Consider the following 56241-nt stretch of genomic DNA (forward strand, 5'->3'; position numbering starts at 1 on the left):
GCGCGGCCTGCCACCGGCGCGCGGTCGCCCGCAGCAGGAGGTTACGCCGTTCGACCAGGTCGATCCTGCCCAGTTCGGCGAGCCGCCTCGGCCAGCGGGCGAGCAGCACCGACAGGGTCGCGATCGCCCGCTGCTGGTGGATCGCAAGCTCGCCCTGCGCGCCGAGCCTTTCGAGCAGGCTGGCCGGGGCCACCCCTTCGATCAGCAACTGGTCGAGGGTCTGCGCAAGATCGCCGGCAAGCCGCCACGCTTCGGCGGTGCCGATCTTGCGCGCCTGTTGGAGCAGGATGGCGAGCTCCGCCTGGCGGGTCAGCGGGTCAATGGCCGGCGGGCTTGGGGGACCGTCCAGCGCTTCGAAGGCGCCGCCTATCCGCTCGTCGAGCAGGGGATCGCCGATCGGGATGAGCCGCGGCAGCAGCAGGCCCTTCCCGCTTGCCCGCACGAAAGCCTCGGTCACGGTGCGCACCGCGCGGGCATTGGGAAGCAGGATCCGTCCGCGGGCAAGGGCCAGCGGATCGCCAGCGTGGCGGCGGATCAGTTCAAGCGCGAGGGCGTCGGCGAAACTGGCCTCGGCCGGGATCGACCACAGGCCTGGCCTGTCAGCCGCGGGCAAGCGCTTCCTCGGTCGCCGAAATGGCGGCGGGGGTACCGACGTCGAACCACAGGCCCTGGTGCACCGTGCCGAAGCAGCGTCCCTGCTCGATCGCCCGGTCCCACAGGATGTTGGTCGAGAACGGCCCTTCCGGCGCATCGTCGAGCAGGCGCTGCGCCATCAACTGGATCCCGGTGTAGACGAACGGCGCGACCCTGCCCGGCGCGCGGCGGCGAAGGCGGCCATTCACGTCCATGTGGAAGTCGCCGCTGCCGCCATGATTGCCGGCGCGGGCCTGCGGCACCAGCAGGAGCAGCGCGTCCATCCGCTCCGCATCCCACTGGCTGGCGAGCAGCTTCAGCGTGTCGCTTGGCCCGTCGACCCAGAAATTGTCGCTGTTGACCGCGAGGAACGGGTCGCAATCGATCATCGACCGCGCCCGGACCAGCCCGCCGCCGGTCTCGAGCAACTGTTCCCGCTCGTCGCTGATCGCGACTTCCAGATCCTTGCAGCGCGCCTTGAGGTGGGCTTCAAGGCTGTCGGCAAGGTAGTGGACGTTGACCACCACCTTTTCGACCCCGGCGGCGCGAAGCCGGTCAAGGACATGGTCGAGCAGCGGCTTGCCGGCAACCTCCACAAGGGGCTTGGGACGTGTAGCGGTCAGCGGCCGCATCCGCTTGCCGAGGCCGGCCGCCATGACCATCGCCGTTCGCGGAACCGCGGCGCTGATGTCGGGGCGAATGCGAAGCGTGCGGCGGGCGGTGCTCATGCCGCGTCGCTCCACGCGGCGGCACGGGCCGGGGCCGGGACATTGGCATCGAACCACGCCTTGACCGGTGCCAGATGCGGCGCGGCAAGGTCGCGCTCCAGAAGGCCCCACATGCGCGGCTGGAACCGGCGGTAACCGGGCTTCCCGTCCCGCTTCCACAAGCGGCAGAAGACGCCGAGGATGCGCGTGTTGCGCTGGGCGGCGAGCGCCCAATAGGCACGGCGGAACGCTTCCCCGTCGCCGCACGCCGCGACGTAGCGGTCCAGCATCATCTGCTCGATCGCCGGGGTCACGTCGCGCCGCGCATCTTCGAGGATGGAGGCAAGGTCGTAGGCCGGGTGCCCGGCGAGCGCGTCCTGGAAATCGAGCAGGCCAAGGTGCGCAAGCCCGTCGCGCCCGCCGACCAGCATGATGTTTTCGGCATGGAAATCGCGGAGCACCGTGACCGGGCCAAGCCCGTCGGCCGCGACGGGCGCGAGAACGTTCTGCCACGCCTGCCGGTAGGATTCCCGGTCGACCTCGATCCCCACCGCCGGTGCATACCAGTCGGGGAAGAGGTCGAGCTCGCCCAGCCATTCGGCGAGGCCGTGCGGCGGCAGCCCGTCCATCGGCGCATGGCGATGAAGCTGCGAAAGAAGGTCGGTGGCGAGGGCATAGAGCGCTTGCTCGCGCGTCGGCGCCTCGTCCAGCGTTTCGCGCAGGCGGACGTCGCCGAAGTCGGCCAGCAGGAGCAATCCCTGCTCGAGATCGCGGGCAAGGATGTCGGGGGCGCTGAAGCCATGCCCGACCAGCCACTCCGCAACGGCGATGAAAGGCCGCGGATCCTCGTGCGGCGGCGGCGCGTCCATCAGCACGGCAACGCCATGGGCCGGGTGGTGGACCCGGAAATAACGGCGGAAGCTGGCGTCGCCGGCCAGCGGCTCCACCCGTGCGCCGCCCCACCCGGCTGTCTCGAGGAAACGGTCGCAGGACGCGGGCGGAATCATGGGTGAACGAGCGGCGGTGGCCATCGGCCTTCCCATGCCCCCGGCACCGCCCAAGTCAAGGAGCGTCGGCCATCCGGCAGCGCTTCCAGGCTGAGCCGAAGCGCCTGTGGCCAGGCCGCCTCACCTGCCCGGTCGGGCCATTCGACCAGGATTGCCCCGTCGAGCAGCTGATCCTCCAGCCCGATTTCTTCCAGCTCCGAGGGATCCTCCAGCCGGTAAAGATCGGCATGCGCGACCGGCAGGCTGGTCGTGTCATAGGGCTGGACGATGGCGAAGGTGGGCGACGGCACCTCGCCGCGATGTCCCAGCGCCGCCAGGATACCGCGCACGAGGGTGGTCTTTCCAGCGCCAAGCGCACCCGTCAGCGTCACCACGTCGCCAGCCTTCAGCAATGGTGCCAGCGCTGCCCCGGCGCGCGCCATCGCCGGCTCGTCGAGCGTCCACACTTTAGCGGGGCGACGCGCGCGGAAGGGTGATGAGGACGCTGGTGCCCTTCCCCTCGACGCTTTCGAGCTGGACGGTTCCGCCATGCGCCTCGATGAACTGGCGGGTCAGCGGCAGGCCAAGGCCGAGCGCGGTTTCGCCCCGCGCCTCGCCGAAGCGGGTGAACCGGTCGAACACCCGTGCCTGGTGTTCGGGCGCCAGCCCGCGGCCGGTATCGCTGATCAATATCTCGACCTTGCCGGCATCGCCGCGGGTGACCAGCCGGACCTCGCCCTTGTCGGTATAGGCGATGGCGTTGCGCAGCACATGTTCGAGGCTTTCGCGCAGGCGGCGGTGATCGCCGGTGATGCTTCCGGTCCCGTCGCCAAGCTGGACCTTGAAGCGCAATTGCTTGGCCTGAGCGGAAGGTTCGAGCTGCACCGTCACGGTGCGGATCAGGCCGGCTAGGTCGACCCGCTCGCGCTCCAGCGTGACTACGCCCTTGGCGCCCTGCGTCAGGTCGAGCACATCGTCGATCAGGCGGGACAGGCGCGCCACGCTTTCGAGGATCGCCGCGACATAATCCTTGGCGGGGCCCGACAGCGCCCCGGCATAGCCTTCGCGCAGCATCTCCGCGAAGCCGCCGATCGACGTCAGCGGGGTGCGCAATTCGTAGCTCATGTTGGCGACGAAGTCGGTCCGCACCTGATCGGCCTGCTCGAGCGCTTCGGCGCGCTCGCGCAGCGCGGCCTCGATGCGGCTGGAGTCGGTCACGTCGATCATGGTGAAGAGGGCATTGCCGTCGGGAAGCGGAACCGCGGCGAAGGCGAAGTGGCGCCCGTCCGCGAGGCTCAGCCGCCCCTGCTCCGCGCGGCGTTCAGCGGTCGCGCCGCGGACCAGTTCGCGCAGCCGTGCGGCGGCGGTCGGATTGACCAGCCGGCTGGCGAAGGCGGGCACCAGTTCATCGACCCGCGGATGTTGCGACAGCCAGCTCTCGTCGAGGTTCCAGAAGTCGCCGAAGCGGCGGTTCCACAGGGTCAGCCTTCCGTCCGAAGCGAACACCGCGACGCCTTCGAACAGATTGTCGAAGGTCGCGGTGCGGACCCGCAGCAGCGTGTCGCGGGCGCTGGCCAGCCGGACCTGTTCGGTGCGGTCCTCGAAGATGATGCGTAGGCCGCCGTCGGGAAGCGGCTGGCCGACGACGCGAAGGTGGTCGCCGTTGGCGAGCATCCACTCTTCCTCGTGCACTTCCTCGGCCGACATGAACCACCCGCGCCGCTCCGCCTTCCATTCGGGAAAGTCGCGGACTTCGGGCAGCCGGTGATTTTCGCGCATCCGTTCGAGCAGGCGGTCGAATTCGGGCCGCTCATCGAGCCATTCATGCTCGATATCGGACAGCACGGCGAAGGGTCGGTTATAGAAGGACAAGGTGCGGTCCGGATCGAACTGGATCGCGCCGGCGGTCATGCGGTCCGACAATTCGCGCTGGCTGGAGGCGTAGCGTTCGAGTTCGGAGCGCGCATCTTCCAGCTCCTGAATATCGAACGCATAGCCCGCCACCGTTCCACCCGGGAGCGGCACGTCGACCAGCCGCAGCGTCCGCCGCTCGCCGCCGATGGTCGCCGGGCGCACCCGCTCGATCGGCCGGTCGTCACGCAGCGCAAGTTCCGCGCCGGCCCTGGCGCTCGCTTCGCCGCCGCCTTCGACCAGCTCGATCCCGCGATCGACCACCGACTGAACATTGTCCGCTTCGACGGCGGTGACGAAGGCACGATTGACCAGCGCGAGGCGAAGGTCCCCGTCGCGAACCCACATCGGAAAGGGTGCGGCCTCGATCAGCTGGGTCAGCGCGCCGAGCGCCTGTTCGGTCCCTGCAAGACGTGCGGCAAGCTCGCCCCGCTCGGCCGCCGCGCTGCTGCTGTCCGAAACCCACAGCAGGGTCGCGCCGGTGCCGAGCGACGGCGGTGCCGCGCGCCCCCTGACGTCGATCAGCCGCGACGAGCCCTTGAGGCGGAGCGCCAGCTCGATTCCATTTCCGGCAAGGAGCGCAGGCCCGAGCGCGGCCTGAAGGCGCTCGACATCCTCGGCTTCGATTCCCCCCGCTCCATCGGTGAGCGCGGACAGCGACGGCAGCGCAGGCTCGACAGCAAGTTCCCGGGCAAGGTCGTGGTCGAGCTCCAGCGAACCGTCGGCATGAAGCACCATCGCCCGTGCCGGTCCGGCATCGAGGAGGTCGCGGACGAAGCGCGCATTGGCCATCGCCGCCCGGGCCGCCGCCAGCTGGCGCAGCGCGACCATCGCAAGGCAGACGGCGGCGACCAGGCAGACTGCCGCAACCGTGACGAGCAGGACCGCTGAATCACCGTTGCCAGAAAGGAAGCCCTGCCCACCCATGCCGGCGTTCATATCAGCGCCGCCGCGAAACAGAAGCGAAAGCGCCGCCCCCATTTTGCCGCGCCGCGGACGATAGTGTGGCATTCGCGCAAGACACTATCATGGCATGTGACAACTTTGCGACACGCTGCAAAAACTTTAATCGCGGATGAACAGAACATTGCCTTATGCGTGCGGCGCGGCATGAAGGCTCCCTGAATTTCCCCCACTCTGAGGATTTGTGTTCATGAACAACAAGATGTTGTTGAGCGCAACCGCGCTCCGCACGCTGGCAGCCGGTTTTGCCTTTACGATGAGCGGTGTCGCCATGGCCCAGACGGCCCCGGCGACCACCGCTGCCGACGGCACCGTCTGCGATTCCAAGAACCCGTCCTACAACCCGAACTCGGGCGTGTGCGACAAGCCGGCCGACGTCGCCGACGCCAACGATCCGGGCCAGGTCACGCGCCGCGGCGCCGACGGCAACACGGCCGGCGCCGGCCAGGAAGTGGTCGTCACCGGTTCGCGCATCCGTCTTCCGAACCTGGAATCGATCGAGCCGACCACCACGGTCGATTTCCGCCAGATCCGTGAGCGCAACTTCACCAACGTCGCCGACGCGCTGAACGAGCTGCCGAACATTCGCGGCTCGGTCACTCCGGCCGGTGCCCAGGGCTCGTTCGGCCAGGGCGTCAACTTCGTGAACACCTATGGCCTCGGTTCGAACCGCACCCTGTCGCTGATCAACGGCAAGCGCTTCGTCACCTCCAACCCGGCGACCAACTTCGGCAACGCCTCGGCTGGTACCCAGACCGACCTCAACGTCGTTCCGGACATCCTGCTCGACCGCATCGACCTCGTCAGCATCGGCGGCGCGCCGGTCTACGGTTCGGACGCGATCGCGGGCGTGGTCAACGTCATCCTCCGCTCCAAGTATCGCGGCATCGAGGTGCAGGGCACGACCGGCATCACCGAGGAAGGCGACAACTTCCGCTACAACGTGTCGGGCCTGTTCGGCGGCGACCTGTTCGACGGCCGCCTGAACCTGACTGCGGCGATCAGCCACGACAGCGTCGACGGCCTGGTCTACAACAACCGCGGGTTCCTGCGCGACAACATCAGCGGCGTTACCAACGTGTCGTCGGCCGTTGCCAATGGCACCTCGCGCCTCCCCGGCGTCGGCATCGCCCAGGACGGCCGCCTCAACCCGCTGATCGGCTTCAACGACACCCAGACCGACGGCTTCCCCGGCACGGTCCAGGCCCGCAACGTCGGTATCCCCTACCTGACCAGCGGCGGCCTCATCACCACCAGCAACATCGCCTGCACGGTCGCCAATCGCGCCATCAACCCAGCGTCCTGCTTCGGCTTCGCGTCGCCGGGCGCGCTGTTCTTCGATCCGTCGGGCAACCTCAAGCCGTTCAACCAGGGCGTGCTGTTCGGTTCGGGCACCTCGGCCTCGCTGGTCGGCGGTGACGGCAGCGGCGTGTTCCAGTTCAACAACTTCAGCCAGATCACCAGCGACCTCAAGCGCACGATCGGCTACGGCTTCCTGACCTTCAACCTCACCGACAACATCGAGTTGTTCGCCGAAGGCACGCACTTCCGTTCCAAGGCGAACGAACTGGTGCAGCAGCCGACCTTCAACTCGAACCTGTTCGCGGGTCTCAGCGGTGAGCTGTTCTTCAACACCAGCTCGCCGTTCCTGACCCAGCAGGCGCGCGACACGCTGACCGCGCGCGGTGTCACCAGCTTTGGCATCTCGCGTGCGTCGACGGACATCGCCGATCTCACCGGCTACAACACCACCCGCATTAACCGCGGCGTGTTCGGTACCCGCGGTGACTTCAGCCTGTTCGGCCGCGACATGAACTTCGAGGCCTACTTCAACTACGGCAAGACGAAGACCAACGAGTACAACCAGGACATCAACGCGCAGAACTTCATCAACGCGGTGAACGTCACGACCAACGCCCAGGGGCAGATCGTCTGCACCACGGCGACCACCCGCACCGGTGGCAATGGCTTCGCAGCGCCTGGCGGCACTCCAATCGCAGACGCGGCCTGCGTCCCCTTCAACCCGCTCGGTTTCGGCCGCGCGTCGGCTGCCTCGCGCGACTACATCGTCGAGGATTTCGTCACCAAGACGATGCAGCGTCAGTGGGTCGGCAACATCAACGTCGGCGGTTCGATCTTCGACCTTCCGGGCGGCCCGCTCGGTTTCAACGTCGGTTACGAGCATCGTGACGAAAAGGCCGTCTTCAACCCCAGCGATTTCCAGCGCGCCGGCCGTGGCCGCTCGGTGGCGATCGTCGGCATTGCCGGCCAGTACAACCTCGATGAGTATTTCGGCGAAGTCTACGCGCCGATCATCAGCCCGCAGAACAACATTCCGGCGGTCTATGGTCTGCAGGCGTTCGGCCGCATCCGTAAGGTCGACAACACCGTCAACGGCAGCTTCACCTCGTGGGCGGCCGGCGGCAGCTATGCGCCGATCAAGGACATCGAGCTTCGCGGCAACTACACCAAGTCGTTCCGCGCCCCGGCCATCACCGAACTGTTCCTTCCGATCGTCAACGCCTTCTCGACCGTCCCTGATCTCTGCCAGCCGGCGAGCATCAATGGCGGCGCGGCGCCGGCGATCCGTGCAGCGAACTGCGCGGCCTTCCTGACCAAGTACAGCGGCCCGACCCCGGATCCGGCGTCGACCGCCACCGTCTCGGTCCAGACCGGCGGCAACCCCGGCCTCGGCAACGAAACGGCCAATGCCTGGACGGTTGGTGTCATCCTTCGCCCGAGCTTCATTCCGCGGCTCAGCGCGACGGTCGACTACATCAACATCGACCTGTTGAACCCGATCTCCAGCCTCACCGTCGCCCAGGTGGCGTCGGGCTGCTTCGACAATCCGGACTTCAACGCGGCCGATCCGTTCAACGGCAACGCCTTCTGCTCGTTGATCAAGCGCAACGCCAACGGCACCGTCCTCAACAACGGCACCCCGGCAGTCCGCACCGGCTTCGTCAACGGCAAGCAGGTCCTGTACCGCGGCTGGCAGGGCACGCTGAACTACAGCGTTCCGCTGCGCGGCCTCGGCGTTCCGGGCGACTTCTCGATCGGTTCGGACTTCCTGCTGACCAAGTATCGCCTCAGCGACATCACCGGCGTTGCTCCGGCGCGCAGCGATGGCGTCAGCGGCGACCCGGCGTTCGCCGGCCAGGTCCGCCTGCGTTACGCGAACAAGTTCTGGGGCATGAACACCACCGTCAACTACACGGGTGAGCAGCTCTTCAGCCGCCTCAACCGTCAGGTCGGCGTGGCCGGTTCGGGTGCGGATGCGCGCGAAATCGACAAGCTGAACGATTACTTCATCGTCAGCGGCGGCCTGTTCTTCGACCCGACCGACAAGATGCGCTTCACCCTCGCGGTGACCAACGTGTTCAACTACGTCGGCCAGAAGTATCAGGGCGTCATCCTGCCGGCGAGCTACGTCGACCTCCTCGGTCGCCGTTTCTCGGCCAGCGCTCGCGTCCGCTTCTAATCTGCCTCCTCAAAGGGCCGGGCCTTCGGGTCCGGCCCTCCTGATCAACAAGGGTCTTGAACCATGAAGACTGCTCATCTGATTGCCGCCGTCGCGCTTGTCGCCGGCGTGGCCGTTCCGGCCCAGGCGCAGGACGCGCCGAGCCACACCGGCCCGCGCGCCGAAGTCCGCTTCGCCTACGACTTCGTGGGCGCAACGCTGCGTACCACCATCAACCCGCAGAACCGCGGCACCTTTGCCGGCGACGATGCGTCCGATGAAGGCACCAACATCGGTGGCGAAGTCGGCTATGACGTCCAGGCCGGCCCGGCCGTCGTCGGCATCTACGCCGGCGCCGAAAAGGGCTCGACCCAGGTCAACGCCATTTCGCGTCCCTACGCCCTCAAGACCGGTATGAACTGGACGGTCGGCGCGCGTGCCGGCGTGGTCAGCCGCGACGTCCTCATCTACGTCAAGGCCGGCTATTCGAACGGCGAGCTGCGTGGCCTCCTCCTGCCGACCGCTTCGCCCACCTTCTTCAGCGCGTACGACAGCAAGCGTAACGGCTGGCATGCCGGCGCCGGTGCCGAATTCCCCATCGCGGGCGGCGTCTACGGCAAGCTGGAATACGTCCATCACAAGTATGACACCGCCACGGTGTCGACGACCGAGGAACTGCGCTTCAGCCGCAACCAGCTGGTCGCCGGCGTCGGTTACCGCTTCTAAGCGGTTCCGCCTCGAGCAACATGAGGGCCGCTCCGGTGACGGGGTGGCCCTTTTGCGTGGGCGCGGGGCGGCTGCAATTGGCCCGGAGCTTCCCTCTTAGGCCCGCTTGGGCTAGGGGCTCGCCAGAACGGCCGCCCGACCCCGACGGACAGCGGCCGCCTCCAAGGAGACCAGACACGTGAACGCGCCGACCGACACCCTTAGCCGCGACTATTTCGTCAAGGACCTCTCGCTCGCCGACTTCGGCCGCAAGGAGATCGAGATCGCCGAGACCGAAATGCCCGGCCTGATGGCGCTGCGGTCTGAATTCGGTACGGCCAAGCCGCTCGCCGGCGCGCGGATCACCGGTTCGCTTCACATGACCATTCAGACGGCGGTCCTGATCGAGACCCTGACCGCGCTCGGTGCCAAGGTCCGCTGGGCGAGCTGCAACATCTATTCGACGCAGGACCATGCCGCCGCCGCGATCGCCGCGACCGGCGTTCCAGTGTTCGCCGTCAAGGGCGAGACGCTCGAGGAATATTGGGACTATGTGGTCCGCATCTTCGACTGGGGCCAGGACGAGACCTGCAACCTGATCCTCGACGACGGCGGCGACGCCACCATGTTCGCACTGTGGGGCGCCCGCGTCGAAGCCGGTGAAACGCTCTTCACCCCGGCCAACGAGGAAGAAGAAGTCTTCGTGGCGACCCTGAATCGCTTCCTCAAGGAGCGTCCGGGCTACCTCACCAAGACCGTCCAGACGATCAAGGGCGTCAGCGAAGAGACCACTACCGGCGTCCATCGCCTGTATGAGCTTGCTAAGCAGGGCAAGCTCCCCTTCCCCGCCATCAACGTCAACGACAGCGTCACCAAGTCGAAGTTCGACAACCTCTACGGCTGCAAGGAAAGCCTGGTCGACGCCATCCGCCGCGGCACCGACGTGATGCTTGCCGGCAAGGTCGCGGTCGTTGCTGGCTTCGGCGACGTCGGCAAGGGCTCGGCCGCATCGCTCCGCAACGGCGGCGCGCGCGTCCTCGTCACCGAAGTCGATCCGATCTGCGCGCTTCAGGCGGCGATGGAAGGCTATGAAGTCGTGACGATGGAAGAGGCGGCGACCCGCGCCGACATCTTCGTCACCGCGACGGGCAACATGGACATCATCACGCTCGACCACATGCGTGCGATGAAGAACATGGCGATCGTCTGCAACATCGGTCACTTCGACAGCGAGATCCAGATCGGCGCGCTGAACAACATGAAGTGGACCGAGATCAAGCCGCAGGTCGACGAGGTCGAGTTCCCGGACGGCAAGAAGATCATCGTCCTGTCGAAGGGCCGCCTCGTGAACCTCGGCAATGCCACCGGCCACCCGAGCTTCGTCATGTCGGCGAGCTTCACCAACCAGACGCTGGCGCAGATCGAGCTGTGGACCAAGTCCGAGAAGTACGGGAACGACGTCTACGTCCTGCCCAAGCACCTCGACGAGAAGGTCGCCGCGCTGCACCTCGAGAAGCTGGGCGTGAAGCTGACCCAGCTCAGCGACAAGCAGGCGAGCTATATCGGCGTGAAGCAGCAGGGCCCGTTCAAGCCCGATCACTACCGCTACTGATCCGAAGTCGGCGGCGTCCTTGCGGGGACGCCGCCCTTCAACGCATCGGCATGAATTCGCGCTGGTGGATCCAGCGGCTGGCGAGATATTTGGTCCCGCGGGTCACCGGCGCACCGGCATGCAGTGAAGCGGGATCGGGACGGCCGTCGCCAAGCGCGTTGCGGAACAACAGCGCATCGCCGGTCTTGCCGCGATAGCTGAGGCCGCTCTTCGGGAAGCTCGTCGCCCCGCCCTCGTAGTCCTCATTCAGATAGACCAGCATCGTCAGCACACGCTGGTTGGTCACATTCGGCAACGCATCGAAATGCGGCCGATATTCCTGCCCCGGCGTATAGCGCAGCAGCTGCAACGGCTCGCCGGCGGTGACTGCTGTCCCGCTCGCCGCCGCGATCCGCCGGTTGAGAGCATGGACGAGCGGATTTTCGTCCGCCCAGGCAAGCATCGCCGCATGCGACGTGCGGACCGGGTCAGGCCGCATCGCCCCGGACCGGGGGTCGACCACGACCGAGGGCTGCATGATCGGCAGCGCCAGGTTCACGAGATAGTCGCATTCCGCCGCAGTCAGGAAGCCTTCGAAAGAGGCGACATGAGGTGCTGCGCTGAGCTCCCGCGGCGCGAAGGTTGTCGACGGATCGCCTTCGGGATCGAGTGCCATCGCTTCCAGCAGGGCAAGTTGCGCCGCCGCGTCGCGGTCGGTGCCTGCCGCGCGCCGAAGCAGCGCAACGGCCCCTGGCCAATCCCGATCGCCGCCGACGCCGATGCCGAGGAAATTGCGATAAAGGGTCGCGCCCTGCGCATCGCCGCCGTCGCCAGCCAGCCTGAAGCATTCGCGGGCGCGCGAAAGATCGCGTCTGATGATCTGTCCCGACAGGAACCAGGCGCCCAGCTCGAGCCAGGCCGCAGCCTCGCCGTCCTGTCCGGAGCGCTCGAGCAACCGCACCGCCTCGTCAGCCGATCCGCGTTCAGCCAGCGCGTAAGCCTCATCGATCATGACGAGGGCGTATAGATGAAGTCCACCAACAAGAAAGGCCGGGGGTGAGCCCGGCCTTTCCCATTGTTCAATCAGGCAAACGTCAGAACTTGGCGACGGCGCCCGCGTAGAAGAAGCGACCACGGTTGTCCCAGATCGCGCTGCCACCGCCAATACCAGTCGCGCCGAGCGGCGGCTTGGTGTTGGCGAGGTTGTCTACGCCGAGGTAGAAGTTGAACTTGCTCGTCGCATCGATGCCCAGGCGGACATCGTGGTAGAAGCGCTGCGGGTAGAACTTGCGGTCAGCAAAGTCCGCGTTCTCCGGCGGACGACCCTGAACCGCGAAGTAATCCTCGTAGGTATTCAGGACCTGCTTGCCGATGTAGCGCATCTGGTAGCCGGCAGTGATGTTGCCGAACTTGAGCGAGTTGTTCCAGTTGAACGCGTCGCGCGGATCGCCCAGCTCGAAGCGGACCACGTCTTCCCGGTTCGGTTCGGCCGGGTTGAGGAAGTCCGAACGCTTCAGGACGCGCGTGTAGGTAAGACGCGTGTCGAGACGACCGAAGCCGAGATCACGACGATAGCCGATTTCGAAGTCGAGGCCGCGGGCCTTGAGCTTCGCGTAGTTCAGCGGCTGCTGAACGAGGCTGCCTTCGATGATCTGGAACGGTTCTTCGCCAGAAGCCGCACCGTTCGCTCCAGCACGCTGGAACAGGGCGCAGAACTGGTTCTGCAGGTTCGCCGCGTCATAGCACGCGTTGGCGATCTGCTGAGCGCTCGGCGTGGTGATGACGTTGTTCACGGTGATGTCGTAGAAATCGACCGAGAACGAGAAGCCCGGAATGAACCGCGGGGTGGCGACGAAACCGACGGTGTAGCTGTCCGCCTTTTCAGCAGCCAGGTCGCCGTTACCGCCGCTCAGCGTTTCGAGCGAACCGTTCGGATACGCGTAGTCGAACGTCGTCGGGATGCCGGCCGCCTTACAATTGGCAGCGCGGTTGGTCGAACCGGTACCGATGTTACGCGCCGAGCACGGATCGCCGAAGCCCGGAGCGAAGTTCTGGCCAAGCGGCGAGAAGAGTTCGCTCTGGTTCGGAGCACGCACCGAACGGGCGTAGTTGCCGCGGATCCGGAGATCACGGACAGGCGCCCAGACGGCACTGGCGTTGTAGGCGTAGACCGTCCCTGTGTTGCCGAGATTATAGTCCGACACGCGGCCTGCACCGCTGATTTCCAGCGTGTTGAAGAACGGAACGTCCTTCAGCAGCGGGATGCGGATTTCCGCAAACGCTTCCTTCACCTTCGACTTCTTCGCCTGGAAGGTCGGAATGGCGTTGTAGAAGGTGTAACCGGCCTGAACCTCTTCGTCCTGGTTGTAGAAGAGGTTGTCCTCACGATACTCGCCGCCGACAACGAAGCCGACCGGACCGCCCGGGAGGTTCAGGAACTGGCTGGTGTCACCCGACACGAAGGCCAGACCAGCGATCTGCTCGGTCTTGCCGACCGCAACCGAGTCCAGCAGGACGTAGTCGCGCTGGGCCTGGGTGAAGTTGCCGCCAAGGACGTTGATCGGAACGCACTGTGCGATGTCGTTCGCCAGGCGAGCGCCCTCGTCGATGTAGCCGATCCGCGCCGCAGTGCTGAACTGCGAACGGCACTGGATGGTGCCGGTGGCCGGATTGATCGCCGCATCGTTCGCCAGCAGGAAGCGCTGGATGTCGAGGTTGCCGTTGATCGACGTGGTTTCCTTCAGGCGACCATAGTTGCCCGAGATTTCGTAGGTCCAGTCGTCGTTGAAGGTACCACGAAGACCACCGACGATCCGGTACGTGTCGCGCTTGGCGATTTCGTAACGGCCGCCGAGCCCTTCGAGGTTCTCGCGAACGCTGAGGCGGGTGGTGGCAGTCGGCGCCGACAGGCCTGCAAGGGCACGCTGCGCGGTGATGACCGAACGCGCCTGAGCGGTCAGGTACGGGTTGTCGAAGCGGATCTGCTCGCGGCTGTCACCCAGCGTACCGCCGGTGATGAAGGCCGGACCGCTGCTGCCCACGCCCGCTGTGTTGGTGCGCGAGAACTTCGCTTCCACGAACGGCACAAGGGCCGGCGTGATTTCGAAGTGGGCGATCAGGTTGACGTTGTAGCGATCGAGCTTCGGCGACAGCTGGAACTGGTTGCCCCCGCGGAAATTCTCGCCGTTGCCGCCAATGAAGCTGCCGTTGGGACCGATGCCGACGCGCTGGCCGGTGATCGGAACCAGGGTGCCGTCGCGATTGAAGATGAAGGGAACGTTGAAGAACGCACCCGACGTGTCGGTGCCGCCGTTAAGGGTCGCGTTGCCGCCGAAGCGGATCACGCCGGTGTTCGACAGGCCCGAGTTGCGGATGTCACGGAAGTAGACGCGATCGAACACGCCATCGCTGCCGTTGGTGAGGCCGGCCGGGTCGGTGTCGACCACGACATAGCCGTCCTGGCTGCGCAGCCACGGGCGCTGCGAACCGAAATACTGGTCCTGACGGGCGTATTCGGCGTTGATCGCGATGTTGCCGCGACCGTCGGCGAAGTTCTTGCCGGCGAGAACGCTGACGAAGCTGGCGCCGGCGTCTTCGTACTTCGAGATACCGCTCTGGCCGCGGAGCTGCAGGCCTTCGTAGTTATCCTTGAGGATGAAGTTCACGACACCCGCGATGGCGTCCGAACCGTAAACGGCCGAGTTGCCGCCGGTGACGACGTCGACGCGGTCGATGAGGTCGGTCGGGATCGTGTTGACGTCCGGGGTGACGCCGTAGTTCAGGACGTCGCCGCCGACGTGACGACGGCCGTTGACCAGCACCAGGGTGCGGACGGTTCCGAGACCACGAAGATCGAGCAGGTTGAGGCCCGAGGTGCCGAGGAAGCGGGTCGAGTTCGCCTGGCTGAAGGTGCTGCGAAGCGCCGGAAGGTCGTTCAGCGTGTCGCCGACCGAAACGTTACCCGTCTCGAAGAATTCCTGGCCGCCAACCGACGTCACCGGAACCGGCGAGTCGAGGTTGGGACGGCGGATGCGCGAACCGGTGACGACGACTTCGGTGCCCTGAGCCTGGGTGCCGGATTCAGCTTCCTGCTCGCTGGTCGGAGTGGCCGGGGTCGCAGGAGCGGTCTCCTGCTGCTGATCCTGCGCCGTCTGTTGCGCCTGGGCGGCCGAAGCGCCGCCGATCAGGAGCGTCGCAGCCGACAGGCCACGCAGGGCTGTCGTGCCGAGAAACGAAAACTTACCCATTCAATAAACCTCTTTGCTCAATTCGCGAATTGATCGCGCCCGAGCCTCTAACGCCTCCTTCCCAAAAACGGCGTGTCACAAATGCAACACAAACAGAGGATTACGCCGCGCCGGTCTCGCTGGCGAGCAATCGCGGGTCGATCCCTTCGGCTTTGAAGGCGGCAAACCAGCGTTCGTCGGTGGGCGTGTCGAACAGGATCGCCGGGCTTCCGGCGGCCGCGAACCAGCCGTGGCGGGTCATCTCGTCCTCGAGTTGCCCGGGGCCCCAGCCCGCATAGCCAAGCGCGACCAGCCAGCGCGACGGGCCCCGCCCTTCCGCAATCGCGCGAAGAACGTCGATCGTCCCGGTCATCGCCCACAGCTTGCCCGACGGCCCGATCACCTGAAGGGTGTCCTCGCCGCCCCAATCGTCCGAATGAAGAACGAACCCCCGCCCAGGCTCGACCGGTCCGCCGTGGTGGATGGCGGCATCGGGCACTTCCCCCGGATCGAGGTCAAGCTGCTTGAGGAGGCCGCGCAGCCGAATTCCGGCGCGCTTGTGGCTGATTCCGATCCCCACCGCCCCGTTTTCGTCATGGACGCACAGCGCCGTCACGCTTCGTTCGAAGCGCGGGTCGGCCATCCCGGGCATTGCAAGCAGCAGTTTTCCGGAAAGAAAGAGAGCGTCCGGCATGGCCTCACCATGCCATTACGGCTCCGGCTTACAAGCCTTGTTGGCGTAACGAACGGCGGATAGAGCGCCCTTTCAGATCACCTGCACCGATAGGCAAGGAGCCCCCATGACCATCAAGAACGGCGACCGCATCCCCGACATGCCCCTCGTCATCGCCACCAGCGAAGGCCCGAAGCCGACCACCACCGGCGAGTTCTTCGGTGGCCGCAAGGTCGCCCTTTTCGCGGTTCCGGGTGCCTACACCCCGACCTGCTCGGCCAAGCACCTCCCCTCCTATGTCGAGAAGGCCGCCGATCTGAAGGGCAAGGGCGTCGACGAGATTGCCTGCACCAGCGTCAATGACGCGTTCGTGATGGCCGCGTGGAACAAAGAACAGGGCAGCGAGGACATCACCATGATCGCCGACGGCAACGGCCAGCTCGCCGAGGCGCTCGGCCTGACCATGGACGGTTCCAAGTTCGGCATGGGCGCGGTGCGTTCGCAGCGCTACTCAATGATCGTCAACGACGGCGTGGTCGAGCAGCTGAACGTCGAGGCTCCCGGCGAATATCGCGCGTCGAGCGCCGAAACGCTGCTCGAACAACTGTAAGACGGTAATTGACTGGCCGGGACCCGGCGCCCCTCACGGGAGCGGCGGGCTCCGGCCCTTTCCAAAGCACATGATGGCGCAAGGCGCACCGAGCCCTCGCAACAAGCCCCCGCTACGCTCGTTCCCCACCCTGACACCTTCGCGTACTGAAAGGACAGGGCATGGCCAGGAACGACGATACCAAAACCTACGATAGCCGCAGTCACCAGACCCAGCGTCGCCGCACCGGCGCCGCAGGCCGGGACCGCCGCCGCGACAAAGTGATCGATACTGTGAAGGAACGCCCCTATACGGCAGCCGCGCTGGCGACCGTTGCCGCAGGCGCCGCCGCTTTCTTCCTCACCCGCGGCAAGGGAGACAAGCCGCTGATGAACTGGGGCCAGGATCGGCAGGACGGCCATTCGCCCAGCAGCAGTGCCGGGAAAGACGCGGTCACAGGTGGCACCAGCCCCTCGGCAGTCCAGGCCGCGGCGCTTGCCAACGCAGGCACGAGCACCAGCGCGTCGAGCACCGGCGGCACTGCAGCAGTCAATCGTGCCGACCAGCCAACCGGCACCAGCAAGCCGACCACGACGGGCAAAACCAGCGACGGCGGCAAGACCGGCGACAACGGCCTCGACGCCGCCGCCAAGGAGCAGACGAAAGCCGGTAGCATCGCTTACGGAGCCTAAGGGCCCGCAATGAATTGATCAGGGGTGCCGGGCGGTCTTCCGGCGCCCCTTTTCATGTCTGGAGCATCGAACCCATGTCCTTGTCGCTGAAACCCCTGTCGGATCAGGTGATGGTGATCGTCGGTGCCTCAAGCGGGATTGGCCTCGCCACCGCGCGCCGTGCCGCCGCGGCGGGCGCCCGGGTGGTTCTTGCCGCGCGCAACGCCGAGGCGCTCGACGAGGCCGTGGTCGCGATCCGCAACAAGGGCGGGCAGGCGACCGCGCTCGATCTCGACATTGCCGACGAAGGCGCCGCGCAGAGGCTTCTCGACCACGCGCTCGAGACGTTCGGCCGCGTCGACACCTGGGTCAACGATGCCGCCGCGGCCATCTATTCCCCGGTCGAGCAGGTCAGCCTCGAAGAGCATCGCCGCGTGTTCGACGTCGGCTATTTCGGGCTGGTGCAGGGCAGCCTCGCCGCCGCCAAGTATCTGCGGGCCCATGGCGGCGCGCTGATCAACATCGGGTCGGTCCTGTCGAACCGCGCCATCCCGCTGCAGGGCCCGTATTGCGCAATGAAGGCGGCGGTGATGCAGTTCACCGACACCCTCCGGATGGAGCTCGAACAGGACCGCGCACCGGTCAGCGTGACGCTGATAAAGCCGGCCGCGATCGACACCATGTATCCCGAACATGCCCGCAACAAGCTCGGCCAACCTGCCCGCCTGCCCCCGCCGCTCTACGACGCGGAACTGGTCGCCAAGGCGATCTGCTTTGCAGCCGCGAAGCAGCGCCGGACGCTGATCGTCGGTGGCGGCGGACTTGCGCTGACGACCTTCGCGCCTGCCCTTCCGCGGCTTGCCGACAAGGGGATGGAGCTGCTGGGCGGCGAGGTCAGCCAGACCTCGGACATCCCGCCCGCGCCAGGCACCAGCGACAATCTGTTCGAAGCGCGCCGCGATGGCCGGGTCGAGGGCAATCAGCAGCCATTCAAACGCAAGACCTCGCTATTCCTCGAAGCCCAGATGCACCCGGTTGCCGCCGCGGCCGTGCTCGGTTCGATGGCGGCGGGCGCGCTGTTCCTGTGGGCACGAGAGGAAAACCGCGACATCGGCACGGCCGAGGCCGAGCGCCGGATCAAGGCCGCCGGAATGAGCTAGGCGGAAACCCGCGGGTGGTTACCAGCCGCAGGTCTTGCCCTTGTTCTGTTCTTCCAGCCAGCGCTGCAGCGGAGCGAAATATTCCAGCATCGGCTTGCCGCTCATCTCGCGGCTGCCGGTGAAGGCCTCCAGCGCGTCGGGCCAGGGCTTGCTCGCGCCCATTTCCAGCATCGCGTTCAGCCGCTGGCCGACCTGCTTGTTGCCGTAGAAGGAGCAGCGATGGAGCGGGCCCTTCCAGCCCGACATGTCGCAGGCCGCCTTGTAGAACTGGAACTGCAGGATGCGCGCCAGGAAGTAACGGGCGTAGGGCGTGCTCGCCGGGATGTGATATTTGGCGCCCGGATCGAAGTCGGCCTCGGTCCGCTGGGTCGGCGGCGTGATCCCCTGATACTGGAGGCGAAGCTGGTTCCAGCCGGCCTCATAGTTCTGCGGGCTGATCGAGCCGTCGAACACGCCCCACCGCCACTTGTCGACCATCAGGCCGAAGGGCAGGAACGCGACCTTGTCCATCGCCTGGCGCAGCAGCAGCCCGGTATCCTTGCTGGCGTCGGGCACCTTGGCCCGATCGAGTAGGCCGATCTGGACCAGATATTCCGGGGTCACCGACAACGCGATGAAGTCGCCGATCGCTTCATGGAAGCCGTCGTTGGCGCCGTTGAGGTAGAGATAGGGCTGCTGATTGTAGGCGCGCTGGTAGAAATTGTGGCCGAGCTCGTGGTGGATTGTGACCAAATCCTCGCCATTGACCTTGGTGCACATCTTGATGCGCAGGTCGTCCTTGTTGTCGAGGTCCCAGGCCGAGGCGTGGCAGATCACCTCACGGCCTTCGGGCCGGACGATCTGGCTTCGCTTCCAGAAGGTGTCCGGCAGCGGCGCGAAACCGAGCGAGGTGTAGAAGCCCTCCCCGATCCTCACCATGTCGGTCGGGGTCTTCTTCTTGGCCTTGAGCAGTTCGGTGACGTCATAGCCGACGTCCCCTGCCCCCTTGGGCGCGACCACGTCGTAGATGTTGCCCCATTCCTGCGCCCACATGTTGCCCAGCAGGTCGGCGCGGATCGGCCCGGTCCGGGGCTGGATGGCATTGCCATATTTCGCGTTCAGGCGGTCGCGCGTGTAGCAGTGCAGCTGGTCGTAGAGCGGCTTCACCTCGCTCCACAGCCGGTCATACATGGCCGAGAATTCCTGCGGGGTCATGTCGTACTGCGACCGCCACATCGCGCCGCTGTCGGCATAGCCCAATTCCTTGGCGCCCTGGTTCGCGATCTCGACCATGCGGGTATAGTCGGTGCGCATCGGCCGTCCGACATTGTTGTTCCAGCTGGTCCAGATCTCGGCCGTCTTCTTCGGATCGCGCAGCTCACCCATCTGCTCTTCCGCGACGTCGCCGGTGATCTCCTTGCCATTCAGCGTCGCGCGGCCCTTGCCGTAGGTCGACGACAGGCGGGTCGAAATGGTGTTGAGCTCCGCCGCCGCGCCGGGGGTGGAAGGCGCCGCGAGGATTAGTGCGCCGCGCAGGATGTTCAGCTTGCGCGCGGTGTCGGGATCGAGCCCTGCGACCTTGGACCATTCCGCCGCTTCCTTGGCGTAGTTGACGCCCTTTTCGGTCTGGATGGTGCCGAAATAGGCGGCGACGGCGTCGGTATCATCGGTGATGTAGGTGGCGTTGACCCACTGCGACCGGGCCGAGATGACACCGAGGTCGAACAGATCCTTTTCGACTCCGGCGATGAACTGGCGAGCACCTTCGGGCGTGCGCGCCTGGTTCGAAACGATCATGTCCGGTGTCGCCTGCGAAGAAGCGGTCTGGACGGGGCCAGGCGCAGCGACAGAGCAGGCACCAAGTGCGAGGGCAACGAGGGAAACAGAAGCGGCCAATTTCATCGACTTGACGCCTTCACCAATGACTATCGGCGCGTCACTGCTCCCGCTTCACGCCTCCGTCAAGAAGCCCACCAGCGCGTCGCCGAGTGCCTTCTGGGTCACCGATGTCGTGTGCGTTCCGGGTATCTCGACATAGCGTGCGTTCGGCAGTGCCTCGGCGAGTGCCGGCGCGGAGCCGTTGTCGTGATCATCGGCCCCGCACAGCACCATGGTGGGCATGGCGAACGCGGCCAGCATCGCGTCGTCGACCCCTGAATTGCTTTCCAGGAGCAACCGGGTGGCGATGCGGTCGACCTTCTGGCTTTTCATGAACTGGATCGCGAACCAATGCCGGTCGCCGCGCAGGGCCTCGTCGAACTTCTCGAACGCCTCGATGAAGAAGCGATGGCGCTGCTCCCAGCCCATCAGCCCTTCCAGCCCCATGCCGGCAAGCACGGCGCGGCGCGGGTCAAGCCCCTGCCCGACCCCTTGAACGACCGTCCGGCTGCCGAGCGAGAAACCGCCGAGGTCATAGTCGCCAAGGCCTAGCTGCGCGACCAGTTCGGCAAGGTCGCGGCCAAGGATGCCCTTGGGATAGGAGGCCGGGTCATGCGGCTTGCCGCTTGCGCCATGGGCGCGAAGGTCGGGCATGATCACCCGGAACCCGGCGCCCGCCAGTTTCGCGGCATGGCCGAACTTTACCCAGTTGAGGTGGGCGTCGGAAAACAGGCCATGGACCAGGATCACCGGACGGCCGGACCCGGTTTCGTGAAAAGCCAGGTCCACGCCGTCCGAGGCGGTCCAGTGTTGGGTGGTAATGTCGCTCATTTGCAGCGCCCTAGCCCGAACCGAGGTCAGTCCGCCATCGCATGGGCGGCGGGGCCACCCTGCGGCTTGCCGGCCTTCTTCATCAGGAAGACCAGCGGCAGCGCGGCCAGCGTCACCCACATCATCAGGTAGAAGTCGTCGAGATAGGCGATGAACATCGCCTGCCGCGTGACCTCGGCATTGATGACGGCAAGCGCGACGCTTCCCTGCTGGCCGATCCGTTCGAGGAAATTGGGATCCAGCGTCGGGATGGTGCTGGCGGTCACGTGGCTGGCGATGTCGGCGTGCGCGACCTGCGTCATCCGCACCAGCTGCGAGCCGACGATGGCGATCCCGATCGACCCGCCGATATTGCGCGACAGGTTGAGCAGCGAAGCCGCCGAGGTCCGCAGCGCCGGCTTTAGCGTCGCAAAGGCAAGGCTCTGCATGGTGACGAAGATCAGCCCGATGCCAAGGCCCTGCACCACGCCCGACCAGATTACCGGCCCCGCCGGCTGGTCGAGCGCGAACCCGGTCATCATCCACAGGCTGGCCGCCATGCAGCTGATCCCGATCACCACCAGCAAGCGGCTGTCGAGCTTGCCGACCAGGCGGCCGGCGACGAGCATGGATATCAACGTTCCGACACCGCGCGGCGCGGTCAGCATGCCCGACTGCAGCACGCTGTAGCCGTACATCCGCTGCAACAATGGCGGCAGCAGCGCAAGGCCTGCCAGCAGCAGCACGCCGGTCACCGCCATGAACAGGAGGCCCGTCGCGAAATTGCGGTCGGCGAACATCGCCTTTTCGAAGATCGGCGCCTTGGCGGTCAGCGTGTGGATCACGAACATCCAGAAAAAGCCGATCGCGAGGCCAAGCTCGATGATGACTTCCCAGCTCTGGAACCAGTCCTGGCTCTCGCCACGATCAAGGAACATCTGCAGCGAACCAAGGGCGATGGCGATGAGCGCGAAACCGGCAAGGTCGAACGGCCGCCGGTTGGTCGGGCTTTCGGGCATGGTGCGCCACAGCATGAATCCGGCCAGCACGCCGACCGGCAGGTTGACGATAAACACCCAGCGCCAGTCGAAGCTGTCGGTCAGCCAGCCGCCCAGCACCGGCCCCATGATCGGCCCGATCATGATCCCGCCGCCGAAGAGGGCCATCGCCTGCGCGTGCTTTTCGGGCGGATTGATATCGAACATGGTCGCCTGCGCGAGCGGAACCAGGAAGGCGCCGCTGATCCCCTGGAGGATGCGGAAGGCGACCATTTCCGGCAGCGAGGTGGCGATGGCGCAGAGGAGGCTGGCGATGGTGAAGCCGACCACCGCCATCAGCATCAGCTTGCGCCGCCCGATCCGTTCCGCAAGCCAGCCGGCGATCGGAATGGCGATGGCCGAGGCGACGATATAGCTCGTCAGCACCCAGTTCACGCTTTCCTGCGTGGCGGCGAGGCTCGCCTGCATGTGCGGCAGCGCGACGTTGGCGATGGTGGTGTCGAGCACCTGCATCAGCACCGCGAGCATCAGCGCGGTGGTGACGAGGACGTGCTGCGTCCGGTCGAGATTGGTGGCGGCGGCCATCGGTCAGCTCAGCGTCGCGCGGGCGCCGCTCAATCCTCTACTTCGACCGTGACCGCGGCGCTCAGCCCCGCGATCATCGGTTTGGCAGGCTTGCCGTCGAAGCGGATGCGGACGGGAACGCGCTGCGTCACCTTGACCCAGTTGCCATTGGCATTCTGCGCCGGAAGGATCGCGAATTCGCTGCCCGTGCCCGCGCCGATGCTGGCGACCCGACCGGTAATCTCGAGCCCCGGATATGCGTCGATCTTGACCCGTGCGCGCTGGCCGGGAGCCATCTTCGCCAGATCCTTTTCCTTGAAATTGGCTTCGATCCAGCTGTCACCGGCGCCAACCAGGCTGAGCAGCCCGATCCCGGGCACCGCCTGCTGACCGGGCAGAAGCCGTTCGGTATTGGAGACAACGCCGGCGCTCGGCGCGCGAACGTCGGTCCGAGCAAGGTTCAGCCGCGCCTGGGCGATCGCGGCCCGCGCCGCCTGCTCGCCCGGCTGGTCACCGGTCGGCGCGATCGCCGACTGCGCATTCGCCGCATCGGCCCGCGCTTCGGCAAGCTTTGTCCTGGCCGCGGTAACCTGCGCCAACGCCGCGTCATAGTTGACCCGCGTGGTGAAGCCCTGGCGGAGCAATTCCGACTGCCGGTCGAGCGACCGCTGGGCGATCGTCAGCTGTCCTTGCGCGCCGATGATGTCGGCGCCGGTGCCGGCCGCCTTGGTCACGACCTCGCGCTCTGCAAGCTGGGCCTGCGCAAGCTGCGCCTCGGCCTGAAGCAGGGCGACGCGATAGGGCGCTGGATCGATCCGGAACAGAAGCTGGCCCGGACGGACCTGCTGGCCTTCCTTGACGAATACCTCGGCGATCGGCCCCGACACCTGCGCGCCGACCGAGGTGATATCCTGCTTCACCTGGGCATTGTCGGTTTCGACCTTGCCCTGGCCCGACCACCACATCCATGCGCCGCCCGCAAGCAGCAGCAGCGGCACGAGCAGCAGCAGCGCAATGCGCCTGGCCTTGTTCGGTGCCTTTGCCGGCTCGCTCTCGTCGACCAGCGGCTTGCCGGTGAGCTTGGTTTCCTGATTCATGCCGATGCCTTCGTTCGCGGCGCCATGCCGCTGATATTGCTACGGATGGCGGCGAGCAGGGCCTTGGTCCGCTCCACCTCCGCGGGGTCGAGGTTGCCGAAAATCTCGGCCGAAAAATCGTCTGCGAGCACCTGAAGCCGCTTCATCAGCGGCGCCGCGCCCTCGCACAGGTAAAGCTGCCACGCCCGCCGGTCGGACGGATCGCGCCGCCGCTCGACCAGCTTGGCTTCCTCGAGCTTGTCGATGATCCGGCAAAGCGTGATCGGCTCAATGTCCATGCGGTCGGCCAGTTCCACCTGCCGTTGTCCCGGCTGATGATCGAGCCGTGCCAGCACCCGCCATTGCGCGCGCGTGATGCCAAGCTCGCCCGCGCGCCGGTCAAAGGCGCGACGAAGGGAGTGCGCGGTTTCGCCGATATCCCAAGCCAGTTGTTCCATGGATGCGGCATATAGTAAGGTTGCTTACTAATTCAACAGGCCTGACCTTTGGCCCAGTGAACCCTCCCCGCGCGCCGTCCGTTCAGCTCTACAATTCAGGAGGATAAGCGATGGAAGACGAACGTATCTGGGCGATGGAAGAGAAGCTCTGGAAGGGTGGCGACGCGGTGTACGAGGAGCTGGTCGATGAAAATGTCGTCATGGCCCTGCCCGCCGAACCCTTCCTGTTTTCGCGCGATCAGGCAAAGGCCGCGGTCAAGGACACGCCGCGCTGGGAACAGGTGCGCTTTTCAGACCAGAAAGTGACCCGGCCCGAGGAAGGGCTGATCGTGATCGGCTATCGGGTCGAAGCCACGCGCGGCGAGGAAACCTACCGCTGCTACGCGAGCTCGACCATGATGCGCCGCGGGCACGAAGACTGGACCGTGGTCAGCCACAGCCAGGTGGTCCCGCCCAAGGCGGTGGTCGATGAGGCGAACGCCTGACCGCATTGCGAGAGCGGCAAACGCGCCATGACGGAATACCCACAAACGCCCGACGGCCGCTATTTCGTGGTTCGCGGGCGCTTGTGGCGGCTCAGCAATCCGGCGCTCGATTCCGTCCGGCGACAAGAGCTGGTGGTGGAGCTAATGAATGCCCGCCGCAAGCGGGACCGTGCCCGGGTCGATGCTGCGAAGCGCGCCCTGGGTGAACGCGGCCCGGTGTGGTGGACCGATGGCGTGCCCGACTGGAACCGCCACCTCGCGAAGAATACGCCCTACGCCGGCTGGTGGGCCGCTCAGACCCCGCCCATGACGATCGAATAGCCGGCGCTTTCCATGCTGGCCTGGAGGAGGTCGGCGACCGCCTGCGCTTCGCCAGCATCTTCCGACCGGACGACGAAGTTGGCGCCGACCCGTCCTTCGCGGAAGAAGGGATAGGAGCCGATCGCAATGCCTTCGTGCGCCCTTTCGGTCTCGCGCAGCAGGTCGGCGACCTCGCTCTCGGGAACCATGCCGCCAAGGGTGACGCTGATCACCGGGCGCCCGCCCTCGAGGGTTCCGGTCAGGGCGTCGAGCATTCCCGCGGCGATGTGCGGGACCCCGGCGAGGATGAAGATGTGGCCGTGGCGGATGCCCGGCGCGCCCGACACCTTGTTGACGATGAGGTCGGCCCCGTCGGGCACCCGCGCCATGCGCAGCCGCGCGTCGGTCACCCCGCCGCGGGTCTCGTAATAGCGTTCGAGGATGGCACGCGCGTCCGGGTGCACGACGACCTCGACGCCAAGCGCGGCGGCGATCGCATCGACGGTGATGTCATCATGGGTCGGCCCGATGCCACCGGTGGTGAAGAGATAGTCATTCTCGGCGCGCAGCGCGTTGGCGGCGGCGACGATCTTCTCCAGCACGTCGGGCACTACCCGCACCTCGGCTAGTCGGATCCCCTGCACGTTCAGCCAGGTCGCCACCTGCGCGACATTCCGGTCCTGCGTCCGTCCGGACAGGATTTCGTCGCCGATGATCAGCAGCGCGGCGGTCCAGGTCTTGTGTTCGGGCATGACAGCGCAGCTAGGCGTCCCCCCGGCCCTCGGCAAGCTCACCCTCGGGCGAGGTCGACAGCAGCGCGATCGAGGACCGGGTCGCGCCCGGCGGCGATGTCGGCGATGGTCGGCATGACGGCGACGTCCGGGCGCAGCCCTTCGTCCGGCTGGTTGCCGCCCGGAAAATAGCCGACCAGCGGCAGGTCGAACTCCAGCCCGCTTGCCGGCAGCCGGACGAAGAAGAAGCAGCCGCCGTTGATTCCGCGCCGATTGCCGCCCGTGGTCCGCCCATAGAGCTTACCGCCGCCGATCGCCCGGAAGTTGTTGGCGAACTGGAAGGTGGCGGAGCTGTTCACCGGCCCCGTCAGCACCGCGACCCTGACCGGCAGCCGCTTGCCCGCCGGTGCGATCGACAGCGTGTCCTCACCCGCCGGACGCAGGAAGAAGCCGTTCGGCAAATCGGTCGCCTTCTCCCCCAGGGTGCGGAAGCTGTCGTCCCAGGTATCGAGATAGCGGTCGAGCGCTGCGGGGGTACGGCGAAAGCGCAGGCGCTGCTCCAGCAGGGGCGGGGTCCACGGCCGGTCGATCAGCCGCGCCAGTATAAGGTCGCCGCAGTCCGCCCCGCCTTCATTGTCGCGCAGGTCGACCACCAGCCCCCTGGCGCAGCTCAGGCTGTCGAGCCGGTCGTTCAGCCAACCCTTCCAGTCCCACTTGCTGTTCCAGAGCGCCCAGCCGGGCATCGTCAAGACCGCGATCCCATCGGCCCGCATCGTCCACTGCCACAGCGGCTCGGCCTCCTTCACCTCGGGACCCGTCTTCGTCGCTTGCCGCGCAGCAAGGCCGATGGCGGGCAGCGACAGCGTCTGCCGCCTGCCCGATGGATCGATCACCTCCAGCCGATGCTCGCCACCCGTTGGCGGTGCGAGCAGCCCCTGGAAGACGTCGAATGTCTCGATCTCGTCGTCGCCGCGCACTTCCAGAAGCGAAACGCGCTTGGCGTCATTGTGACCGTCGGCCCGGATCAGCGGGAGCAGCCGGTCGCGAAGGCGGGCGGGATCCTCCCCGTTCAGTCGCAGGACGCGGGTTCCGGGCTGGAGCGAGCCGCCGGGATGACGGACGACGACCATCGCCCGGTCGATCCACACGAAGTGTAGCGGGAGCCGCGTCGGCCGGTCGAACAGCGCGGCCGCAACCGCTTTGCGCTGGTTGAAGAAGTTGCCGTAGCTGTGCCCGCAGCGGATCGCCGCGGTCAGCCGCGTGAGCGCCAGATAGCGGCCAGCGAGGTTAGGCGCCGCCGAAAACTCCGCGGCGAACCGCTGCAGACGGCCTTCGAATGCGGCCGGGCTGTTGTAGCGATAAAGCCCGGGATGAAGCTTGAGCGCTTCGCGAAGGATGGCGACATCGCCCGCCAGATCTGGAGGGGCTGGCTGGTCGGCGGCGAGGGCTCGCGCCGAAAGGCCGCTCAGGACGGCCGCGCCGCCTGCCTTGAGAAAGGTTCTGCGCCGCACCCCACGCTCCTTCGACATTTGGCGGCCCCGCGCCTACATAGCACGCATGACTCAATATGTGACCGTCGCCCCCGAGGACCGCAGCGAAGCCCGCAGCGGCGTCATCAAGCTTCATGGCCCCGAAGCCTTCGAGGGCATGCGCGCCGCCGGCCGCCTTGCCGCGGAAATCCTTGACGCGATGGTGCCGCTGGTCGCTCCGGGCGTCACCACCCAGGAGATCGACGACGCGGTGTTCCGCATGATGCGCGAGGCCGGGGCAGTCCCGGCGACGCTCGGCTACCGCGGCTATACCCACAGCTGCTGCACTTCAATCAACCAGGTGGTCTGCCACGGTATTCCGGGCGACCGGCAGCTCAAGGACGGCGACATCGTCAACATCGACGTCACGCCGATCCTCAACGGTTGGCACGGCGACAGCAGCCGAATGTACCTGGTCGGCGATGTCGGCGTGAAGGCGCGGCGGCTGGTCGATGTCACCTACGAGTGCCTGATGATCGGGCTGGAACAGGCCAAGCCCGGCAACCGCCTCGGCGACGTCAGCGCCGCCATCCAGCACCATGCGGAAAAGAACCGCTATTCGGTCGTGCGCGACTTCTGCGGCCATGGCCTCGGGCGCCTGTTCCATGACAGCCCCGAGGTGGTCCACGCCGGCCGCGCGGGCACCGGGCCCGAACTTCGCCCGGGGATGCTGTTCACGGTCGAACCGATGATCAATATCGGCCGCGCCGACTGCAAGATGCTCGACGATGGTTGGACCGCGGTCACCCGCGACCGCTCGCTATCGGCGCAGTTCGAGCATTCGATCGGGATTACCGAGAACGGCTGCGAGATCTTTACCGAAAGCCCCAAGGGCCTGCACCGCCCGCCCTATTGAGGCGTGGCTACCAGCCAGCGACCAGTTTCTCCGCCCTCGCCACGTCCTCGGGGAAGTCGACTTCGCCCCATTCCTCGCCAGCGATGTCGAGCGTCCACACATCGCTCGACTGCGCGAGATGGTGGATCACCCGCAAATACCAGATCTGCGTCCCTTCCGGCGATCGCATCGCCTGCTCGATCGCGTTCCGGAAGCGTTCCGCGCCGTCGCCCCGAAAGGCGAGCAGGCCGATCGATTCCGCGTTGATCCCGTCGGCATCGGTCAGCCGCTTGCCGATCGCGCGGAGCCGGCCGCCCTCTTCGACGACCTTCATATCGTCGGCGTCATAGCCCTCGGCCTTGCGGTCGATGGTGACGCAGATGCCCTGCCGGCTGTTGGCCACCACCTTCTTCATGAGCGCGGGCGAGACCATCGTATCGCCGTTCCACACCAAGGTGTCGCTCGCCAGCGCCTCGCGCGCGACGAACAGCGAACCGGTATTGTCGGCCACCTTGTAGAAGGGGTTAAAGACCGTACGGACGTGAGGCCCCTCGCCTGCCGCGCGGCGCCGTTCGAGCGCAGCCTCGACCGCCTCGTCCTTGAAGCCGGTGACCACCACCACCTGGCTGACCCCGCAGCCGGCAGCGACGTCGAGCTGGCGGTCTAGCAATGTCCGCCCGCCGAACTCGATAAGACATTTGGGCCGCTCGCTGGTGAGCTGGCCGAGGCGGGAACCCTGTCCCGCCGACAGGATGATCGCCTGACGCATGGCCAGAGCGGTTGCCGGAACATTGCGGCAAAGCCAAGACACTGGTTAAGCTGCCCGAACAGCCGGTGGAGAGAAGCACGTTGAAAAAGGTCGAAGCGATCATCAAGCCGTTCAAGCTGGACGACGTGAAGGACGCGCTGCACGAAGTGGGGGTGAGCGGAATGACCGTCACCGAGGTCAAGGGTTTCGGTCGGCAGAAGGGCCATACCGAGCTCTATCGCGGCGCCGAATATGTCATCGACTTCCTGCCCAAGGTGAAGATCGAGGTGGTGGTGGAAGACAGCCTGGTCGCCAATACGGTGGAGGCGATCGCCGCCGCCGCGCGCACCGGCCGGATCGGCGACGGCAAGATCTTCGTCTCTCCGATCGATCAGGCCTACCGGATCCGCACCGGGGACGAGGGCGCCGATGCGATCTGAGGCAACGCACGTTCAGTGACGGCCCCTGACCCCCGCCTCGCGTCGATGGCGCCCGACGAGCTGCGCAGCCACATGCGCGCGCTCGGCTATCGGACGCAGAACGATCTTGCCGGCGCGATCGGCGTCAGTCGCTCGGCGGTTTCGCTGTGGCTGGAAGGGAAAGTGGGAGTGCCGCGCCCCGTCGCCATGCTCTTGCGCATGCTGGTCGCCGCGCAGCGTCGGCCGTTTTAGCCTAGCGCCAGAGCTGGAGGCTTCGCACCGCTTCGGGAAACTGCATGTTCTCGTCCAGCCGGCTGAGCTGGCGGTCGGCAAGCTGCCAGCGCTGCGCGATCCCCGAGCGCCGCCAGAAATCGGTCATCCACCAGCTTCCCGACAGGTCCTTGCCGTCGATCTCGGCTTTCAGTTCCAGTTCGGCGGCAAACACCGCGGACGGACCCAGCGTGCGCGAATAGACGCTGTTCCCGAAGCGGTAGCCATGCAGGCGCCAGCCCGCACCCGCCGCCTCGACCAGACTCTTGCGATCGAGCAGCACCGGCGCCCTCGCCCCGACCACAAGCCGGAAGCGGCTGTTCAGCAGCTTCTTCAGGACCTTGCGGTCGCCCTCGATCCACGATCGCATCAGCTGGTGCTCCAGCGCCTCGATGCGCATATTCCCCTCGTTCGCCATGATCCGGCTCATAGCGCCGCGTTGCAGCGAGGCAACGGAGAGATAGGATGTGCCGTCACGCGCACGAAGGCGGGAACGCTCGCACTGCTCACCGATTGAACAGGTGATGGACTTGGCAGCCTTTCATCTCGAACTGGCGACCCTGCTCCCCGCGATCGGCGGCACGATCGGCGGCGCCCTGCTCCTATTCCTCCTCGTGACGATGCTCACCGCCTGCTCGATCCCCGGGCTGCTTATCCCGATGAGCCTGACCGGCGGCATCCTGCTGGGGCCGTGGCTTGCGGTTCTGACCGTTACCGCCGGGGCGATGACGGGGAGCCTGTTCCTGTTTAGCCTGACCCGGCGGTTCGGCGCCGAGCGGCTGAGGCAAAGGTTCGGAAGCCGGCTCGAACCCATGGAGCGGAGGTTGACCCAGGTCGGCCCCTACGCGGTGGTCGCGCTTCGGATCGCGGGCGTCCCGGGCCCTCTCATCACCGCCGGCGCCGCGATCACGACGATGGGCCGCACCCCCTTCGCCCTCGCGACCCTTGCCGGGCTGCTGCCCTCGGTGACGCTGGCGGCGGCAAGTCCACACCTGCTCTTCGGTTGATCGGTTCCCGCGAAATCTTCACCCTGCCCTTGGCCTGATCGGGCGGGTGGGGAATCGCTGGCAGCGTACTTCATCCCAGCTCAAGGACGATTCTCTCATGGCCGACAAGGTGACCGCCTCCAGCATCATGAAACGCCTCGAGGAGGAGGAGATCGAGTGGGTCGACCTTCGCTTCACCGATCCCAAGGGCAAGTGGCAGCACCTCACCATGGCGGCCGGCGCGATCGACGAGGACATGCTCGAAGACGGCTTCATGTTCGACGGTTCGTCGATCGCCGGCTGGAAGGCGATCAACGAAAGCGACATGATCCTGATGCCAGATCTTGGCGCGACCTACATCGATCCGTTCAGCGCCACCCCGATGATGATCCTGTGCTGCAACGTGGTCGAGCCGGCGACCGGCGAACTTTACGCGCGTGACCCGCGCTCCACCGCCACTCGCGCCGAAGCCTATCTCAAGGCCAGCGGCATCGCCGACACCGCCTACGTCGGCCCGGAAGCCGAATTCTTCATGTTCGACGACGTCCGCTTCGGCGACGATTACAACGGCAGCTATTATCACCTCGACGACATCGAACTGCCGACCAACACCGGCCGCCAGTATGAAGGCGGGAACATGGCGCACCGGCCCCGCGCCAAGGGTGGCTATTTCCCGGTCGCGCCGGTGGACAGCGCCGTCGACATCCGCGGCGAGATGGTCTCGACCATGCTCGAAATGGGCCTGCCGTGCGACAAGCACCACCACGAGGTCGCCGCCGCCCAGCACGAACTCGGCCTGACCTTCGGCACCCTGGTCGAGACCGCCGACCGCATGCAGGTCTACAAATATGTCGTGCACCAGGTCGCCCACGCCTACGGCAAGACCGCGACTTTTATGCCCAAGCCGATCGCCAAGGATAATGGCTCGGGCATGCACACCCATTTCTCACTGTGGAGCGACGGCAAGCCCCTGTTCGCGGGCAACGGCTATGCAGGTCTGTCCGACACCGCGCTTTACTTCATCGGCGGCGTCATCAAGCATGCCCGTGCGCTGAACGCCTTCACCAACCCGACGACCAACAGCTACAAGCGGTTGGTCCCGGGCTTCGAAGCGCCAGTGCTGCTGGCCTATTCCAGCCGCAATCGTTCGGCCTCGTGCCGCATCCCCTATGGCACGGGCGAGAAGAGCAAGCGCGTCGAGTTCCGCTTCCCCGACGCCATGGCCAATCCGTATCTGGCTTATGCCGCGATCCTCATGGCCGGCCTCGACGGCGTCCAGAACCGCATCCACCCGGGCGAGGCGATGGACAAGAACCTCTACGACCTGCCGCCCGCTGATCTGGTCAGCGTTCCGACCGTCTGCGGTTCGCTTCGTGAAGCGCTCACCAGCCTGTCGGCCGATATGGACTTCCTCCTCAAGGGTGACGTCTTCAGCGCCGACCAGATCGAGGCCTACATCGAACTCAAGTGGGACGAGGTGATGCGCTGGGAAACCACGCCGAGCCCGGTCGAGTTCGACATGTATTATTCGAGCTGATCGTCTCGCGGCACCGCCTTGCACCTCGCAGGGCGGTGCCACCGCAATGGAGAAAACCGCAAGTCGCCCCTAACCGTGCTGCCGCACCATCCACCCTCTCTCAGGGCGACGGGTGGCGAGCAAGCATGAAGAATTTCCGGGATAGGGATAGGGCGCAAAGCCCGCTCAACAGCTCGCTGCTTCGCTCGAAGCGGCCTCGGCGTGCGCTGCCGACTCGCGCCGCCGAAGATGAGAGCTTCGCGACGATCGACATCGTCCGCGAGGAAGTCCGCCTCGCCAACCACCGCGACAATGACCGCCATCGGCTTGATAACGAGCAAGTCGAACTGGTCCTGAAGGGCGAGGCGCAGATCGTGACGCTGGTCAATGTGTCGGGCGGCGGCGCCATGATCGAGGGGGCACGCGACCTCAGGCTATGGGACCTCGTCCAGCTGCATTTTGCCGACGGCTGCCAGGTCGAGGCCGCGGTGCGCTGGGTCCGGGCGAACCGTCACGGCCTTGAATTCGCGCAGGAGACCTGCATCGAGACCGATGCCGGCGAGCTTGCCGCGATCCTTCGCGCCGTCGTCTCCCGCACCTTTCCCGAATTCGCGGCCGACACGGCTCCCGTCCTGAAATCCGCTGACGCGCCTTTTCCGACTGCTTCTGCACCCGAAGACGACGACCGCCTCGACATGGTCGATCGCGAGCGCCGCCATCCGCTCATCTGGTCGGGCCAGATCCATTTCGAGCATGGGACCCATCACGTCCGCCTGCGCAATATTTCGGCAAGCGGCGCGTTGGTCGAATGCAGCTTCGCCCTACGTGTCGGCGCCGAACTGCTGCTCGACCTCGGTGACGCCGGCACCATTTTCGCGATCGTCCGCTGGGTTCATGGAGACGCGGCTGGCCTTCGCTTTCAAGGGCAGTTCGACCTTCGCCAGCTGGCTGCCGCCAGGCCGCAGGTCGCCACGAGCGCGTGGGTCGCGCCCGATTACCTCCGCAACCTCGCGCAGGATAACCACCCTTGGAAAAGCCGGGCGGGAAGCCCGTCCTCCACCTCTGGGCAGCGCCGCAAAGGCATTCTTCGCCGCTACTGAGCCGCGGTTCCCGCTCGCGCGCGGGCCGCCTGGTGCTGCGCCCACACGACGTAGACGACCACCCCGATCAGGTTCCAGAGCAGGAAGTAGAGTTGCGTCTTCTGCGGCAGGCTCCAGAACAGGTACAGGCAGCCAAGGATGCCGAGGGGGCCGATCAGCATCGCCGCCGGGGCTCGGAAGGTCCGCTTCGTGTCGGGTTCGCGCCAGCGCAGCACCAGCATGGCCGCGCAGACCGCGATGAAGGCAGCCAGCGTGCCGGCGTTGGCGAGCGCGGCGATCTCGTCGAGCGGGAACAGCCCGGCGATCACCGCAACGACGGCGGCGGTGAACAGGGTGATGCGAACCGGGCTCCCCCGGCTCGACACCCGTGCCAGCGGCTGGGGGAGCAGGCCGTCGCGGGCCATGGTGAAGAAGATCCGGCTCTGCCCGTAGAAGAAGGCGAGGATGACCGTCGGCAGCGCGATCACCGCGCTGGCGCCAAGCAGCTGCGCCGCCCAGCCCGATCCGATCTCGCGCAGGATCAAGGCCAGCGGCTCGGGGCTGTCGGCGAAGCGGGTGTAGGCCAGCGCGCCGATCGCCGCGGCCGCCACCGCCATGTAGATGGCGACGCAGGCGATCATCGATCCGACGATACCGATCGACAAGTCGCGGGCCGGGTTCTTGGCCTCTTCCGCCGCGGTGGCGATTGCGTCGAAGCCGTAGAAAGCGAAGAAGATGATCGCGGCGGCCGCCATCACCCCCACTTCACTCCCGCTCGCGCCCGAACGGGGAAAGCCGAACGGCATGAAAGGTTCAAAATTGCTGCTCTGGAAGTGCGGCAGGGCGACCGCGATGAACAGCGCCAGCGCGGCCATCTTCACCAGCACGAGCACCGCGTTCAGCGTCGCACTCTCTCGTGTGCCAGCGATCAGCATCGACGCGACGAGGCCGATGATGAGGATCGCCGGGAGGTTGAGAATGCCGCCCGCATGCGGCCCTGCGGTCCAGGTGACGGGCATCGCCCACCCAAGGCTGCCCAGAAATCCGGTGACATAGCCCGACCAGCCAACCGCCACCGCGCTCACTACCAGGCTATATTCGAGGATCAGGCTCCAGCCGATGATCCAGGCGATGAGCTCGCCGAACACGACATAGGAATAGGTATAGGCCGATCCCGACGCCGGGATCATCGTCGCCACCTCAGCATAGGCCAGGGCGGCGCAGGCGCAGATCAGGCCAGCGATGGCGAAGCTCAGAATCACCGCCGGCCCGGCCTTGCCCGCCCCGACCCCGATCAGGGTGAGAATGCCGGTGCCGACGATCGCTCCGACCCCCAGCGCGACGAGGTGAGGCCACGACAAGGTCCGCGCCAGTCGATGATGCTCGGGCAGGTCGTCGCGGGAGAAAGCGCTCTTGCGGTAGGTCCAGTTGTTCATTGCGCCAGCGAAGCGGAAGCCGGCGCCCCCGTCAACGCCCGCGCATCAATGGATCGTGCCGACTATCTCGTCGCTTGCCAGTGTCACGATCACCCGTTCGATCTGCCGCCAGTGGCAGAAGCGAAGCACGTTGCCGCGATCGCGGGCTCCTTCCGCCCGTACGGCCGCCTCCAGCGCGGCATCGGCACCGAAGCGATCGATCAATTGGTTGGCATCGTCGAGGGCGTCACGCGAAGCGATGTAGGTCACCATGGCCACCGCTTAAGCCCGCAACGCCCAACGAGCGCCCACCAAACAGGCTTGATGCTTCGTTCACCCTATCTGTTGTCTTGGCCGGCCGTGAACGCTGGACTAAGGAGCCGAGATGCAGCGTGACGGTTCCTCACTCACTTATGCCGGCGGGTTACTCCTCCTCGTCGGATTCATCGCCGGGGCGGCCGTCGGCATCGCCATCGACCAGCCGAGCCTCGGTGCGATCGGCGGGGTGGCGATTGCCGCCCTCCTCGCCCTGCTGCTGTGGTTCGTACGCCGCGACCGCGCCTAGGCGACGCGCCGCCCGGTCCAGATCACCCGGCCGATGAGATTGATGTCGGTAAGCGCGAGGTCGGGCCAGTCGGCATAAGCGGGATTGTCCGACTGTACCGTCACCCGACGGGTAACCGGATGCACGGTCAGCCGCTTGACCAGCAGGCTGTCTTCCATCCGCAGCACGTAGATTCCGTCACGCACCCGCGACACGTCGTCGCTCCGATCGACCAGGATGTCGTCTCCCGGCAGCAGCGTCGGCGCCATCGAATCGCCCTGCACCTGCACGAGGTTCAGTTCCTCGGCACCGGCCGGCGTCAGCCGGTTGAGCCAGGCGGGGTCGAACCCGATCTGCGCCACCGGCTGCTCGCTCCCGGCGACGCTGCCAGGTCCCGCCGAGACGGTCAGGTCGAGGAGCGCGATCGGGGTCAGCCCGGTCGGCGCCGCAGCACCCGCGTCCGCGCCAAGCAATTGTTCGGCAATGCCGAAATGCTGGGCCAGCAGGCGGCGTTCGGCTTCCGGCAGGCGTCGCGGTGTCCCGCGCCGGATGAACTGGTGGATATAGGCGCTGTTGCGGCCGATCAGCCGCGACAGGCTGGCATAATCCTGCCCACGCTCTTCACAGAGCTGCTCGAGCACCTGCCGCGCATCCATAGTTAAGTTCCTATCGACCATAGGATTGTGCCTAGACATGTAGGAAGCAAATTGGAAAATCTGTTTTTGCCGAGTCGCTTTTGGCGGGGAACAGAAAAGTGTATTTACTAAGGGACGTTGAGCGTTTTCTTAACGCCAGGAATGTGAGCGCAGCCCGGTTTGGCCGTGAAGCCATGGGGGATCCTCGATTCGTGTTCGATATGCGTCGGGGCCGTGAGCCGCGGCCCGAAACTATTGAAAAGGTGAAAGCTTTTCTGGGGAATGAAAAGTGAACCGGCCGCGGATGACGGCCTATGCCAATGTTCTCCTGCGACTGCTTTTGCAGCGCGCCGGCGAGGACTGCAACAGGATTTTTCTCATCAACTGGACGACTACCGACTGGTATTCTCTCACGCTTGAAGGGGAGCGTCATACCGCCTCCTTTGCGATCGGCGGGCCCGAACCGCAGCGCTTCGCAAGCCTGTGGCTGGCCGGGCTATCGGACGCCGAATTCAGCATGCCCAGCGGTTTCGTCGCCGATATCGAGGTAGTGGGATGCCCGACCCTGCGCGAGGACGGGAAGGTCGAAGTGCAGATCGAGGCACTGACCCTCGACGACTAAGCGAGGCTTCGGCGCAGGTCTCCAAGCGCCTGGCGGAGCGCAGCGGCGGCATCGACCTCAAGTTCGAGGACCTTGCCGCCCCGGCTCTCCTCCCCGGCCTGGCCGAGGTGGTCGTCGATCCGGCGGGCCAGTTCGCCCGGTGTCGGGAAAGCGCGCGGCGCGAACAATTGTACCACCCGGCTGTCCTCGTCGGCCTGCGGCAGAACGTCCTCGAGCTCCAGCGGCGCGATGTCGAGCACGTCGGTGAGGTCGAGCACGTCGGCGGCCTCTTCCGCGTCGAACCCGTCGAGGGCGAATGAGCGCAATCTGAACTTTCGCGGTTCTGGTCGCACCATGCGCAGCGCCGCTAGCGCCGCAAGGCCCGCCGCCGGTCCTGCCATGACCGCTTCGCGCGGAAGGCCGAGCATCAGCAGACAGGCACCCACCGCAGCGCCGAGCAGCGCCGCCGCAATCCCGTCGATGCTCCAGCCGATCAGTTCGTCCCCGCCCCTGTCCATGACCCCTGCCTAGCGGAAAAAGGTTAGGCCTTCCTTAGCCGCGCAGCCGCCAGCAGCGCGTCCGCAAAGGCCGCGCTGTCCTCGGGGCCGACCGCCGTGACCAGCATATCGTCGCTCATCACCGGACCGTCCTCGACCAGCCCGCCGGCATTGCGAAGGTCGGTCCGGATCGATCGCCAGCCCGTCACGCGCTTGCCGCGCACCCCGTCCGCCTCGACCAGCAGCCACGGCCCGTGGCAGATCGCGCCGACGGCCTTTCCCGCATCGAGGAACGCCCGCACCAGCGCCACCGCCTGCGCGTTGGTTCTCAGGTGATCGGGATTGATCAGCCCCCCCGGAAGCAACAGCGCATCCCACGCGTCGGCCGACGCCTCGGCGATCGTCAGGTCGGGTGTGATCCACGCGCCCGGATCGTCGAGGATGGTCGCCCGGATCGGTGCGTGCGATGGCGCCGCGAGCGCGACGTCGCACCCTGCGGCCCTCAACCGCTCCAAGGGGACGAACAGTTCGTCCTGCTCGAACCCGTTCGACGCCATGATCAGGACTTTGGTACCCATGCGGAACAACCTCTACGGCTGCGGCGCTTCACCGCAAGATGGAACGCCAGAGCCCCTCCCGCCTTCGCCACTCCTGCGACGACCAGCCCGGCATCAGCCGCCGCCAGATCAAAGGCAAATGGGCCTATTTCGCGGCCGACGAAAGCCGCATCACCGACCGCGACGAAATCGATCGCCTCAACGCCATCGCCTTGCCGCCGGCCTATACCGACGCCTGGTACTGCCCCTTTCCCAACGGCCACATCCAGGCCACCGGCCGCGATGCGCGCGGGCGCAAGCAATATCGCTATCATCCCGATTTCCGCGGCCGCCAGGACAAGAAGAAATATCTCGGCACGATCGAGTTTGGCGCTGCCTTGCCGCGCCTGCGCAAGCAGGTCGAGGAGGACCTGAAGGCCAAGGCGACCAGCCGGGAAGCGGTCCTCGCCGCGGTCGTCCGATTGCTCGATACCGAGCACATCCGGATCGGCAACGAACAATATGCCAAGGCCAACAAGAGCTTTGGTGCGACCACCCTTCGGACAAGGCACGTCCGCAAGAGCGGCAACAAGCTGCTCGTCCGCTTCAAGGGCAAGCATGGCATCACCCGCGAACTGCCGATCTCGGATCGCCAGCTCAAGCGCATCGTCAGCAAGGTCGCCGACCTTCCGGGCCAGAACCTGTTCCAATATATGAGCGAGGACGGGGAGGCCTGTCCGGTGACCAGCGCGGACGTCAACGATTATATCCGCGAGGCGACCGGCGGCGATTTCACGGCCAAGAACTTCCGCACCTGGGGCGCGAGCGTGATCGCCTTCGACCAGATGCTCGCCGCGCAGGAAGAGGAGGTCCGCAAGATCAGCCTTAAGACCGTCCTCGAGCCTGTTGCTGAAGCGCTCGGCAATACCCCGGCGATCAGCCGCAAGTCCTACGTCCATCCTAAGCTGATCGATGCTGCTCGCGACAATCCCAAGCTTCCGCTCGGGAAGCTCAGCCGTCCGCGCGCCCGCAAATATTTGTCGAGCGCCGAGGTCGGGCTGCTCGACTGGCTGATGGGCGGAAAGAAGAAGCGCCCCACCAGGACCGCCGAGAAGAAGATCGACAGGGTGGTCGCCGCCGCCAACGTCTCGATGAAGAAGGTCGACGAGGTGGCGCAGGCCGCCGCCTGACCGCGCGAGGCTTGACCCTCTCGATCGCCCCCGCCATCCCACCCGCCGCATGACGGAGCTTCAGAAACTCACCGACTGGCTGTGGCAGAGCCGCGAGGCACTGCTGGTCGGGACCCTCGTCGCAGTGGGTCTCGTGGGGCTGATGATCATTGCCCGTGCGATCGGTCACCGGATGGTCCGGCGCGATCCCGGCACCCTTGGCTGGTCGGGCGTTATCGGGCGGGTCCTCAGCAAGACCAGCCTTGCCTTCATGGCGATCGCGGCGATCGACATCGTCCTCAACTATGCCGGCCCGCCCGCCCGCATCGAGCGATTGAGCAATGTCGCCTTCATCATCGCCTTCGCGCTTCAGGCTGCAATCTGGGCGCGCGAGCTCATCCTGGGGGTGATCGGAACCCGGGTCGGCGAACGTCCGGGCGAGACGACGCTCGGCAACGCGATGGGCGTCATCCGCGTTCTGGTCAGCGTCGCGGTGTTCGCGATCGCGATCATCGTCATTCTCGACAATCTCGGGGTCAACGTCACCGCGCTCGTCGCCGGGCTCGGCATCGGCGGCATTGCCATCGGCCTTGCCGCGCAGGGCATCTTCTCCGACCTGTTCGCCGCGCTTGCGATCCTGTTCGACCGGCCGTTCCGGCGCGGCGACACCATCCGCTTCGACACCACCACCGGCACGGTCGAGAAGATCGGCCTCAAGACCACGCGACTCACCAGCCTGACCGGCGAGCGGGTGATCATGGCCAACACCAAGCTACTCGAGCGCGAGATCCGCAATCTCGCCGAAGGTCACGAACGGCAGGAGACGCTGCGGTTCGGCCTCACCTACCAGACCCCGTCGGACAAGCTCGAGCGGGTTGCCCAGATCGCCAGGGAGGTGGTCGAGGCGCAGCCCGGCTGCACCCTCCACCGCTGCGTGCTGGTCGCCTTTGGCGCATCGAGCCTGGATCATGAGCTGCTGTTCCGTCACGTTGGGCTCGACGCCGACGTACTGTTCGCCAAGCGCGCGGCGATCATCATCGCCCTCCTCCGCCGCTTTGCCGAGGAAGGCATCGAATTCGCCTATCCGACCCAGACCACGTTCACCGCCGCGCCCGACGGTCGGCTGGTCATGCCTTACGCGGCGCCAGCCCAGCCGCAGTGACCATGGCGACCCTCTTCGTCGTCGGAGTTGCCCTGCTGTGCGCCGTAATCAGCGCCTGGGCGGTGCTTCGCATCATCCAGGCGGGAGATCTTGCGTGGAAGCCGTTGTGGCTGATCGGATCCTTGTTCGGCGTCATCGGCTTCGGCCTCGATCCCCGCGCGCCGGGCCACCTCTTTTTCCATGTCGGCTTCCAGATCCCGGTGGTGATGGGCGTCTGGTCCAGCGCCGGCGGTCTGTTGTTAAAGGCACTTTTCCCACCGATCGCCCTTGTCGCCCTGGTCAAGATCGAGGCGCCAGTCCGGCGCTGACGACGAGATAGGGCTAGGCGCGCGCCATACCTCCTTTCGCCCCATCGCCCGGGCAATGGAACCGTTCTGCCCCGTGAAGCGATAAAGCGGCGTGCAGAACTCACGAAGCATCCTCATCGCCCTTTCCCTCATCGCCGTGATCTTCGGCGTGTCGGTCGTCGCCACGCTCATGGCCGGACGGTTCGGTCTGTCCTCGCGGTTGATCGGTTGGGCCACCTTGATGGCGATGATCGTGCTCACCTTCCAGTTTCGCTCGGCGATCGGCCGCTTCATCTTGCCGCCGAAGCTCGCCCCGGCCATCGCCCGCCGCCGTTACCGCCGCCGCTGAGCGCGGGTTTCGCTGGCCGCACATCATTTATCTGTCCTAGCCGGGGTTGACCCCGCGCCGCGCTTCTTCTTCCTTCGGGGCTCACGCCAGCCAAGAGGAAGCCCATGCCCGTCGCCAGCATCGATACCATCAAGGCCAGGGTCGGCAGCGAGCTCGGCACCTCTGACTGGATCGAGGTCACGCAGGACCGCATCAACCATTTCGCCGACGCCACCGAAGACCATCAGTTCATCCATGTCGACGAGGTGCTGGCCGCGCAGACGCCCTTTGGCGGCACCATCGCGCATGGCTTTCTTTCCCTGTCGCTCCTGTCGCGCATGGCGACCGACGTCATGCTGGTGCCGGAGAACACCCGGATGGGGGTCAATTACGGGTTTGAGCGGGTCCGCTTCCTCTCCCCCGTGCGCGCCGGCAAGCGCGTGCGCGGCCGCTTCACCCTCGTCAGCTTCGACGAAAAGCGCCCCGGCCAGTATCAGTTCGCGCACGATGTCACGGTCGAGATCGAGGGCGAGGACAAGCCTGCCCTGAACGCGCTCTGGATCGGGCAGGTCTTCGCTTGAGCCCAGTCCCTCGCTAAGGCCAAATCCGACTCACTCTACCCGGGAGCTTTCATGTCCACCGTCCGCGACGCCGTCATCGTCTCCACCGCCCGCACCCCGATCGGCCGCGCCTATCGCGGTGCCTTCAACGCGACGCCCTCCCCCACCCTCACCGCCCACGCCATCCGCGCCGCGGTCGAGCGCGCGGGCATCGCCAATGAAGAGATCGAGGACGTGGTGATCGGCGCCGCGCTGCAGCAGGGCGTGCAGACCACCATCGGCCGCACCGCCGCGCTTCGCGCCGGGCTGGGCGTCGGAGTTGCCGGCATGTCGATCGACCGCCAGTGCGCGAGCGGCCTGATGGCGATCGCTACCGCCGCCAAGCAGGTCATCGTCGACCGCATGGACGTCTGCGTCGCCGGCGGCGTCGAGAGCATCAGCCTCGTCCAGACTCCCGAAATGCGGGTCGGTTCGGACCCTGAACTGCTGTCGATGCACAATGCGGTCTACATGCCGATGATCCAGACCGCCGAAGTGGTCGGCAATCGCTATGGCATCAGCCGTGAGCGCTGTGATGAATATGCGCTCCGCTCGCAGCAGCGCACCGCCGCCGCGCAGGCGAACGGAGTGTTCGCCGACGAGATCGTCGAGGTCACCGCGCGCATGGCGGTCAAGAACAAGGATACCGGCGAAACTTCCATGCAGGAGGTCACCCTCGCGAAGGACGAGGGCAACCGCCCGCAGACCACGATCGAGGATCTCGCCAAGCTTCAGCCCGTGATGGGCCCCGAGCAGATCATCACCGCCGGCAACGCCTCGCAGCTGTCCGATGGCGCTTCGGCCTGCGTGGTCATGGATTCGACGCTTGCCGAACAGAAGGGCCTCACCCCCCTTGGCCGCTACGTCGGCATGGCGGTCGCCGGCACCGAGCCGGACGAGATGGGCATCGGCCCGGTCTATGCCGTGCCCAAGCTGCTCGGCCGCTTCGGCCTCAAGGTCGAGGACATCGGCCTGTGGGAGCTGAACGAAGCGTTCGCGGTGCAGGTGCTCTACTGCCAGGACAAGCTCGGCATTCCCGACGAGCTTCTCAACGTAAACGGCGGCGCCATCTCGATCGGCCACCCCTACGGCATGAGCGGCGCGCGCCTGACCGGCCACGCCCTGCTCGAGGGCAAGCGCCGCGGTGCCAAATATGTCGTCGTCACCATGTGCGTTGGCGGCGGCATGGGCGCGGCGGGCCTGTTCGAGGTTTTCTGAGCTTGAGCGCGGCCGCGTCCCGCAGGACGGAAGAGGGTTTTTGGGCCCTCGCCGGCGCGGCCGCGCGCAAGTCGTTCGTCTTCCACGGGCGTGCACGACGGACGGAGGTCATGGCCTATTCCGCCGCTTGCCCATTGCTTGGACTTGGCAGTGTAGTTCTGCTGATGGCGGCGGGACCGGCCTTCGCGCCTGAACGCGCGGTCCTCCTGGCTGTCGGGATTATTTCACAGGTCCTGATGATCTTGCCGATCCCGGCGCTGCTGGTGCGTCGCGGCCATGATCTAGGCGTCGATGGCCGCCTTCCCCTCGCGCTGTTCGGAGTCCTGGTCGCGTTCAGCCTTGCCGTGGAAGGACGATCCCTATTCCAAGTCTTGGTGGCGCCGCTACCGTCCCTTCTGTTCATCGGCTTCCTCGTGCCTGTCCGCGCCGCCGCCGACCGCTTCGGCCCGGACCGCCGGCTGGCGTGAGCGGGGTCGAACTTCTCGCCCTCGCGGCCTCGACCAGCCTGCTCGCCGGCTGGCGGCTTTACCTCGTCACCTTCGTCACCGGCCTGGCCATGCGGCTCGGCTGGATCGACCTTCCCGACAAACTGGTCGCGCTAGACGTCCTTGCCAATCCATGGGTTCTGGTCCTGTCGGGCGCCGCGGCGCTGTTCGAATTCTTCGCCGACAAGATCGCCTTCATCGACAGCCTGTGGGACGGCATCCACACCGCGATCCGCCCGCTCGGCGGAGCGCTGCTGGCACTGGCGATCGTCGATCCGGGCGATCCCGTCTGGCAGGTCAGCGCCTTTCTCCTCGGCGGCGGCGCGGCGTTCCTGTCGCATGCGGGCAAGGCGGCGACCCGGGTAATGGTCAACACCTCGCCCGAACCGGTCAGCAACATGATCGTCTCGACCGGCGAGGATGTCGCCACCGCCGGCCTGCTCGCGCTCGCCATCGCCAACCCGGTCGCCGCGGCCTTGATCGCGCTGATCCTGGTGCTCGCCAGCCTGTGGCTGATCCTTTCCGCACGGCGTTTTGTGCGCCGTCTTGTATCGTAAGCATCCGCGTTTCCTCACCCCCGCAGGAGAGAAGAATGACGGCGATCGATACGGTGCGAGCGCTTTACGCCGCTTCTGCCGCCGGCGACATGAGCGTCCTTGAGCGCCTCCTTGGCGACACTTACTGGATCGAGGCGCGCGGAGGGCCTTATGGCGGCACCTACCAGGGACTGTCCGAGATTGGTCCGGCCGTGTTCGGAGCGATCGCCAGCGACGTGCAGGACTTCAGCGTCAACCCTGATGAGTTGCTTGCGATCGGCTCCGACCGCGTCCTGTCGCTCGGCACCTACCGCGGCCACACCGTCGCCGGTCCGCTCGCCATCCGCTTCGCGCATCTGATCACGGTCGACGGTGAGCGCATCAGCCATGTCGAGCAATTCACCGACACGCACGAATGGCTTGTTGCGACCGGCGGGTGAACCGAACCGTTCCCCGCGCATTGCACTTGCAAACCAACGGAGATGCCTGATGCCGGAAGGCGGCCATACCAGCCTCGTCGAGCGGATCGCCCGCGTATTGTGCGGATCGGCTCATAGCGCCAATGCCGAGGGCGCTGAGGTGTCGGCATCGGCGCATGTGGACCATCATTGGCCGAAGCACCGCAACCAGGCGCTCGCCGTTCTCAAGGCCATTCGTGAGACCGACGCTTCGGGCGCCAGCGTCGGCGATCCGGCGACCTGGACCCGCATGGTCGAAGCCAGCATCGCCGATGCCGAAGACGATGCCTAAGTGAAGGCCGGGGCGGCGCATCCACTCTGGACCCTCGCCGCCTGCATTCTCGCTTCCAGCCTGAGCTTCGTCGAGGGTTCGGTGCTGAATGTCGCTCTGCCGACGATCCGCGGCAGCTTCGACGCGGGCGCGAGCGACGTGCAGTGGGTGGTGAACGCCTATCTCCTGCCCTTGTCGGCTCTGCTCCTCCTCGGCGGCGCGCTCGGCGACCAGCATGGCCGCAAGCGACTGCTGCTGATCGGCACCGGCCTGTTCGCCGCCGCGTCCCTGCTTTGCGCGCTCGCGCCCGGGCTTGGATGGCTGCTGGTCGGCAGGATCCTGCAGGGCATCGGCGCCGCCTTGCTTCTCCCCAATAGCCTTGCCCTGCTGAACGCGACCTTCGAAGGCGAAGAACGTGGCCGCGCGATCGGCATCTGGGCGGCGTCCGGCGCCGCCGCGGCCGCTGTCGCGCCGCTGATCGGCGGCTGGCTGGTCGATCACGTCGGCTGGCCGGCGATCTTTTACATCAACCTGCCGCTGGCCGGCGGCGCGATCCTGATCGCGGAGCGCTTCGCCGCGGAAAGCCGCAACGAGGACGCCGCAAGGACCGATTTTCCCGGCGCCCTGCTTGCGACCCTCGGCCTGCTCGGCGTCACCTATGGCCTTACCCTGTGGTCTGTGCGCATGACCGTCGATCCGCTGATCCTTGCGCTTAGCCTTGGCGGCGCGGCGCTGCTGGGGTTGTTCCTGTGGGTCGAGGCGCGGCGCGGCGACAAGGCGATGATGCCGCTTTCGATGTTCACCAACCGCTGCTTTGCCGGCACCAACCTCCTCACCTTCCTCCTCTACGGCGCGTTCGGCGCGGTGATGCTGCTCCTGCCCTACGTGTTGATCGAGGCGGCCGGCTATTCGCCGCTCGAGGCCGGGCTCGCCATGACCCCCCTGGCGATCGTCATCGCGCTGGCTTCTCCGCTGATGGGCAAGCTTGCGGCCAGGATCGGCGGCCGGGTTCCGCTGACCGCCGGCCCGTTGGTCGTCGCGGCGGGGATGGCGCTTGCGACCCGGATCGACGCCACCGGAGGCTATGCCCTCACGGTTCTGCCGGCCGTGGTGGTCCTCGCGGCGGGGATGGCATTGGCCGTGGCGCCGCTCACCACCACCGTCCTGTCGGCGGTCGACCAGCGGCACGCGGGCACCGCCAGCGGCTTCAACAGCGCGGTGGCGCGGACCGGTGGGCTGATCGCCACGGCCTTGCTGGGCGCCGTGCTGATGTCCGAGGGCGAGGCGCTGGTCGGGGCGTTCCACACCGCGCTCCTGGTCGGTGCCGCCGTCAGTATCGCGGCAGGCGCGGCGGCCTTCTTCTCGATCGCGCCAACAAGAAAGGCCGCCGGAGCCTAGAAGCGCCGACGGCCTTTCCATTGTCTTGCTCGGTGAACCGAGCCGTTAGGCAACTACCTCAAAACTGGAGGCAGGGCTCACCGACTTGGGACAATGAGACATCTGACCACCTCCTTTCGCTTGTTGACGATGTCGGGAAAATGGCCCCGCCTCGCCTGATTTCAAGAGGTTAGCGGCGACCGAACAAGCGCTCGATATCGCCATGCGCAAGCTTCACCCAGGTCGGCCTGCCGTGGTTGCAATGGCCGCTGTGCGGGGTGACCTCCATCTCGCGCAGGAGGGCGTTCATTTCCTGCACCGACAGCACGCGGCCGGCGCGCACGCTGTGGTGGCAGGCGAAGGTCGCGGCGAGGAGGTCGAGGCGGCTCTTCAGCGCCTGCGGTCCGCCAAGCTCCGCGATCTCCGCCGCAAGGTCGCGGACCAGCGCTGCGGTGTCGAGCTGGCCGAGCGGCGCGGGCGTACCCCGGACAAGGATCGCCGAGGGTCCGAAGCGCTCGATATCGAGGCCGTAGTGGAGAAGCTCGGCGGCGGCTTCCTCGATGCGGTCGGCCTCTGGCTCGTCGAGCTCGACGACCTGCGGCAGGAGCAGGGCCTGGATCGCCACCCCCCCACCATCCGCGCCGCGCTTCAGCCGTTCGAGCACCAGCCGTTCGTGCGCCGCATGCTGGTCGACGATCACCAGCCCGTCCTCTGCTTCGGCGACTATGTAGGTACCGGCCACCTGCCCGCGCGCGACGCCGAGCGGGTGGTCGGTGACGGGGGCCGCGGCCGGTTCGGCGCGGGCCGCCGGAGCCGCGCTGAACAGCGCATGCGATTCGGACACGTAGGTCGCCGGGGCATAGGCTGCGGGTCGATAGCTGCCGCTCGCCGGTGGCACGAAGGCCTGCACATCCAGTTCACTGGTCCACCGGACCGGCGCTGCCGCCTGCACCCGCGCAGCGCTTCGATGCCCGGCTTGGTCGAGCGCCGAGCGCAGCCCGCCGACGATCAGACCGCGCACCCCCTGCGGGTCGGCGAAGCGGACTTCGGTCTTGGCCGGGTGGACGTTGATGTCGACCTCGCTCCCCGGCAGTTCGAGGAACAGGGCTACGATCGGCGAGCGGTCGCGGGCGATGAGGTCCTGGTAGGCGGCCCGAAGCGCCCCCACGAGCAGGCGGTCCTTCACCGGGCGACGGTTCACGAACAGATATTGCTGGTCGGCCGCGCCGCGGGTGAAGGTCGGCAGGCTGACTACGCCGCCAAGGCTTAGCTCGCCGCGGCGAAGGTCGATTGGAAGCCCGTTCTCGGCAAGACCTGGATCGAGCAATTCGGCGACCCGGATCGGAAGCGAGGCAGGCTGGACCGACAGCACCCGTCGCCCATCATGTTCGAGGGTGAAGGCGACGTCGGGCCGTGCCATCGCCAGCCGCCGCACCACATCGAGGCAGGCGGCATATTCCGCCCGGGGTGAGCGAAGAAACTTGCGCCGCGCCGGTACCCGGTCGAACAGGCCGTCGACCCTGACCCGCGTACCCGGTGGCAGCGCCGCTGGCCCCTCGCCTGCGCGGACGCCGTGATCGATCTCCAGCCGCCAGCCGTCAGCGCCCCGTTCGCGGCTTTCGAGGGTGAAGCGAGCGATGCTTGCGATCGACGGCAGGGCTTCGCCGCGGAAACCGAAGCTCACCACGGCCTCGATCCGCTCGTCGGGAAGCTTCGATGTCGCATGCCGTTCCACCGCTAGCGCCATGTCGGTGGGGCTCATGCCCGAGCCATCGTCGGTCACCTCGACCAGGGCCGTACCACCACCGGAAAGCCGGATACCGACTGTGCTGGCGCCCGCGTCGAGGCTGTTCTCGATAAGCTCCTTCAGCGCGCTCGCCGGGCGTTCCACGACCTCGCCCGCGGCGATACGATCGACCAGCGCCGAGGGCAGCCTTCTTATTGACATAAGGGAGGCTCTAGCCCAATCGCGGATGCCGAGCGAGACACTGTTCAATCCACCGATTAAACGGCTGTTACGCCGCTGGACTTAAACCCTTTTTTGCAAGAAGTGGGCGGGCATGTTCTGGACGCGCTGGTTCAAGTGGATGAGCCATGACATGGCGATCGATCTCGGGACGGCAAATACGCTCGTCTATGTGCGCGGACGCGGCATCGTCCTGAATGAGCCGTCGGTCGTCGCGATCGAGACCATCAACGGCGTCAAGAAGGTCAAGGCCGTCGGCGAAGACGCCAAGCTGATGATGGGCAAGACGCCCGATCAGATCGAGGCCATCCGCCCCTTACGCGACGGCGTGATTGCCGACATCGATGTCGCCGAGCAGATGATCAAGCACTTCATCCATAAGGTGCACGGTGGCGGAAAACTGCGCGCCCTGCGCTTTCCCGAGATCGTGATTTGCGTGCCGTCGGGCTCCACCAGCGTCGAGCGCCGCGCAATCCGCGATGCGGCCTCCAATGCCGGCGCAAGCCAGGTCTACCTGATCGAGGAGCCGATGGCCGCCGCGATCGGCGCCAATATGCCGGTGACCGAACCGGTCGGCTCGATGGTCGTCGACATTGGCGGCGGCACCACCGAAGTCGCCGTCCTGTCGCTGCGCGGCCTTGCCTACACCACCTCGGTGCGGGTCGGCGGCGACAAGATGGACGAAGCCATCTCGTCCTACGTCCGCCGCAACCACAACCTGCTGATCGGCGAAGCGACAGCCGAGCGCATCAAGCAGGAAGTCGGCATCGCCAAGCCTCCCGTCGATGGCATCGGCAAGACCGTGCACATCAAGGGCCGCGACCTCGTCAACGGCGTGCCCAAGGAAATCTCGATCAACCAGGGCCAGATTGCCGAAGCGCTTTCGGAGCCGGTCGGCACGATCGTCGAAGGCGTCCGCATCGCGCTCGAGAATACCGCGCCTGAACTGGCGGCCGACATCTGCGATCAGGGCATCGTCCTGACCGGCGGCGGCGCGCTGCTCCAGGGGCTGGACGAAGTGCTGCGCGACGAGACCGGGCTGCCGGTCACGGTCGCTGAGGATCCGCTCACCTGCGTTGCACTCGGCACCGGCCGCGCGCTCGAGGAAGAGCAGTTCCGCGGCGTGCTGCAGACCGCGTAAGCGGGAGGGGGATCTGTGGCGCCGCCGCTGAGCGCGCGCCCGGGCTGGTCCAGGCGAGCGCAATATGGCCTGTTCTTCAGCTTCCTGGCGGCCATCGCCGGGCTGCTGATCGGTCTTGCCCTGCTTGCGCTCAGCCTGGTCGCGCCGGGTGCCTACGCGGGCGTGCGGGGCGCGGCGCTGGACGTGACCGCACCCGTGACCGGAGCTTTCCGCAGCGTCACCGACACTGTCGGCGGCCTGTTCAGCGGCGCAGGCAATTACTGGGATGCCGCGCGGCAGAATGCGGACCTCCGCGAGGAGAATGGCAAGCTGCGCCGGCAGTCGATCCAGGCCCGCGCCATCTTCCAGGAAAACCAGCAGCTGAAAGCCGTGCTGGCGCTTCGCGAGAAAGATGTGGTCGCCGTCGCTACCGGCCGCATCGTTGGCTCCAGCCTCGAAAGCGAGCGCCGCTACGCGGTGATCACCGCCGGAAGCGGCGACGGGGTGCGCCTCGGCATGCCGGTGCGTAGTGCGCAGGGCTTGATTGGCCGAGTGGTCGATGTCGGCGCGCTTGCCAGCCGGGTCCTGCTGGTGTCCGACCGGGCAAACATCGTTCCCGCGAGGCTCTTGCGCGACGGGCAGCCGGTGATCGCGACCGGGCGCGGCGACGGTACGATCGACCTTCGCCCGCTCGAAGTCGGCCGCAATCCGTTCCGGCGCGGTGACTTGGTCGTTACCTCGGGCACCGGCGGCCTTTATCCGCCCAACGTGCCGCTCGCCATCGTCATCCGCCTCGACGACGATGGCGCGATCGCGCTGCCGCTGGCTGACCCGTCGAAGGTCAGCTTCGCTATTGTCGAGCGTCCCTATGAAGAGGCCGCGCTTCCGCAATCGGCGCAGCCCGCCGACGAGCAGGATCCCGCCGCACCGGCAAAGTCGGGCGACTAGGAATGGTTCGTTCCGCGCTTGGCCGTCCCAATGCCCTCGACCGGCGGCCCAAGCGGCTCGCCCGCGCGCTTCCCGCTTTGTCGGTGGCGGCCGCCTCGCTGCTCCCGCTGGTGCCGATCGTCGCCAAGGTGGGCTGGATGCCCGACACGGGCTTTCTCCTGCTTCTTGCATGGCGGCTGCTCCGCGGGGACGTCATCCCGGCCTGGTGGGCAGCGCCGCTGGGCCTCTGGAATGACCTCGTGCTGGGGCTTCCGATCGGGCTGTCGGTATCGACCTTCAGCGGCGCGATGATCCTCCTCGACCTGCTCGACCGGCGGACCATGTGGCGCGACTATTGGCTTGAGTGGCTGCTTGCCGCGGGCCTCATCACCGTTGCCGAGGTCGCACGCTGGCAGGTCGATGCGGGCACCGGCGCCTCCTACCCGCTCGGCAATCTCGTGCCGCCCATCGCCATTGCCATCCTTTCCTTTCCCATCGCGGCCTGGGCGGCCAGCCGGATCGATCGCTGGAGGCTGGGCCGGTGAGCCGCCTCAACAACGCCCGCGCCGACATCACCTTTTCGCGGCGGATGCTGGTCGTCGGCGGCGCGCAGATGGCCATCGCTGGCGTGCTGATCGGACGGATGGGCTGGCTCGCGGTCAAGGAGAATGAGAAGTATAATCTCCTCAGCGAGGACAACCGTGTCCAGCTGATCATCGTGCCGCCCCGCCGCGGCTGGATCGTCGACCGCGCCGGCAAGCCGATCGCGATCAACCGGTCCGACTTTCGCGTCGACCTCATTCCCGATCAGGTGAAGGACAAGGATCGCACGCTTGCGCTGCTGACCGAGCTGCTCGCGCTCGAACCCGACGAGGTCGACCGCATCACCCGCGAGCTTGCCACCGCGCGCACCTTCCAGCCGGTGCAGGTCGCCGAGAACGTGCCCTACGAGCGCTATGCGGCGATCACCGTTCGCCTGCCCGAGCTGCCGGGCGTCCAGGCCTCCCGCGGCTTCTCGCGTTACTATCCGACCGGGCCGGCGGTGGCGCACCTCGTCGGCTATGTCGGCACGCCGTCGGCCGAGGATTACAAGAAGAACCGCGATCCGCTGTTCCTCACGCCCGGGTTCAAGATCGGCAAGCAAGGCCTCGAAAAGGTGCTCGAGCCTTATCTTCGCGGGGTGCCCGGCGGGCAGCGGATCGAAGTCACGGCCGGCGGACGCCTGGTCAAGGAGCTCGATCCCAAGCCCGATCGCAGCGGACAGACGGTCCAGCTCACCATCGACGCCGGACTGCAGGAATTTGCCGCCCGCCGGATGGGCGAGGAATCGGGCGCGCTCGTCGCCCTCGACGTCGAGAGCGGCGACGTCCTTGCCTTTGTTTCCATGCCGGCCTTCGATCCCAACAGCTTTTCGAGCGGGATCGGCCGGACCGAATGGAAGATGCTGTCGGAAAACGACCATCTTCCGCTGCTCAACAAGGTCGCGCAGGGCCTCTATCCTTCGGGCTCGACGATCAAGCCGGCGATGGCGCTGGCCTTCCTCAAGCAGGGCGTCGATCCGCGGACCCGGATCAACTGCCCGGGCGGTATCCGGGTCGGCAACCGCTACTTCCGCTGCGACGCGGTGCACGGGTCGATGGACATGCATTCGGCGGTCGAGCGGAGCTGCAATACCTATTTCTGGGCGATGGGGCTGCGTACCGATCCCCAGCAGACGACCGAGATGGTCAATTACCTCGGCTACGGCCAGCAGTTCGACCTGCCGCTGACCACCCAACGCTTCGGGACGATGCCGAGCCCCGAGTGGCTGATGCGCAAGTACAAGCGCAAGTGGCAGGGCTTCGATTCCGCCAATACCTCGATCGGCCAAGGCTATGTGCTGGTGAACCCGCTGCAATTGGCGGTGATGCCGGCGCGGCTGGCGTCGGGCAAGCTGATCCAGCCACGACTGCTGATGGGCGGGCCGCGCAAGGAAGCGGCGCCGGTCGATGCCTCGCCCGAGCAGCTCGAGATCATCCGCAATGCCATGAGCGCCGTGGTCAACGGCCGCGGCACAGGGGTCGCCTCCAAATTGCCGCTCGACGGGGTGATGATGGCCGGGAAGACCGGGACCGCGCAGGTGTTCCGTCTGACCGAGCGCGGCGTTGCCAACAGCAACTGGAAGCTGCGCGACCATGCCCTGTTCATCGCCTTCGCGCCGGCCGACAAGCCGCGCTATGCGATCGGCTGCATCATCGAGCATGGCGGGTTCGGCGCCGCGTCGGCAGCCCCCATCGTTCGCGACACCATGACCTATCTGTTCGATCAGCAGAAAGCCTGGTCCATGCTCGAGCCGCTGGAGAAGAACTGGGGCGGGACGCTGGCCGAACGGACCAAGCGCACCGCCGACGCCATCCGCGCCGCCGCCGCCGCGGCAAAGGCCAGCCTATGATCCTCAGCGCGATCATCCCCCAGCCCCTCGCCCGCCTGCCGTGGCGGCTGATCTTCCTCGTCTGCGGGATCGGGCTGTTCGGGCTGCTCAACCTTTATTCCGCGGCCGGCGGCTCGATCGAGCCCTGGGCCCTGCGCCAGTTCGCGGCCTTGGTCCTGTTCCTGACGGTCGCGATCATTCTTTCCAAGGTGCGGGAGGAAACGGTCAAGCAGGTGACGATCCCGGTCTACGTCGCCATCGTCATCATGCTGGTGCTGACCGACATGCTGGGCTTCGTCGGCAAGGGCGCCCAGCGCTGGCTCGACCTCGGCTTCATCCGCCTGCAGCCGTCCGAGTTCATGAAGCCGGCCATCGCCCTGATGCTGGCCCGTTTCTACGACCTGCTGCCGACCGGCGAGATCAAGACCTTCCGCGCGGTCTGGCCGGCGGCGGCGCTGCTGGCTGTGCCGGCGGGGCTGATCATCCTGCAGCCCGACCTTGGCACCGGGCTGATGGTGGTGTTCGCAGGCATCAGCGTCATGTTCCTGGCCGGCATCTCGCTGCGCTGGTTCCTGATCCCGGGCGCGATCGTCGCGGGCGCGATCCCGATCATCTACGAATTCCTGCTCCACGGTTACCAGAAGAAGCGGGTCGACATCTTCCTCGATCCCGAGAGCGACCCGCTGGGCGCTGGCTATCACATCACGCAGAGCAAGATCGCGATCGGATCGGGCGGGTGGTTCGGCAAGGGCTTCCTGCAGGGCAGCCAGAGCCACCTGCAATATCTGCCCGAGGGCCATACCGACTTCGCCTTTGCCGCGCTGGTCGAGGAATGGGGAATGCTGGGCGGGACGATCGTCATCCTCGGCTGGTTCCTGGTGCTGCGCTGGAGCCTCAAGGTCGCGGCGAACGCGCAGACCCGGTTCGGACGGCTGAGCTGCGCCGGCCTCAACACGGTGCTGTTCAGCTATTTCGCGATCAACCTGCTGATGGTGATGGGGCTTGCCCCGGTCGTCGGCATCCCGCTGCCGATGATCAGCTATGGCGGGTCGGCGGTGATGACGGTGATGATCTGCCTGGGGCTGCTGATGAGCTTCGAGCGGCAGCAGCGGACCCGCCCGACGCTTGGCTGAGCGCACCGAAGTTGTCGAAGTTGACAGGGTACGAGGGGTTAGCGTGGGCCCTCCCCATCCCGGATCTTCCACGGCGACCGGCGATGTCAAAGAGCGACTTGGCGGGAAGGCTGTCAGACGAAATCCTACATTGCAAGTTCATGGCGCCAAACGCACTTGCCAAGCCTGCCCGGCCTAGCTAGAGGCCTCCCCGCGCCCCGCTTACACGAGCGGCCGAGCGCACTGCCTCACGGCATGGACGCATAGCTCAGTTGGTAGAGCAGCTGACTCTTAATCAGCGGGTCCTAGGTTCGAGCCCTAGTGCGTCCACCACTTTTTCAATAACTTAGCTGACGATTTTTGTGGTGCCTCGCAGAGGTTCGCGTTTCCGGGCAACGCTCTGGGCAACATGTCTGCAGTTAGTCCGCTCCGTAACAGCTCGCTACCCAGCCCCTTGCGTAAGCAGAACGCGAAATGGTGCGGAGAGTGTGGAGACATCACCACCTTGGCGGCGGAGGGAGCTGTGTCCTAAGGTCACGGCATGAACGCCGTTGAGATAGAAGAAGCCGTTTCTGCATTAGCCGGTCAGCCGTTCAAGCCGGCAGAGTTTCCGTTCGAATTTCTGGAGGCGTTCGGAAACAAGTCGACGACGATCAAACGTCTCCGCAACGGCACTTCGAACAAGTCGGACGTCGGCGGTGTCCTGCAGACTGGCAACATTCACATTGCGGTTGCTGCGCCTGGCGACGTTGCTCAAACACTTTCTGCACTGAAAGCCAGCCCAGCCACGGGCAAGGCGAAGGCCAAGTTCGTCCTTGCCACGGATGGCGAGACCTTCGAGGCGGAAGATCTGGAGTCAGGCGAGACGGTAGCCTGCACCTACACTGATTTTCCTGACCATTTCGGTTTCTTCCTCCCGCTGGCCGGCATCAGCACCGTTCGTCAGGTGCGCGAAAGCAGCTTCGATATTCGCGCTACCAGCCGCCTCAACCGACTTTACCGGACGTTGCTGGAAGACAATCCTGAGTGGGAAATGGCCGAGCGGCGGCCGGACATGAACCACTTCATGGCACGACTGATCTTCTGCTTCTTCGCCGAGGACACTGGTATCTTCCACCCGAGTCATTCCTTCGTCGGCACGGTCGAAAAGATGAGCGAACGGGACTCGTCGAATACGGATCAAGTGATCCACGAGCTATTCCGCGCGATGAACACCCGTAGGGAGCAGCACGAGGTTGAGGGCATCCGCAACTGGGCAAGGCACTTCCCCTACGTGAACGGCGGCCTCTTTTCCGGCAGCCTGCACGTGCCCCGCTTCAGCCGCATTGCCCGGTCGTATTTGCTGCACATCGGCTCGCTCGACTGGACGCGGATTAACCCCGACATCTTTGGCTCGATGATCCAGGCAGTCGCCGAGGACGATGAGCGTGGTAGCCTCGGCATGCACTACACTAGCGTGCCTAATATTCTTAAGGTTCTGAACCCGCTTTTCCTTGACGACCTGCGGGAAAAGCTAGTCGATGCCGGCGAGAATAGCCGGAAGCTCCTAAACCTTCGAAATCGCATGGCGCGCATACGCGTGTTCGATCCGGCCTGCGGTAGCGGCAACTTTTTGGTGATCGCATATAAGGAAATGCGGAAGGTCGAGGCGGAGATCAACCTCCGTCGGGGCGAGGCGGGCCGCGCGTCCGACATCCCGCTCACCAATTTTCGAGGCATCGAGCTGCGTGACTTCCCAGCTGAAGTCGCGCGGCTCGCGCTCATCATCACCGAGTATCAGGCCGACGTGCTCTACCGCGGACAGAAGCTCGCTCTCGCCGAGTTCCTGCCGCTGAACCAAGAGAACTGGATTACGTGCGGAAACGCCCTCCGCCTGGACTGGCTGAGCATTTGTCCGCCTACTGGGACCGGCGTGAAACTCGTTGGGGACGACCTGTTTCAGACCCCGCTCGATCAGGCGCAGATCGACTTCGCGAATGAAGGAGGCGAAACTTATATCTGCGGAAACCCGCCATATAAGGGTTTCACTTATCAGAATGCTGATCAGAAATCTGACTTAGCGCGACTACTCTCCTCCCGACTGAAATCTCACAAGTCGCTCGATTATATCGCCGGCTGGTTCGTCAAAGGCCGCGACTACTTAGAGGCCGAGCCCGGGAAGCTCGCATTCGTGACCACAAACTCTATTTGCCAAGGAGAGGTCGTCCCTAATCTATGGCCAGTGTTACTTGCTGGCGGTTTCAATATCCCGTTCGCCTACACGTCATTCAAATGGAAGAATCTCGCTAGTTACAATGCGGGAGTAACGGTCGCGATTGTTGGTTTATCGCGTGAGCGGCGCGGGTCGGCCTTGCTTTTTGAAGAGGAGGGCAATGGCGAGGCAAAGGCGCGTTCAGTCGATTCAATAAGCCCTTATCTGGTCCCGGGCGGCATGACGGTGGTGCAAGGAAACACGAAGCCGCCCATCGGACGAGCTCGCATGGTCTGGGGCAACAAGCCCACGGACGGGGGCCACCTTCTTCTAGACGACAGCGAACGGCGGGCGCTCCTTTCGGAACACCCGCTTGCGTCGAAGTATCTCCGACGTTTCCTTGGGTCCGCGGAGTTCATTCGAGGAACACAGCGCTACTGCCTCTGGATCCGTGACGAAGAAGCACACGAGGCTGCCGAAATCCCGTTCATCGCGACCCGGCTTGCTGCCGTCCGAGAATTTCGGGCATCGAGCATAGCCGCTGAGACACGCCCGGCAGCTGCCTTCCCTCATCGCTTTCGACAGGTCCAAGGCGTAGCAAGCACCCACAGCCTTCTAATTGCGAAGGTAAGTTCGGAAACCAGAGACTACCTGCCGATCGATCTGGAGCCGGGAACCACCATCGTTTCGGATAATGCCTTTGCGCTTTACGATGCCCCTCTCTGGAACATGGCACTGATCGCGTCGCGCCTGCACCTCGTTTGGATTGCGACCGTATGCGGCAAGTTGAAGACCGACTTTCGGTATTCCAACACGTTGGGCTGGAATACATTCCCAATCCCCACGCTTACGGAAAAGAACAAGGTGGACCTAACACGCTCCGCAGAGGAAATTCTGCTGGCACGCGAGGCCCATTACCCGGCCACAATCGCTGGTCTCTACACCCCCGATGCCATGCCGCCCGACCTGCGCCAGGCGCACGAGCGCAACGATGAGGTGCTGGAACGCATCTACATCGGCCGGCGCTTCAAAAATGACACCGAACGTCTAGAGAAGCTCTTCGAACTTTATACTAGGACGGCGAAAGCCAAGGCCGCATGAGCGCGCCGTCACGCCGGCCGGGCTGGGACAAACAGGCGGTGAACGCCATTGCTAAGGAGCAATATGGTGGTCTGGCCGCAATGTTCGCAGCGCACGGTTGGAACACCGATGGTCGCGTAATCAGTCAAATCGCGCCTACTAAAGTCAAAGACAACTATGGCAGCGTCGAGGCATTCGTCCTCGCTCACAGGGATGGAGCCTCAGAAAACCCAATCCTCGATCCGATGGCGGCCATTCGGAGCGATCCTCCTGAGGTCTGGCTGACAAGTCTCTACGGCTTCACTACCGAGAGCTGGGGGTTTTTCGGATTTACCGAGGAGCGAATGCGGACCGCATTCATCAACAAAAGCCGACCCGGTG

At 65.8% G+C, this 56241-nt stretch carries 57 protein-coding genes and 1 tRNA gene (2 of these 58 running past the window's edge); 35 read left to right on the plus strand and 23 right to left on the minus strand.

Translation table 11 applies throughout. The annotated features are described in order from the left end of the window. The 5 genes in view from addB to ABD729_RS12615 are tightly spaced (at most 1 nt apart) and all read right to left on the minus strand, a layout consistent with a single transcriptional unit that may run on beyond the window. On the minus strand, positions 1–613 hold the beginning of the coding sequence (gene addB, locus ABD729_RS12595; protein ID WP_344710789.1) for a double-strand break repair protein AddB. 2312 nt of this gene lie to the left of the window's left edge; the window shows 613 of its 2925 coding nt (coding positions 1–613); its start codon is at positions 611–613; its stop codon lies beyond the left edge, outside the window. Beyond that, positions 600–1361, minus strand: coding sequence for a nucleotidyltransferase family protein (locus ABD729_RS12600; protein WP_344710791.1), 762 nt, complete (start codon positions 1359–1361; stop codon positions 600–602). The genes addB and ABD729_RS12600 overlap by 14 nt, the downstream gene beginning before the upstream one ends. After that, the gene (locus tag ABD729_RS12605) at positions 1358–2347 is read right to left on the minus strand and encodes an aminoglycoside phosphotransferase family protein (RefSeq protein ID WP_344711450.1); all 990 of its coding nucleotides are present in this window, start codon (positions 2345–2347) and stop codon (positions 1358–1360) included. Before ABD729_RS12605 ends, ABD729_RS12600 begins: the two co-directional genes overlap by 4 nt. Then, complete coding sequence (gene tsaE, locus ABD729_RS12610) at positions 2344–2793, minus strand: tRNA (adenosine(37)-N6)-threonylcarbamoyltransferase complex ATPase subunit type 1 TsaE (RefSeq protein ID WP_344710793.1); 450 nt, start codon at positions 2791–2793, stop codon at positions 2344–2346. Before tsaE ends, ABD729_RS12605 begins: the two co-directional genes overlap by 4 nt. Position 2794: 1 nt before the next feature. Beyond that, positions 2795–5176, minus strand: coding sequence for a sensor histidine kinase (locus tag ABD729_RS12615; RefSeq protein ID WP_344710795.1), 2382 nt, complete (start codon positions 5174–5176; stop codon positions 2795–2797). A gap of 214 nt (positions 5177–5390) precedes the next feature. Between ABD729_RS12615 and ABD729_RS12620 the strand changes: the two genes are divergently transcribed. The 3 genes from ABD729_RS12620 (at position 5391) to ahcY (ending at position 10977) form a co-directional block, all read left to right on the plus strand. Continuing rightward, positions 5391–8681 (plus strand): TonB-dependent receptor domain-containing protein, encoded by a 3291-nt coding sequence (locus ABD729_RS12620; protein ID WP_344710797.1) that lies wholly within the window; start codon positions 5391–5393, stop codon positions 8679–8681. Between the two features lie 63 nt (positions 8682–8744). Then, complete coding sequence (locus ABD729_RS12625) at positions 8745–9386, plus strand: outer membrane protein (protein WP_344710799.1); 642 nt, start codon at positions 8745–8747, stop codon at positions 9384–9386. Positions 9387–9564: 178 nt separating this feature from the next. Beyond that, a complete protein-coding gene (gene ahcY / locus ABD729_RS12630) occupies positions 9565–10977 on the plus strand; it encodes an adenosylhomocysteinase (protein WP_344710801.1) in 1413 nt (470 codons plus the stop codon). A 37-nt stretch (positions 10978–11014) separates the two neighbouring features. On the opposite strand, the gene ABD729_RS12635 is transcribed toward ahcY, so the two are convergent. From ABD729_RS12635 to ABD729_RS12645, 3 genes are all read right to left on the minus strand, one after another. Then, complete coding sequence (locus ABD729_RS12635) at positions 11015–11968, minus strand: 2OG-Fe(II) oxygenase (protein WP_344710803.1); 954 nt, start codon at positions 11966–11968, stop codon at positions 11015–11017. 82 nt (positions 11969–12050) lie between these two features. Then, positions 12051–15203 carry a TonB-dependent receptor domain-containing protein gene (locus ABD729_RS12640; protein ID WP_344710805.1) on the minus strand — a complete coding sequence of 1051 codons (3153 nt, stop codon included), beginning with the start codon at positions 15201–15203 and terminating at the stop codon, positions 12051–12053. Between the two features lie 100 nt (positions 15204–15303). Beyond that, positions 15304–15876 carry a YqgE/AlgH family protein gene (locus tag ABD729_RS12645; protein ID WP_344710807.1) on the minus strand — a complete coding sequence of 191 codons (573 nt, stop codon included), beginning with the start codon at positions 15874–15876 and terminating at the stop codon, positions 15304–15306. Positions 15877–15982: 106 nt separating this feature from the next. Here ABD729_RS12645 and ABD729_RS12650 point away from each other — a divergent pair, with 106 nt between their 5' ends. From ABD729_RS12650 to ABD729_RS12660, 3 genes are all read left to right on the plus strand, one after another. Then, the gene (locus ABD729_RS12650; RefSeq protein WP_344710809.1) at positions 15983–16465 is read left to right on the plus strand and encodes a peroxiredoxin; all 483 of its coding nucleotides are present in this window, start codon (positions 15983–15985) and stop codon (positions 16463–16465) included. Between the two features lie 161 nt (positions 16466–16626). Beyond that, the gene (locus tag ABD729_RS12655) at positions 16627–17136 is read left to right on the plus strand and encodes a hypothetical protein (RefSeq protein ID WP_344710811.1); all 510 of its coding nucleotides are present in this window, start codon (positions 16627–16629) and stop codon (positions 17134–17136) included. A 74-nt stretch (positions 17137–17210) separates the two neighbouring features. Further along, a complete protein-coding gene (locus ABD729_RS12660) occupies positions 17211–18275 on the plus strand; it encodes an SDR family oxidoreductase (RefSeq protein WP_344710813.1) in 1065 nt (354 codons plus the stop codon). 18 nt (positions 18276–18293) lie between these two features. Here ABD729_RS12660 and ABD729_RS12665 read toward each other — a convergent pair whose 3' ends face one another. Genes ABD729_RS12665 through ABD729_RS12685 form a run of 5 tightly spaced genes read right to left on the minus strand, consistent with a single transcriptional unit; the run spans position 18294 to position 24038 of the window. Next, positions 18294–20156, minus strand: a complete 1863-nt coding sequence (locus tag ABD729_RS12665; RefSeq protein ID WP_344710815.1) for a M2 family metallopeptidase — start codon at positions 20154–20156, stop codon at positions 18294–18296. A 48-nt stretch (positions 20157–20204) separates the two neighbouring features. Then, positions 20205–20963 carry an alpha/beta fold hydrolase gene (locus ABD729_RS12670; protein WP_344710817.1) on the minus strand — a complete coding sequence of 253 codons (759 nt, stop codon included), beginning with the start codon at positions 20961–20963 and terminating at the stop codon, positions 20205–20207. 26 nt (positions 20964–20989) lie between these two features. Beyond that, on the minus strand, positions 20990–22525 hold the full coding sequence (locus ABD729_RS12675) for a DHA2 family efflux MFS transporter permease subunit (protein ID WP_344710819.1): 1536 nt from the start codon (positions 22523–22525) through the stop codon (positions 20990–20992). A 29-nt stretch (positions 22526–22554) separates the two neighbouring features. Further along, positions 22555–23601: an HlyD family secretion protein gene (locus ABD729_RS12680; protein ID WP_344710821.1), complete on the minus strand. Its 1047-nt coding sequence runs from the start codon at positions 23599–23601 to the stop codon at positions 22555–22557. After that, positions 23598–24038, minus strand: coding sequence for a MarR family winged helix-turn-helix transcriptional regulator (locus ABD729_RS12685; RefSeq protein WP_344710823.1), 441 nt, complete (start codon positions 24036–24038; stop codon positions 23598–23600). The genes ABD729_RS12680 and ABD729_RS12685 overlap by 4 nt, the downstream gene beginning before the upstream one ends. 110 nt (positions 24039–24148) lie before the next feature. Here ABD729_RS12685 and ABD729_RS12690 point away from each other — a divergent pair, with 110 nt between their 5' ends. Together ABD729_RS12690 and ABD729_RS12695 are read left to right on the plus strand one after the other, a co-directional pair. Continuing rightward, positions 24149–24523 carry a DUF4440 domain-containing protein gene (locus tag ABD729_RS12690; RefSeq protein ID WP_344710825.1) on the plus strand — a complete coding sequence of 125 codons (375 nt, stop codon included), beginning with the start codon at positions 24149–24151 and terminating at the stop codon, positions 24521–24523. A gap of 27 nt (positions 24524–24550) precedes the next feature. Next, positions 24551–24844, plus strand: a complete 294-nt coding sequence (locus tag ABD729_RS12695; protein ID WP_344710827.1) for a hypothetical protein — start codon at positions 24551–24553, stop codon at positions 24842–24844. Here ABD729_RS12695 and ABD729_RS12700 read toward each other — a convergent pair. Beyond that, positions 24817–25575, minus strand: a complete 759-nt coding sequence (locus ABD729_RS12700; RefSeq protein WP_344710828.1) for a competence/damage-inducible protein A — start codon at positions 25573–25575, stop codon at positions 24817–24819. The genes ABD729_RS12695 and ABD729_RS12700 overlap by 28 nt on opposite strands. A 38-nt stretch (positions 25576–25613) precedes the next feature. Further along, complete coding sequence (locus tag ABD729_RS12705) at positions 25614–27065, minus strand: S41 family peptidase (protein WP_344710830.1); 1452 nt, start codon at positions 27063–27065, stop codon at positions 25614–25616. Between the two features lie 46 nt (positions 27066–27111). On the opposite strand from ABD729_RS12705, the gene map reads away from it, so the two are divergent. After that, the gene (gene map, locus ABD729_RS12710; protein ID WP_344710832.1) at positions 27112–27939 is read left to right on the plus strand and encodes a type I methionyl aminopeptidase; all 828 of its coding nucleotides are present in this window, start codon (positions 27112–27114) and stop codon (positions 27937–27939) included. Positions 27940–27946: 7 nt separating this feature from the next. On the opposite strand, the gene ABD729_RS12715 is transcribed toward map, so the two are convergent. After that, positions 27947–28693, minus strand: a complete 747-nt coding sequence (locus ABD729_RS12715) for a phosphocholine cytidylyltransferase family protein (protein ID WP_344711452.1) — start codon at positions 28691–28693, stop codon at positions 27947–27949. Between the two features lie 74 nt (positions 28694–28767). Here ABD729_RS12715 and ABD729_RS12720 point away from each other — a divergent pair, with 74 nt between their 5' ends. Together ABD729_RS12720 and ABD729_RS12725 are read left to right on the plus strand one after the other, a co-directional pair. Next, entirely contained in the window at positions 28768–29106 is a 339-nt protein-coding gene (locus tag ABD729_RS12720; protein WP_344710833.1) for a P-II family nitrogen regulator, read from the plus strand. Positions 29107–29121: 15 nt separating this feature from the next. Beyond that, positions 29122–29337: a helix-turn-helix domain-containing protein gene (locus ABD729_RS12725; RefSeq protein ID WP_344710835.1), complete on the plus strand. Its 216-nt coding sequence runs from the start codon at positions 29122–29124 to the stop codon at positions 29335–29337. Between the two features lies 1 nt (position 29338). Here ABD729_RS12725 and ABD729_RS12730 read toward each other — a convergent pair whose 3' ends face one another. Next, the gene (locus ABD729_RS12730) at positions 29339–29773 is read right to left on the minus strand and encodes a nuclear transport factor 2 family protein (RefSeq protein WP_344710837.1); all 435 of its coding nucleotides are present in this window, start codon (positions 29771–29773) and stop codon (positions 29339–29341) included. Positions 29774–29885: 112 nt separating this feature from the next. On the opposite strand from ABD729_RS12730, the gene ABD729_RS12735 reads away from it, so the two are divergent. The 3 genes from ABD729_RS12735 to ABD729_RS12745 all read left to right on the plus strand — a co-directional run bounded on the left by ABD729_RS12735 (position 29886) and on the right by ABD729_RS12745 (position 32957). Beyond that, the gene (locus tag ABD729_RS12735; RefSeq protein WP_344710839.1) at positions 29886–30362 is read left to right on the plus strand and encodes a VTT domain-containing protein; all 477 of its coding nucleotides are present in this window, start codon (positions 29886–29888) and stop codon (positions 30360–30362) included. 97 nt (positions 30363–30459) lie between these two features. Further along, positions 30460–31878: a type I glutamate--ammonia ligase gene (gene glnA / locus ABD729_RS12740; RefSeq protein WP_344710840.1), complete on the plus strand. Its 1419-nt coding sequence runs from the start codon at positions 30460–30462 to the stop codon at positions 31876–31878. Between the two features lie 125 nt (positions 31879–32003). Next, positions 32004–32957: a PilZ domain-containing protein gene (locus tag ABD729_RS12745; RefSeq protein WP_344710841.1), complete on the plus strand. Its 954-nt coding sequence runs from the start codon at positions 32004–32006 to the stop codon at positions 32955–32957. Here ABD729_RS12745 and ABD729_RS12750 read toward each other — a convergent pair. Together ABD729_RS12750 and ABD729_RS12755 are read right to left on the minus strand one after the other, a co-directional pair. After that, a complete protein-coding gene (locus ABD729_RS12750) occupies positions 32951–34372 on the minus strand; it encodes an amino acid permease (RefSeq protein WP_344710842.1) in 1422 nt (473 codons plus the stop codon). The two genes, ABD729_RS12745 and ABD729_RS12750, sit on opposite strands and share 7 nt — an antisense overlap. A 45-nt stretch (positions 34373–34417) precedes the next feature. Beyond that, positions 34418–34624 (minus strand): hypothetical protein, encoded by a 207-nt coding sequence (locus tag ABD729_RS12755; RefSeq protein WP_344710844.1) that lies wholly within the window; start codon positions 34622–34624, stop codon positions 34418–34420. A 112-nt stretch (positions 34625–34736) separates the two neighbouring features. On the opposite strand from ABD729_RS12755, the gene ABD729_RS12760 reads away from it, so the two are divergent. Continuing rightward, entirely contained in the window at positions 34737–34916 is a 180-nt protein-coding gene (locus tag ABD729_RS12760; RefSeq protein WP_344710845.1) for a hypothetical protein, read from the plus strand. On the opposite strand, the gene ABD729_RS12765 is transcribed toward ABD729_RS12760, so the two are convergent. After that, complete coding sequence (locus tag ABD729_RS12765; RefSeq protein ID WP_344710846.1) at positions 34913–35551, minus strand: S24 family peptidase; 639 nt, start codon at positions 35549–35551, stop codon at positions 34913–34915. The genes ABD729_RS12760 and ABD729_RS12765 overlap by 4 nt on opposite strands. Before the next feature lie 268 nt (positions 35552–35819). On the opposite strand from ABD729_RS12765, the gene ABD729_RS12770 reads away from it, so the two are divergent. After that, positions 35820–36152 carry a hypothetical protein gene (locus ABD729_RS12770; RefSeq protein WP_344710847.1) on the plus strand — a complete coding sequence of 111 codons (333 nt, stop codon included), beginning with the start codon at positions 35820–35822 and terminating at the stop codon, positions 36150–36152. On the opposite strand, the gene ABD729_RS12775 is transcribed toward ABD729_RS12770, so the two are convergent. Both ABD729_RS12775 and ABD729_RS12780 read right to left on the minus strand, forming a co-directional pair. Further along, a complete protein-coding gene (locus ABD729_RS12775; protein ID WP_344710849.1) occupies positions 36149–36649 on the minus strand; it encodes a hypothetical protein in 501 nt (166 codons plus the stop codon). The two genes, ABD729_RS12770 and ABD729_RS12775, sit on opposite strands and share 4 nt — an antisense overlap. A gap of 23 nt (positions 36650–36672) precedes the next feature. Continuing rightward, positions 36673–37206 (minus strand): type 1 glutamine amidotransferase domain-containing protein, encoded by a 534-nt coding sequence (locus ABD729_RS12780; protein WP_344710851.1) that lies wholly within the window; start codon positions 37204–37206, stop codon positions 36673–36675. 38 nt (positions 37207–37244) lie between these two features. On the opposite strand from ABD729_RS12780, the gene ABD729_RS12785 reads away from it, so the two are divergent. From ABD729_RS12785 to ABD729_RS12835, 11 genes are all read left to right on the plus strand, one after another. Next, positions 37245–38354 carry a DNA topoisomerase IB gene (locus ABD729_RS12785; protein ID WP_344710853.1) on the plus strand — a complete coding sequence of 370 codons (1110 nt, stop codon included), beginning with the start codon at positions 37245–37247 and terminating at the stop codon, positions 38352–38354. A 49-nt stretch (positions 38355–38403) separates the two neighbouring features. Beyond that, positions 38404–39495, plus strand: coding sequence for a mechanosensitive ion channel family protein (locus ABD729_RS12790; RefSeq protein ID WP_344710855.1), 1092 nt, complete (start codon positions 38404–38406; stop codon positions 39493–39495). 2 nt (positions 39496–39497) lie between these two features. Continuing rightward, positions 39498–39803, plus strand: a complete 306-nt coding sequence (locus ABD729_RS12795) for a hypothetical protein (RefSeq protein WP_344710857.1) — start codon at positions 39498–39500, stop codon at positions 39801–39803. 91 nt (positions 39804–39894) lie between these two features. Further along, positions 39895–40131: a hypothetical protein gene (locus ABD729_RS12800; RefSeq protein ID WP_344710859.1), complete on the plus strand. Its 237-nt coding sequence runs from the start codon at positions 39895–39897 to the stop codon at positions 40129–40131. 104 nt (positions 40132–40235) lie between these two features. Next, positions 40236–40691, plus strand: coding sequence for a MaoC family dehydratase (locus tag ABD729_RS12805; protein WP_344710861.1), 456 nt, complete (start codon positions 40236–40238; stop codon positions 40689–40691). Positions 40692–40742: 51 nt separating this feature from the next. Continuing rightward, positions 40743–41927 (plus strand): acetyl-CoA C-acyltransferase, encoded by a 1185-nt coding sequence (locus ABD729_RS12810; protein ID WP_344710862.1) that lies wholly within the window; start codon positions 40743–40745, stop codon positions 41925–41927. Positions 41928–41929: 2 nt separating this feature from the next. After that, positions 41930–42394 carry a DUF805 domain-containing protein gene (locus ABD729_RS12815; protein WP_344710864.1) on the plus strand — a complete coding sequence of 155 codons (465 nt, stop codon included), beginning with the start codon at positions 41930–41932 and terminating at the stop codon, positions 42392–42394. Then, positions 42391–42969 (plus strand): DUF4126 domain-containing protein, encoded by a 579-nt coding sequence (locus ABD729_RS12820; protein WP_344710866.1) that lies wholly within the window; start codon positions 42391–42393, stop codon positions 42967–42969. Before ABD729_RS12815 ends, ABD729_RS12820 begins: the two co-directional genes overlap by 4 nt. A gap of 35 nt (positions 42970–43004) precedes the next feature. Continuing rightward, a complete protein-coding gene (locus tag ABD729_RS12825; RefSeq protein WP_344710868.1) occupies positions 43005–43388 on the plus strand; it encodes a nuclear transport factor 2 family protein in 384 nt (127 codons plus the stop codon). Between the two features lie 49 nt (positions 43389–43437). Continuing rightward, positions 43438–43698 carry a hypothetical protein gene (locus ABD729_RS12830; protein WP_344710870.1) on the plus strand — a complete coding sequence of 87 codons (261 nt, stop codon included), beginning with the start codon at positions 43438–43440 and terminating at the stop codon, positions 43696–43698. Further along, positions 43699–45075, plus strand: a complete 1377-nt coding sequence (locus ABD729_RS12835) for an MFS transporter (protein ID WP_344710873.1) — start codon at positions 43699–43701, stop codon at positions 45073–45075. Between the two features lie 169 nt (positions 45076–45244). On the opposite strand, the gene mutL is transcribed toward ABD729_RS12835, so the two are convergent. Continuing rightward, complete coding sequence (mutL, locus tag ABD729_RS12840; protein WP_344710875.1) at positions 45245–47002, minus strand: DNA mismatch repair endonuclease MutL; 1758 nt, start codon at positions 47000–47002, stop codon at positions 45245–45247. Between the two features lie 112 nt (positions 47003–47114). Between mutL and ABD729_RS12845 the strand changes: the two genes are divergently transcribed. The 8 genes from ABD729_RS12845 to ABD729_RS12880 all read left to right on the plus strand — a co-directional run. After that, positions 47115–48161: a rod shape-determining protein gene (locus ABD729_RS12845; RefSeq protein ID WP_168069655.1), complete on the plus strand. Its 1047-nt coding sequence runs from the start codon at positions 47115–47117 to the stop codon at positions 48159–48161. 15 nt (positions 48162–48176) lie between these two features. Further along, positions 48177–49088 (plus strand): rod shape-determining protein MreC, encoded by a 912-nt coding sequence (gene mreC, locus ABD729_RS12850; protein ID WP_344710880.1) that lies wholly within the window; start codon positions 48177–48179, stop codon positions 49086–49088. 2 nt (positions 49089–49090) lie between these two features. Next, entirely contained in the window at positions 49091–49612 is a 522-nt protein-coding gene (mreD, locus tag ABD729_RS12855; RefSeq protein ID WP_344710882.1) for a rod shape-determining protein MreD, read from the plus strand. Then, complete coding sequence (mrdA, locus tag ABD729_RS12860) at positions 49609–51498, plus strand: penicillin-binding protein 2 (RefSeq protein WP_344710884.1); 1890 nt, start codon at positions 49609–49611, stop codon at positions 51496–51498. Before mreD ends, mrdA begins: the two co-directional genes overlap by 4 nt. Continuing rightward, complete coding sequence (gene rodA, locus ABD729_RS12865; RefSeq protein WP_344710886.1) at positions 51495–52610, plus strand: rod shape-determining protein RodA; 1116 nt, start codon at positions 51495–51497, stop codon at positions 52608–52610. Before mrdA ends, rodA begins: the two co-directional genes overlap by 4 nt. A gap of 236 nt (positions 52611–52846) precedes the next feature. Beyond that, positions 52847–52922: transfer RNA gene (locus ABD729_RS12870), tRNA-Lys, on the plus strand. A 208-nt stretch (positions 52923–53130) separates the two neighbouring features. Continuing rightward, positions 53131–55881 (plus strand): class I SAM-dependent DNA methyltransferase, encoded by a 2751-nt coding sequence (locus ABD729_RS12875; protein WP_344710888.1) that lies wholly within the window; start codon positions 53131–53133, stop codon positions 55879–55881. Continuing rightward, positions 55878–56241 carry the start of a hypothetical protein gene (locus ABD729_RS12880; protein ID WP_344710890.1) on the plus strand. The gene runs 821 nt beyond the window's last position, so 364 of the gene's 1185 nt are visible here — the first part of the coding sequence; it begins with the start codon at positions 55878–55880; its stop codon lies beyond the right edge, outside the window. The genes ABD729_RS12875 and ABD729_RS12880 overlap by 4 nt, the downstream gene beginning before the upstream one ends.

It is taken from the genome of Sphingomonas humi, from assembly GCF_039536725.1.
Lineage (GTDB): Bacteria > Pseudomonadota > Alphaproteobacteria > Sphingomonadales > Sphingomonadaceae > Sphingomicrobium > Sphingomicrobium humi.

Bases quoted from the DNA above. Each gene is read 5' to 3' on its own strand.
- ABD729_RS12655 (WP_344710811.1), top strand. From the start codon at position 16,627: ATGGCCAGGAACGACGATACCAAAACCTACGATAGCCGCAGTCACCAG.
- ABD729_RS12845 (WP_168069655.1), top strand. From the start codon at position 47,115: ATGTTCTGGACGCGCTGGTTCAAGTGGATGAGCCATGACATGGCGATC.
- ABD729_RS12695 (WP_344710827.1), top strand. From the start codon at position 24,551: ATGACGGAATACCCACAAACGCCCGACGGCCGCTATTTCGTGGTTCGC.
- ABD729_RS12765 (WP_344710846.1), bottom strand. From the start codon at position 35,551: ATGGATGCGCGGCAGGTGCTCGAGCAGCTCTGTGAAGAGCGTGGGCAG.
- ABD729_RS12635 (WP_344710803.1), bottom strand. From the start codon at position 11,968: ATGATCGATGAGGCTTACGCGCTGGCTGAACGCGGATCGGCTGACGAG.
- glnA (WP_344710840.1), top strand. From the start codon at position 30,460: ATGGCCGACAAGGTGACCGCCTCCAGCATCATGAAACGCCTCGAGGAG.
- ABD729_RS12600 (WP_344710791.1), bottom strand. From the start codon at position 1,361: ATGAGCACCGCCCGCCGCACGCTTCGCATTCGCCCCGACATCAGCGCC.
- rodA (WP_344710886.1), top strand. From the start codon at position 51,495: ATGATCCTCAGCGCGATCATCCCCCAGCCCCTCGCCCGCCTGCCGTGG.
- ABD729_RS12875 (WP_344710888.1), top strand. From the start codon at position 53,131: ATGAACGCCGTTGAGATAGAAGAAGCCGTTTCTGCATTAGCCGGTCAG.
- ABD729_RS12605 (WP_344711450.1), bottom strand. From the start codon at position 2,347: ATGATTCCGCCCGCGTCCTGCGACCGTTTCCTCGAGACAGCCGGGTGG.
- ABD729_RS12760 (WP_344710845.1), top strand. From the start codon at position 34,737: ATGCAGCGTGACGGTTCCTCACTCACTTATGCCGGCGGGTTACTCCTC.
- ABD729_RS12795 (WP_344710857.1), top strand. From the start codon at position 39,498: ATGGCGACCCTCTTCGTCGTCGGAGTTGCCCTGCTGTGCGCCGTAATC.
- ABD729_RS12665 (WP_344710815.1), bottom strand. From the start codon at position 20,156: ATGAAATTGGCCGCTTCTGTTTCCCTCGTTGCCCTCGCACTTGGTGCC.
- ABD729_RS12785 (WP_344710853.1), top strand. From the start codon at position 37,245: ATGGAACGCCAGAGCCCCTCCCGCCTTCGCCACTCCTGCGACGACCAG.
- ABD729_RS12780 (WP_344710851.1), bottom strand. From the start codon at position 37,206: ATGGGTACCAAAGTCCTGATCATGGCGTCGAACGGGTTCGAGCAGGAC.
- ABD729_RS12775 (WP_344710849.1), bottom strand. From the start codon at position 36,649: ATGGACAGGGGCGGGGACGAACTGATCGGCTGGAGCATCGACGGGATT.
- mreD (WP_344710882.1), top strand. From the start codon at position 49,091: ATGGTTCGTTCCGCGCTTGGCCGTCCCAATGCCCTCGACCGGCGGCCC.
- ABD729_RS12830 (WP_344710870.1), top strand. From the start codon at position 43,438: ATGCCGGAAGGCGGCCATACCAGCCTCGTCGAGCGGATCGCCCGCGTA.
- ABD729_RS12640 (WP_344710805.1), bottom strand. From the start codon at position 15,203: ATGGGTAAGTTTTCGTTTCTCGGCACGACAGCCCTGCGTGGCCTGTCG.
- ABD729_RS12810 (WP_344710862.1), top strand. From the start codon at position 40,743: ATGTCCACCGTCCGCGACGCCGTCATCGTCTCCACCGCCCGCACCCCG.
- ABD729_RS12805 (WP_344710861.1), top strand. From the start codon at position 40,236: ATGCCCGTCGCCAGCATCGATACCATCAAGGCCAGGGTCGGCAGCGAG.
- ABD729_RS12745 (WP_344710841.1), top strand. From the start codon at position 32,004: ATGAAGAATTTCCGGGATAGGGATAGGGCGCAAAGCCCGCTCAACAGC.
- ABD729_RS12685 (WP_344710823.1), bottom strand. From the start codon at position 24,038: ATGGAACAACTGGCTTGGGATATCGGCGAAACCGCGCACTCCCTTCGT.
- mutL (WP_344710875.1), bottom strand. From the start codon at position 47,002: ATGTCAATAAGAAGGCTGCCCTCGGCGCTGGTCGATCGTATCGCCGCG.
- ABD729_RS12690 (WP_344710825.1), top strand. From the start codon at position 24,149: ATGGAAGACGAACGTATCTGGGCGATGGAAGAGAAGCTCTGGAAGGGT.
- ABD729_RS12790 (WP_344710855.1), top strand. From the start codon at position 38,404: ATGACGGAGCTTCAGAAACTCACCGACTGGCTGTGGCAGAGCCGCGAG.
- ABD729_RS12645 (WP_344710807.1), bottom strand. From the start codon at position 15,876: ATGCCGGACGCTCTCTTTCTTTCCGGAAAACTGCTGCTTGCAATGCCC.
- ABD729_RS12625 (WP_344710799.1), top strand. From the start codon at position 8,745: ATGAAGACTGCTCATCTGATTGCCGCCGTCGCGCTTGTCGCCGGCGTG.
- ABD729_RS12670 (WP_344710817.1), bottom strand. From the start codon at position 20,963: ATGAGCGACATTACCACCCAACACTGGACCGCCTCGGACGGCGTGGAC.
- ABD729_RS12675 (WP_344710819.1), bottom strand. From the start codon at position 22,525: ATGGCCGCCGCCACCAATCTCGACCGGACGCAGCACGTCCTCGTCACC.
- ABD729_RS12700 (WP_344710828.1), bottom strand. From the start codon at position 25,575: ATGCCCGAACACAAGACCTGGACCGCCGCGCTGCTGATCATCGGCGAC.
- ABD729_RS12730 (WP_344710837.1), bottom strand. From the start codon at position 29,773: ATGGCGAACGAGGGGAATATGCGCATCGAGGCGCTGGAGCACCAGCTG.
- ABD729_RS12680 (WP_344710821.1), bottom strand. From the start codon at position 23,601: ATGAATCAGGAAACCAAGCTCACCGGCAAGCCGCTGGTCGACGAGAGC.
- ABD729_RS12750 (WP_344710842.1), bottom strand. From the start codon at position 34,372: ATGAACAACTGGACCTACCGCAAGAGCGCTTTCTCCCGCGACGACCTG.
- ABD729_RS12660 (WP_344710813.1), top strand. From the start codon at position 17,211: ATGTCCTTGTCGCTGAAACCCCTGTCGGATCAGGTGATGGTGATCGTC.
- ABD729_RS12615 (WP_344710795.1), bottom strand. From the start codon at position 5,176: ATGAACGCCGGCATGGGTGGGCAGGGCTTCCTTTCTGGCAACGGTGAT.
- ABD729_RS12755 (WP_344710844.1), bottom strand. From the start codon at position 34,624: ATGGTGACCTACATCGCTTCGCGTGACGCCCTCGACGATGCCAACCAA.
- ABD729_RS12825 (WP_344710868.1), top strand. From the start codon at position 43,005: ATGACGGCGATCGATACGGTGCGAGCGCTTTACGCCGCTTCTGCCGCC.
- ABD729_RS12650 (WP_344710809.1), top strand. From the start codon at position 15,983: ATGACCATCAAGAACGGCGACCGCATCCCCGACATGCCCCTCGTCATC.
- ABD729_RS12620 (WP_344710797.1), top strand. From the start codon at position 5,391: ATGAACAACAAGATGTTGTTGAGCGCAACCGCGCTCCGCACGCTGGCA.
- map (WP_344710832.1), top strand. From the start codon at position 27,112: ATGACTCAATATGTGACCGTCGCCCCCGAGGACCGCAGCGAAGCCCGC.